Source organism: Salipiger sp. PrR002 (assembly GCF_010500775.1).
Taxonomy (GTDB): Bacteria; Pseudomonadota; Alphaproteobacteria; order Rhodobacterales; family Rhodobacteraceae; genus Salipiger.
Map to the genome: position 1 here is coordinate 164877 of NZ_JAAGOU010000005.1, position 55266 is coordinate 220142.

General features: G+C 65.9%; 56 protein-coding genes (2 of these 56 running past the window's edge). 28 read left to right on the forward strand and 28 right to left on the reverse strand.

Annotated features, from left to right (window positions below):
• Positions 1–897, reverse strand: the 5' portion of a protein-coding gene (locus G0A00_RS07355; RefSeq protein ID WP_164180081.1) for a threonine/serine dehydratase. The gene continues 21 nt to the left of window position 1, outside the view; only the first 897 of its 918 coding nucleotides appear in the window; the start codon lies at positions 895–897; the stop codon falls past the left edge of the window.
• Between the two features lie 73 nt (positions 898–970).
• Between G0A00_RS07355 and G0A00_RS07360 the strand changes: the two genes are divergently transcribed.
• The gene (locus tag G0A00_RS07360; protein WP_066103832.1) at positions 971–1813 is read left to right on the forward strand and encodes a TIGR00730 family Rossman fold protein; all 843 of its coding nucleotides are present in this window, start codon (positions 971–973) and stop codon (positions 1811–1813) included.
• 115 nt (positions 1814–1928) lie between these two features.
• Here the strand turns inward: G0A00_RS07360 and G0A00_RS07365 are convergent, their stop codons facing one another.
• Positions 1929–3785 (reverse strand): nucleoside-diphosphate sugar epimerase/dehydratase, encoded by a 1857-nt coding sequence (locus G0A00_RS07365; RefSeq protein ID WP_164180083.1) that lies wholly within the window; start codon positions 3783–3785, stop codon positions 1929–1931.
• A gap of 462 nt (positions 3786–4247) precedes the next feature.
• Here G0A00_RS07365 and G0A00_RS07370 point away from each other — a divergent pair, with 462 nt between their 5' ends.
• The 3 genes from G0A00_RS07370 to G0A00_RS07380 all read left to right on the forward strand — a co-directional run bounded on the left by G0A00_RS07370 (position 4248) and on the right by G0A00_RS07380 (position 6484).
• Positions 4248–5270 carry an aspartate-semialdehyde dehydrogenase gene (locus tag G0A00_RS07370; protein ID WP_164180085.1) on the forward strand — a complete coding sequence of 341 codons (1023 nt, stop codon included), beginning with the start codon at positions 4248–4250 and terminating at the stop codon, positions 5268–5270.
• Positions 5271–5526: 256 nt separating this feature from the next.
• Positions 5527–5670 (forward strand): hypothetical protein, encoded by a 144-nt coding sequence (locus G0A00_RS07375; protein WP_157374027.1) that lies wholly within the window; start codon positions 5527–5529, stop codon positions 5668–5670.
• Between the two features lie 385 nt (positions 5671–6055).
• Positions 6056–6484 (forward strand): hypothetical protein, encoded by a 429-nt coding sequence (locus G0A00_RS07380; RefSeq protein WP_235952960.1) that lies wholly within the window; start codon positions 6056–6058, stop codon positions 6482–6484.
• 37 nt (positions 6485–6521) lie between these two features.
• Here G0A00_RS07380 and G0A00_RS07385 read toward each other — a convergent pair whose 3' ends face one another.
• Positions 6522–7169, reverse strand: coding sequence for a carbonic anhydrase (locus G0A00_RS07385; RefSeq protein WP_066103837.1), 648 nt, complete (start codon positions 7167–7169; stop codon positions 6522–6524).
• 147 nt (positions 7170–7316) lie between these two features.
• Between G0A00_RS07385 and G0A00_RS07390 the strand changes: the two genes are divergently transcribed.
• The 4 genes from G0A00_RS07390 (at position 7317) to speB (ending at position 11108) form a co-directional block, all read left to right on the forward strand.
• Positions 7317–7697 (forward strand): hypothetical protein, encoded by a 381-nt coding sequence (locus G0A00_RS07390; RefSeq protein ID WP_164180087.1) that lies wholly within the window; start codon positions 7317–7319, stop codon positions 7695–7697.
• Positions 7698–7918: 221 nt separating this feature from the next.
• Positions 7919–9301, forward strand: a complete 1383-nt coding sequence (locus G0A00_RS07395) for a M17 family metallopeptidase (RefSeq protein ID WP_164180089.1) — start codon at positions 7919–7921, stop codon at positions 9299–9301.
• 11 nt (positions 9302–9312) lie between these two features.
• On the forward strand, positions 9313–10149 hold the full coding sequence (locus G0A00_RS07400) for a C40 family peptidase (protein WP_164180091.1): 837 nt from the start codon (positions 9313–9315) through the stop codon (positions 10147–10149).
• The gene (gene speB / locus G0A00_RS07405) at positions 10146–11108 is read left to right on the forward strand and encodes an agmatinase (RefSeq protein ID WP_164180093.1); all 963 of its coding nucleotides are present in this window, start codon (positions 10146–10148) and stop codon (positions 11106–11108) included. The genes G0A00_RS07400 and speB overlap by 4 nt, the downstream gene beginning before the upstream one ends.
• 20 nt (positions 11109–11128) lie before the next feature.
• Here the strand turns inward: speB and G0A00_RS07410 are convergent, their stop codons facing one another.
• Complete coding sequence (locus G0A00_RS07410) at positions 11129–11467, reverse strand: DUF2794 domain-containing protein (RefSeq protein ID WP_164180095.1); 339 nt, start codon at positions 11465–11467, stop codon at positions 11129–11131.
• 122 nt (positions 11468–11589) lie between these two features.
• On the reverse strand, positions 11590–12933 hold the full coding sequence (dgt, locus tag G0A00_RS07415; protein ID WP_164180097.1) for a dGTP triphosphohydrolase: 1344 nt from the start codon (positions 12931–12933) through the stop codon (positions 11590–11592).
• Positions 12934–13289: 356 nt separating this feature from the next.
• Here dgt and G0A00_RS07420 point away from each other — a divergent pair, with 356 nt between their 5' ends.
• The 3 genes from G0A00_RS07420 to G0A00_RS07430 all read left to right on the forward strand — a co-directional run bounded on the left by G0A00_RS07420 (position 13290) and on the right by G0A00_RS07430 (position 17015).
• The gene (locus G0A00_RS07420; RefSeq protein WP_164180099.1) at positions 13290–14444 is read left to right on the forward strand and encodes a phosphoserine transaminase; all 1155 of its coding nucleotides are present in this window, start codon (positions 13290–13292) and stop codon (positions 14442–14444) included.
• A gap of 85 nt (positions 14445–14529) precedes the next feature.
• Complete coding sequence (serA, locus tag G0A00_RS07425) at positions 14530–16125, forward strand: phosphoglycerate dehydrogenase (protein WP_164180101.1); 1596 nt, start codon at positions 14530–14532, stop codon at positions 16123–16125.
• A gap of 170 nt (positions 16126–16295) precedes the next feature.
• Positions 16296–17015, forward strand: a complete 720-nt coding sequence (locus G0A00_RS07430; protein ID WP_164180103.1) for a metallophosphoesterase — start codon at positions 16296–16298, stop codon at positions 17013–17015.
• Here the strand turns inward: G0A00_RS07430 and G0A00_RS07435 are convergent.
• From G0A00_RS07435 to ffh, 14 genes are all read right to left on the reverse strand, one after another.
• The gene (locus tag G0A00_RS07435; RefSeq protein WP_066103856.1) at positions 16962–18722 is read right to left on the reverse strand and encodes a SulP family inorganic anion transporter; all 1761 of its coding nucleotides are present in this window, start codon (positions 18720–18722) and stop codon (positions 16962–16964) included. The two genes, G0A00_RS07430 and G0A00_RS07435, sit on opposite strands and share 54 nt — an antisense overlap.
• A gap of 157 nt (positions 18723–18879) precedes the next feature.
• The gene (locus tag G0A00_RS07440) at positions 18880–20553 is read right to left on the reverse strand and encodes a bifunctional protein tyrosine phosphatase family protein/NAD(P)/FAD-dependent oxidoreductase (RefSeq protein ID WP_164180105.1); all 1674 of its coding nucleotides are present in this window, start codon (positions 20551–20553) and stop codon (positions 18880–18882) included.
• 177 nt (positions 20554–20730) lie between these two features.
• Positions 20731–20952, reverse strand: a complete 222-nt coding sequence (rpmE, locus tag G0A00_RS07445) for a 50S ribosomal protein L31 (protein ID WP_066103860.1) — start codon at positions 20950–20952, stop codon at positions 20731–20733.
• Positions 20953–20963: 11 nt separating this feature from the next.
• Positions 20964–21347 carry a 50S ribosomal protein L19 gene (gene rplS, locus G0A00_RS07450; protein WP_066103862.1) on the reverse strand — a complete coding sequence of 128 codons (384 nt, stop codon included), beginning with the start codon at positions 21345–21347 and terminating at the stop codon, positions 20964–20966.
• Between the two features lie 387 nt (positions 21348–21734).
• Positions 21735–22532 carry a tRNA (guanosine(37)-N1)-methyltransferase TrmD gene (gene trmD, locus G0A00_RS07455; protein WP_164180106.1) on the reverse strand — a complete coding sequence of 266 codons (798 nt, stop codon included), beginning with the start codon at positions 22530–22532 and terminating at the stop codon, positions 21735–21737.
• Between the two features lie 46 nt (positions 22533–22578).
• The gene (locus G0A00_RS07460; RefSeq protein WP_164180107.1) at positions 22579–23184 is read right to left on the reverse strand and encodes a hypothetical protein; all 606 of its coding nucleotides are present in this window, start codon (positions 23182–23184) and stop codon (positions 22579–22581) included.
• A 198-nt stretch (positions 23185–23382) separates the two neighbouring features.
• A complete protein-coding gene (rimM, locus tag G0A00_RS07465) occupies positions 23383–23889 on the reverse strand; it encodes a ribosome maturation factor RimM (RefSeq protein ID WP_164180108.1) in 507 nt (168 codons plus the stop codon).
• 84 nt (positions 23890–23973) lie between these two features.
• Entirely contained in the window at positions 23974–24810 is an 837-nt protein-coding gene (locus G0A00_RS07470) for a MipA/OmpV family protein (RefSeq protein ID WP_164180109.1), read from the reverse strand.
• Between the two features lie 136 nt (positions 24811–24946).
• Positions 24947–25321: a 30S ribosomal protein S16 gene (gene rpsP / locus G0A00_RS07475; RefSeq protein ID WP_164180110.1), complete on the reverse strand. Its 375-nt coding sequence runs from the start codon at positions 25319–25321 to the stop codon at positions 24947–24949.
• A 45-nt stretch (positions 25322–25366) separates the two neighbouring features.
• Positions 25367–25663: a chorismate mutase gene (locus G0A00_RS07480; protein ID WP_066103875.1), complete on the reverse strand. Its 297-nt coding sequence runs from the start codon at positions 25661–25663 to the stop codon at positions 25367–25369.
• 110 nt (positions 25664–25773) lie between these two features.
• Positions 25774–26418 (reverse strand): GNAT family N-acetyltransferase, encoded by a 645-nt coding sequence (locus G0A00_RS07485; RefSeq protein ID WP_164180111.1) that lies wholly within the window; start codon positions 26416–26418, stop codon positions 25774–25776.
• Positions 26415–26981: a GNAT family N-acetyltransferase gene (locus G0A00_RS07490; protein ID WP_164180112.1), complete on the reverse strand. Its 567-nt coding sequence runs from the start codon at positions 26979–26981 to the stop codon at positions 26415–26417. Before G0A00_RS07490 ends, G0A00_RS07485 begins: the two co-directional genes overlap by 4 nt.
• Positions 26978–27508: a GNAT family N-acetyltransferase gene (locus G0A00_RS07495; protein WP_164180114.1), complete on the reverse strand. Its 531-nt coding sequence runs from the start codon at positions 27506–27508 to the stop codon at positions 26978–26980. Before G0A00_RS07495 ends, G0A00_RS07490 begins: the two co-directional genes overlap by 4 nt.
• A gap of 199 nt (positions 27509–27707) precedes the next feature.
• The gene (gene ffh / locus G0A00_RS07500) at positions 27708–29231 is read right to left on the reverse strand and encodes a signal recognition particle protein (RefSeq protein ID WP_164180116.1); all 1524 of its coding nucleotides are present in this window, start codon (positions 29229–29231) and stop codon (positions 27708–27710) included.
• A gap of 431 nt (positions 29232–29662) precedes the next feature.
• Between ffh and G0A00_RS07505 the strand changes: the two genes are divergently transcribed.
• The 3 genes from G0A00_RS07505 (at position 29663) to G0A00_RS07515 (ending at position 31878) form a co-directional block, all read left to right on the forward strand.
• Positions 29663–29896: a hypothetical protein gene (locus G0A00_RS07505; protein WP_083191193.1), complete on the forward strand. Its 234-nt coding sequence runs from the start codon at positions 29663–29665 to the stop codon at positions 29894–29896.
• A gap of 219 nt (positions 29897–30115) precedes the next feature.
• On the forward strand, positions 30116–30997 hold the full coding sequence (locus tag G0A00_RS07510; protein ID WP_164180118.1) for a LysR family transcriptional regulator: 882 nt from the start codon (positions 30116–30118) through the stop codon (positions 30995–30997).
• Positions 30994–31878, forward strand: a complete 885-nt coding sequence (locus G0A00_RS07515) for a DMT family transporter (protein ID WP_368667675.1) — start codon at positions 30994–30996, stop codon at positions 31876–31878. Before G0A00_RS07510 ends, G0A00_RS07515 begins: the two co-directional genes overlap by 4 nt.
• A 51-nt stretch (positions 31879–31929) precedes the next feature.
• Here the strand turns inward: G0A00_RS07515 and G0A00_RS07520 are convergent, their stop codons facing one another.
• The gene (locus tag G0A00_RS07520) at positions 31930–32265 is read right to left on the reverse strand and encodes a metalloregulator ArsR/SmtB family transcription factor (protein WP_066106905.1); all 336 of its coding nucleotides are present in this window, start codon (positions 32263–32265) and stop codon (positions 31930–31932) included.
• Positions 32266–32516: 251 nt separating this feature from the next.
• Between G0A00_RS07520 and G0A00_RS07525 the strand changes: the two genes are divergently transcribed.
• The 6 genes from G0A00_RS07525 to G0A00_RS07550 all read left to right on the forward strand — a co-directional run bounded on the left by G0A00_RS07525 (position 32517) and on the right by G0A00_RS07550 (position 36189).
• Entirely contained in the window at positions 32517–32894 is a 378-nt protein-coding gene (locus tag G0A00_RS07525) for an AtpZ/AtpI family protein (RefSeq protein ID WP_164180120.1), read from the forward strand.
• On the forward strand, positions 32884–33654 hold the full coding sequence (locus tag G0A00_RS07530; RefSeq protein ID WP_164180121.1) for a F0F1 ATP synthase subunit A: 771 nt from the start codon (positions 32884–32886) through the stop codon (positions 33652–33654). The genes G0A00_RS07525 and G0A00_RS07530 overlap by 11 nt, the downstream gene beginning before the upstream one ends.
• 59 nt (positions 33655–33713) lie before the next feature.
• Entirely contained in the window at positions 33714–33950 is a 237-nt protein-coding gene (locus G0A00_RS07535; protein WP_066103893.1) for a F0F1 ATP synthase subunit C, read from the forward strand.
• An 86-nt stretch (positions 33951–34036) separates the two neighbouring features.
• Positions 34037–34588, forward strand: coding sequence for a F0F1 ATP synthase subunit B' (locus tag G0A00_RS07540; protein WP_066103895.1), 552 nt, complete (start codon positions 34037–34039; stop codon positions 34586–34588).
• Between the two features lie 4 nt (positions 34589–34592).
• A complete protein-coding gene (locus G0A00_RS07545) occupies positions 34593–35156 on the forward strand; it encodes a F0F1 ATP synthase subunit B (RefSeq protein ID WP_164180123.1) in 564 nt (187 codons plus the stop codon).
• A gap of 223 nt (positions 35157–35379) precedes the next feature.
• Positions 35380–36189 (forward strand): division plane positioning ATPase MipZ, encoded by an 810-nt coding sequence (locus tag G0A00_RS07550; protein WP_066103899.1) that lies wholly within the window; start codon positions 35380–35382, stop codon positions 36187–36189.
• Positions 36190–36204: 15 nt separating this feature from the next.
• Here G0A00_RS07550 and G0A00_RS07555 read toward each other — a convergent pair whose 3' ends face one another.
• A complete protein-coding gene (locus G0A00_RS07555; RefSeq protein WP_164180125.1) occupies positions 36205–36750 on the reverse strand; it encodes an HdeD family acid-resistance protein in 546 nt (181 codons plus the stop codon).
• A 154-nt stretch (positions 36751–36904) separates the two neighbouring features.
• Here G0A00_RS07555 and G0A00_RS07560 point away from each other — a divergent pair, with 154 nt between their 5' ends.
• Positions 36905–37363 carry a hypothetical protein gene (locus tag G0A00_RS07560; protein ID WP_164180127.1) on the forward strand — a complete coding sequence of 153 codons (459 nt, stop codon included), beginning with the start codon at positions 36905–36907 and terminating at the stop codon, positions 37361–37363.
• Between the two features lie 17 nt (positions 37364–37380).
• Here G0A00_RS07560 and G0A00_RS07565 read toward each other — a convergent pair whose 3' ends face one another.
• Positions 37381–37833 carry a GNAT family N-acetyltransferase gene (locus G0A00_RS07565; protein ID WP_164180129.1) on the reverse strand — a complete coding sequence of 151 codons (453 nt, stop codon included), beginning with the start codon at positions 37831–37833 and terminating at the stop codon, positions 37381–37383.
• Positions 37834–38024: 191 nt separating this feature from the next.
• Between G0A00_RS07565 and smc the strand changes: the two genes are divergently transcribed.
• Positions 38025–41480 carry a chromosome segregation protein SMC gene (gene smc / locus G0A00_RS07570; RefSeq protein ID WP_164180131.1) on the forward strand — a complete coding sequence of 1152 codons (3456 nt, stop codon included), beginning with the start codon at positions 38025–38027 and terminating at the stop codon, positions 41478–41480.
• Between the two features lie 130 nt (positions 41481–41610).
• Here smc and G0A00_RS07575 read toward each other — a convergent pair whose 3' ends face one another.
• The gene (locus G0A00_RS07575; RefSeq protein ID WP_164180133.1) at positions 41611–43083 is read right to left on the reverse strand and encodes an ABC transporter substrate-binding protein; all 1473 of its coding nucleotides are present in this window, start codon (positions 43081–43083) and stop codon (positions 41611–41613) included.
• Between the two features lie 188 nt (positions 43084–43271).
• Here G0A00_RS07575 and panB point away from each other — a divergent pair, with 188 nt between their 5' ends.
• Positions 43272–44105: a 3-methyl-2-oxobutanoate hydroxymethyltransferase gene (gene panB, locus G0A00_RS07580; RefSeq protein ID WP_164180135.1), complete on the forward strand. Its 834-nt coding sequence runs from the start codon at positions 43272–43274 to the stop codon at positions 44103–44105.
• Complete coding sequence (panC, locus tag G0A00_RS07585) at positions 44102–44944, forward strand: pantoate--beta-alanine ligase (protein ID WP_164180137.1); 843 nt, start codon at positions 44102–44104, stop codon at positions 44942–44944. Before panB ends, panC begins: the two co-directional genes overlap by 4 nt.
• A gap of 138 nt (positions 44945–45082) precedes the next feature.
• On the opposite strand, the gene G0A00_RS07590 is transcribed toward panC, so the two are convergent.
• Both G0A00_RS07590 and G0A00_RS07595 read right to left on the reverse strand, forming a co-directional pair.
• Positions 45083–46396, reverse strand: coding sequence for an acetylornithine deacetylase/succinyl-diaminopimelate desuccinylase family protein (locus G0A00_RS07590; RefSeq protein WP_164180139.1), 1314 nt, complete (start codon positions 46394–46396; stop codon positions 45083–45085).
• Between the two features lie 85 nt (positions 46397–46481).
• The gene (locus tag G0A00_RS07595) at positions 46482–47429 is read right to left on the reverse strand and encodes a DUF2125 domain-containing protein (RefSeq protein WP_164180141.1); all 948 of its coding nucleotides are present in this window, start codon (positions 47427–47429) and stop codon (positions 46482–46484) included.
• 68 nt (positions 47430–47497) lie between these two features.
• On the opposite strand from G0A00_RS07595, the gene G0A00_RS07600 reads away from it, so the two are divergent.
• The 3 genes from G0A00_RS07600 to G0A00_RS07610 are packed head-to-tail and all read left to right on the forward strand — an operon-like array spanning position 47498 to position 51216.
• On the forward strand, positions 47498–48040 hold the full coding sequence (locus G0A00_RS07600) for a gamma-glutamylcyclotransferase (RefSeq protein WP_164180204.1): 543 nt from the start codon (positions 47498–47500) through the stop codon (positions 48038–48040).
• A gap of 56 nt (positions 48041–48096) precedes the next feature.
• The gene (locus G0A00_RS07605) at positions 48097–49311 is read left to right on the forward strand and encodes a biopolymer transporter ExbB (RefSeq protein ID WP_164180143.1); all 1215 of its coding nucleotides are present in this window, start codon (positions 48097–48099) and stop codon (positions 49309–49311) included.
• Positions 49312–49314: 3 nt separating this feature from the next.
• On the forward strand, positions 49315–51216 hold the full coding sequence (locus tag G0A00_RS07610; RefSeq protein ID WP_164180145.1) for a peptidoglycan -binding protein: 1902 nt from the start codon (positions 49315–49317) through the stop codon (positions 51214–51216).
• 22 nt (positions 51217–51238) lie between these two features.
• On the opposite strand, the gene G0A00_RS07615 is transcribed toward G0A00_RS07610, so the two are convergent.
• The 3 genes from G0A00_RS07615 to gloB all read right to left on the reverse strand — a co-directional run bounded on the left by G0A00_RS07615 (position 51239) and on the right by gloB (position 55093).
• Positions 51239–51664 carry a lipocalin-like domain-containing protein gene (locus G0A00_RS07615; RefSeq protein WP_164180147.1) on the reverse strand — a complete coding sequence of 142 codons (426 nt, stop codon included), beginning with the start codon at positions 51662–51664 and terminating at the stop codon, positions 51239–51241.
• Between the two features lie 187 nt (positions 51665–51851).
• Positions 51852–54179 (reverse strand): ATP-dependent Clp protease ATP-binding subunit ClpA, encoded by a 2328-nt coding sequence (clpA, locus tag G0A00_RS07620; RefSeq protein WP_066103925.1) that lies wholly within the window; start codon positions 54177–54179, stop codon positions 51852–51854.
• Positions 54180–54331: 152 nt separating this feature from the next.
• Positions 54332–55093, reverse strand: coding sequence for a hydroxyacylglutathione hydrolase (gene gloB, locus G0A00_RS07625; RefSeq protein ID WP_164180149.1), 762 nt, complete (start codon positions 55091–55093; stop codon positions 54332–54334).
• A gap of 64 nt (positions 55094–55157) precedes the next feature.
• Here gloB and G0A00_RS07630 point away from each other — a divergent pair, with 64 nt between their 5' ends.
• A protein-coding gene (locus G0A00_RS07630; RefSeq protein WP_066103929.1) for a methyltransferase domain-containing protein crosses the window boundary here: on the forward strand, positions 55158–55266 show its beginning. The gene runs 641 nt beyond the window's last position; only the first 109 of its 750 coding nucleotides appear in the window; it begins with the start codon at positions 55158–55160; its stop codon lies off the right edge, out of view.

The window sequence follows — 55266 nt, forward strand, 5'->3', positions numbered from 1 at the left end:
GATGTTGCCGCCGCAGAGCAGGACCGCCACACGCTCGCCCGGATCGGGGCGATAGGCGCCCGAGCGCAGGGCGGCGAGGGCGGTTGCGCCAGCGGGCTCGACCAGCAGGCGATGGCTTTGCCACAGGCAGTGCTGCGCTTCGGTGATCGCGTCGTCGCTGACGGTGAGGCTGCGGGCGAGATGCTGCTGCGCCAGCCCAAGGCAGATATCGCCGATGCGGCGCGCGCCGAGCGCGTTGGCGGCCACGCCCGAAGCCTCGACATCCACCGGTGCGCCAGCGTCGAGCGCGGCGGCAAGCGTGCGGGCGCTGTCCGGCTCGACGGCGACGATGCGGCGCGCGCCCTGCAGCCACGCCAGCGCCCCGGCGATCAGCCCGCCGCCGCCCACCGCGATCAGCACGGTGTCGGCCTTTAGCCCCTGCTGCTCCCATTCGCGCATCATCGTGCCCTGACCGGCGACGGTCGCGGGGGCGTCATAGGCGTGGATCTGCATGGCGCCGGTTTCGGCCTCATAGGCGCGGGCCTGCTCGAGGGCGTTGGCATATTCGCCGGGCACCACGGTCAGCGCCGCGCCGGTGCGCTCAATGAGGGCGATCTTGGCGGGACCGGCGATTTCGGGGACGAAGATCTGCGCGCGGTGGCCGAGCCGCGTTGCCGCATAGGCCACGGCGGCCCCGTGATTCCCGCCCGAGGCGGCGACCACGCCAGCGGCGGGCACATCACCCGAGAGCAGCGTGTTGAAGGCGCCGCGCGCCTTGAAACTGCCGGTATGCTGCATGTGTTCGAGCTTGAGCTCGACCGGATGGTCCCACAGCACGGCGCTTTGCATCAGCGGTGTGCGCTGCACATGGGCATCAATGCGCTCTGCGGCGGTGGCGATCTCGGCTTTCCAGTCCATTTTCAATTCCTTTGCTGCCCTTGCCGCCGGGCACGCTATATTCGGAGTCTGAGCAGAACAAGGACGGCCGACAATGAACGACGAACGCCATTCCATCTTTCGCGATGCGGGCCACGACCGGAAAACCGCCGAGGCGATCCCGGACACGCCGCAGACCCGCGCCCCGTCCTATCGCCTCGCCTTCGCCGACGAGGCCTTCCTGTGCCGGGAAGAGCTGCGCCCGGTGCGGCTGCAGCTGGAACTTCTGAAACCGCAGTTGGAACTGGACGAGCGCCAGATCGACAGCACCGTCGTGCTGTTCGGCGGCGCGCGCATTCCGGCCCCTGCCGACAAGGACAAGGCGCGCACCAAGACGCTGGCGGACCTGTCGCGATTCTATGAAGAAGCGCGGCTGTTCGCGCAGGCCATGACGCGCAAATCCGTCGCCAGCGGCAACCGTGAGTTCGTGGTCACCACCGGCGGCGGTCCGGGTGTGATGGAAGCAGGCAACCGCGGCGCCGAGGAAGCGGGCGGCGTGTCGATCGGGCTGAACATCGTGCTGCCGCACGAGCAGGCGCCGAACGAATATGTGACGCCGAACCTGTGCTTCAACTTCCATTACTTCGCGATCCGCAAGATGCATTTCCTGATGCGCGCGCGGGCGATCTGCGTCTTTCCGGGCGGCTTCGGCACGCTGGACGAGATGTTCGAGACGCTGACCCTGATCCAGACCGGGCGCATGCAGCGGGTTCCGATCCTGCTGTTCGGTCGGGAGTTCTGGGACGGCATCATCAATTGGGAGGCGCTGAAGGAGGCGGGCACGATCAGCCCCGAGGACCTCGACCTCTTCCGCTTCGTGGAGAGCGCCGATGAGGCCGCGCATCTGATCGAGGAATGGGATCCGGCACCGCCGCGTGAGGATATCCCGGGGCGCTGACACCGCGCCTGCGGGCGGCAGGCGGAAGAACTGGCGCTAGAAAAGGAAAGAGGGGCGGCGCTTGCGCGGCCCCTCTTTTGCGTTGGTGGTATGGCTGTCCGGGTCGGCTGCGGCGTCAGAGCGACTTTGCCTCATCGGCTTTGGCCGCGGGCTTTTCTCCATGCTCGACCCAGCGGGCGATGATCTCGCGGGCAAGAATTTCGTCGCGCTCTGCCACGGCCTGCCGCAGGTCCTTCATCGCGGTGGCGATCTCGAACTCGGACAGGTAGCTCTCTTGCGCGCGCAGGATCTTGTGGTGCGGGGTGGTCAGCATATCGGTGGAGATCAGCAGCTCTTCGTGCAGCTTCTCGCCCTTGCGCAGGCCGGTGACCTCGATCTCGATGTCGCCGTCGGGGTTCTTGTCGTCCTTCACCGAATAGCCCGCGCCTTCGATCATCTGGCGCGCCAGCTTGTGGATCGGCACCGGTTTGCCCATGTCGAGCACGAAGACGTCGCCGCCGCGCGAGAAGGACCCGGCCAGCAGCACGAGGCGGGCGGCTTCGGAGATGGTCATGAAGTAGCGCGTCACCCGGCGGTCAGTGAGGGTGACCGGACCGCCCCGGGCAATCTGCTCTTCGAAGAGCGGGATGACCGAGCCCGACGAGCCCAGCACATTGCCGAAGCGGACCATCGAGAAACGGGTCTCGCTGGACCGGGTGGCGAGATCCTGCACGATAAGCTCGGCTAGGCGTTTCGACGCGCCCATGACGTTGGTCGGGCGCACGGCCTTGTCGGAGGAGACGAGGATGAACCGCTCGACACCGGCTTCACGCGCGGCCTCGGCGACGATCTTGGTGCCCAGCACGTTGTTGCGCATGCCAGCGATGACATTGCTCTCGACCAGCGGCAGATGCTTGTAGGCGGCGGCGTGGAGCACCACATCGATCCGGTAGTCGCGCAGCACTTCGGCGATCAGCGTGTCATCCATCACCGAGCCGAGCACGGGGGTGATGTTGAGCCCCTCGGAGAGATCGCGCAGTTCTTTGTCGATGTTGTAGAGCGCCAGTTCGGAGTGATCGAGGGCGACGATGCACTCGGGCTTGCAGCCCAGCAATTGGCGGCACAGCTCCGAGCCGATCGAGCCACCGGCGCCGGTGATCAGGATGCGGCGTCCGGAGTAGGCGTGGCTGACGCCCGGAAGCTCGCTTTCGAGCCGGCCGCGACCGAGAAGATCGTCAAGCGAGACCGGCGAGACGCGCTTGCGCAGTTCGCCTTCGCCGACCAGTTCGGCAAAGGACGGCAGCGCGTGCACCTCGCAGCCGATGCTGCGCAGGCGGTGGGCGATGCGGGCAAGCTCCGGCTGGCGGATCGAGGGCATCGCCAGCACGACGCGGTCGATCACCTTGGTCTCGATCAGGTGTTTGATGGAGGAAGGCGCATGGACGCGCAGGCCAGAGACCACCAGCGATTGCAGCGTGGGGTTGTCGTCGACGAAGCAGACCGGTTCGATGGCATCATCATGGCGCAGCGCGGCGACCAATTGCTGGCCGGTCTGGCCCGCGCCGTAGATCAGCACCCGCATGCGCCGGTTGCTGCGACGGTAGAGCCCGATGGTCACATGGCGCAGGGCGATCCGCCAGGTGGCGCTGAGCACCATCAGCAGCAGCACGAGGTTGAGATAGACCGCCGCCTTGATAGGCGTTCCAAAGGCGGCATCGAGGACAACGGCGGCGATGCCGGTCAGGACCGAGAAGAGCGCGGTGCGGGTGATGCCGCGGGTCTCGAAGGCGTTGAGCTTGATCCTCGGCAGTTGCAGGCGCCAAGAGATTGCGCCGCCAGCGACGATCATCAGGGCGACCAGCGGAACGAGCTGTGTCGCGTCGGGAAGATCGCTGCGGACCGTGGCGTTGAGCAGAAGCGCTGCCGCCATGGCGATGCCGACCATAAGCATGTCGAGCACAAGAAAGATCAGCTGCTTCTGCAGGCGCGGCATGCTGATCACAGATTTGTAGAAGCGCGCGCGCGATCTGCGAAGCTTCAGTCTTGGGAGAAATCTGGCGATTCCCGATGGCCGCCCTGAAATCTGCTGCCTCTTTTCCGCTCGCCGCATGGCTCGATCTGCCCAAATGGTCTTCAAATACGTTTATGTTCTACTCACTTGCCTAAACATTGGACAAGTGCCCTAAGGGGAATGCCATGCAGAAGAGCGGAAAACCCCGGCGAACCCCTGCCCAATGCCACGAAAATCATCATCCGTGAAGGGAAACCCTTCGAATTCATTACATTCGGGGCGAAGGAGGGCGAATGCGTGGTTTTTTCGCAGCGCACGCCGGTTTCGGCGCCTCTTCCACTGGAAAACAGCCCTTCCGCATATAGGTGGCATGCGGTAAGACGCGCGCCAGCTTGCAGCGCGGGATCCGCCCGCGCGCAGCACTTAGGAAGGAGAGCCAGAACCATGGGCTACAAGGTCGTTGTTGTCGGCGCCACGGGGAACGTGGGCCGCGAAATGCTGAACATCCTCGCCGAACGCGAATTCCCGGTCGACGAAATCGCGGTACTCGCGTCGCGAAAATCCCTCGGCACCGAGGTGAGCTTTGGCGACAAGACACTCAAAACCCAGGATCTCGCCACTTTCGACTTCACCGGCTGGGACATGGCGCTGTTTGCCGTGGGCTCGGGTCCGACGAAAGAATTCGCACCGAAGGCCGCAGCTGCGGGCTGCGTCGTGATCGACAACAGCTCGCTCTACCGCTACGACCCGGACGTTCCGCTGATCGTCCCGGAAGTGAACGCCGACGCGGTGCACGGCTATTCCAAGAAGAACATCATCGCCAACCCGAACTGCTCGACCGCGCAGATGGTCGTGGCGCTGAAGCCGCTGCACGACCGCGCCAAGATCAAGCGCGTCGTCGTGTCGACCTATCAGTCGGTTTCGGGCTCGGGCAAAGAAGGTATGGACGAACTCTGGGAGCAGACCAAATCGGTCTACAACCCGGTCTCCGAGGTGCCGCCGAAGAAGTACCCCAAGGAAATCGCCTTCAACGTCATTCCGCACATCGACGTCTTCATGGAAGACGGCTCGACCAAGGAAGAGTGGAAGATGGTCGCCGAGACCAAGAAGATCGTCGATCCGTCGATCAAGCTGACCGCGACCTGCGTGCGCGTGCCGGTCTTCGTGGGCCACTCGGAAGCGATCAACATCGAGTTCGAGGACTTCCTCGACGAAGACGAAGCCCGTGACATCCTGCGCGAAGCGCCGGGCATCATGGTCGTCGATAAGCGCGAAGACGGCGGCTACATCACTCCCAAGGAATGTGTCGGCGATTTCGCGACCTTCATCAGCCGTATCCGTCAGGACCCGACCATCGAAAACGGTCTGAACCTGTGGTGCGTGTCGGACAACCTGCGCAAGGGCGCGGCTCTCAATGCCGTGCAGATTGCAGAGGTGCTTGGGCAGAAAGTGCTCAAGAAGGGCTGAACGCCGTAAAATCCTTAATGACTTCTTAAAGCCCGCCCCCTCTAGGGGCGGGTTTTTACTATGTTTTTTAGAGTTTTGTCAGAAATTCGGATCGCACCCCATCCTTTGGGATAGGTGCGCCTCGCCCACTGGGAACGGCACCTACTCCGCCGTCAGGATGGGCGGGAAACTCGCGGCTTGGTAGAAAAGAGACATCAACAGCGACGGTCACCCGCCGCACCCGCCAGAAGGCGCAACCAACCAAAGGAGTGCCGACATGACCATTGATCTCGCAGACATCGCCCGGGGCCGCCGCATCGTAGCCGTTGCCGCCCGCGACCTGTCTCTGCTGAGCCGGCGGGACCGACCGATGCCCAAGCTGATGACGCGGCTGCTGAACAACTTCCGCCTGCCGTCCTGAGCGGGCCCGAACAAAGGTTTTCGTCACCAGTGCCGCCTCGGCGATCCGTGATCGCGTTTTCCAGAGGCCAGTTATCCCCCGGGGGCGGGGAGTTTCGAGCCCCCATCGACCCTCGTGTCGCGTTGAGTTGTGCTGGCTGTGTTGTTTTGAGTGCCGGCAAAGACGCGGGGGTCTCCGGTGAAGGCCGGACCTTGTGTGGTGCCAGTAAGAGAGCGGGGCGTGCGGTCGGGTGATCGCGCGCCCCGCTGGTCCTTTGGGCGTCCGTCACGTGCGTCGAGCGCGGCACTGTCCGGAATACGTGACCCCCGCGCCATGGATTGCACGCCGCGACTCTGCAAATTCATGCTATGATGAGAGTCTTTTCAGTATCGACGAGATTTGAGCAATGGATAGTGATGATCGCACCGGAGCATTTTCCGGACCATTTCTTGACGCCACCGTTTCAAGCACAACCGTTTTCCTGACGCCCGGAGGGCGCGAAGAGATCGCGCTTGCCGCAGATGCGCTGCCGGAAAGCCTGCAAGAAAGCCTGCCTCAGGATCCCGACTGCGAGACCGCCGCGCTGCTGCGCATGGTGGTGCTGCCGCAGATCGAGGGTGCCTGCAGCTGGCCCGATCTGGTGTCGCGGCTGCGAAGCAAGGGATTCGGGCTGGGGTTCCGGTCTGGCCGTATGATCCTCAGCCGCCTCGACAGTGGCGCAGAGGTCTGTACGGGCCGAAGCCTTGGGGCGCCGCTGCGCGCGTTGGCGCTGCGGCTTGGCCGCCCGGCGCTGCGCCTCAGCCGCGATGGGCAGAGCGCGCAGCTTCAGGGCTGACCGTGGGGTATTCTGGGAGGCGCTGAGGGCAGCGCCCTCAGACCTGAACGTAGCCGCCGGCCTTCGGATCGTAGCATTCGATCGAGCCGCTGCCGATGTCGTGCCAGAGGCCGTGGATCGACAGGTCTTGCGCTTCGACGGCCTGACGCACGAAGGGGAAGGTCATCAGGTTCTCGAGCGAGACGAGCACCGATTCCTTTTCCAGCGCGCGGGCCATGTTCTCGGGCTTGCGCTTGACCACGCGATCATAGCCGGGGCGCAGGATGTCCATCCAGCGACCGACGAAGCTCGACTTTTCTTCGAGCTGAGGTGCCTTGCCCGAACACATGTCGAGACAGCCCTGAACGCCGCCGCAGCTGGAGTGCCCCATCACGATCACATGCGCCACTTTCAGCGCGGTGACCGCATATTCCACCGCCGCCGAGGTGCCGTGCTGCAGCCCGTCGGGCTGATAGGCGGGCACGAGGTTGGCGATGTTGCGGTGAATGAAAAACTCGCCGGTGTCCGCGCCGAAGATCGAGGTGACATGCACGCGGCTGTCACAGCAGGAGATCACCATCGCGCGGGGGTGCTGACCCTCGGACGCGAGGCGTCGGTACCAGGCGGAATTCTCGGCGTAGCTGGTCGCCTTCCAGCCCTGGAATCTCTGGACCAGGTAGGCGGGTAGCGGTTTGGCGTTGTGCATCTCGATCCTCCAAGCAACTTGAAGCCTTCGCTGGAATACGCGGGATTATCGCGGAATTCGAGAGAAGAAACACCGCGGTCTAACCTTTTGGGAACTTGGACGGGCTAGAACCATGGCCCGTGGGGGCGCGGAGAAGAGGATGAGGCGGTGAACCATGTCTCTGTACTCGCGCCCATCGAGCGGGCCGGGCTTGATCCCGAACGACTCGAAGCGCTCTTCACCCACCTCGGGCCTCAGGAGGCGGAGAACGCCTTGTGCCGCGCGGTGGAGGAACTGGCCTACAGGCTGGGGCATCTCGACCGGCTGCACCAGCAGTGTCGCTGGCCCGAGATGCGCAGCCAGACCTGCGAGTTGGGCGAGATCGCCCGATTCATCGGGATGCAGGCCACCGCCCGCATTTCCTGCGACGTGGTGCAATGTCTCGATGATGGTGACCGGGTGGCGCTGGCGGCCACTCTGGCGCGGCTGGGGCGGATGGGCGAACGCTCGCTCTATGCCATATGGGACATGGAGGATCAGTCGATCTGACCCGCCGCACACCGCCGCGGGTGAGATGGCCGGGCGCTTTGGGACTCACACAAAGGAGGCTGCTCAGGTGGGCGTTGGGTGGCTTAGAAAATATGCCGGGTGACTGACGAAGTATGCCGCGTGACTGACAAAGTATAAGGCGCTCTTCACGGCTCCGCTTGGCCCCCTTGCGGGTGCCGCTGGCTCGGCTAGGCTCTGGCCAAACCGACCAAGAGGCTCCTATGACCCTGACTTTCGCTCCCGCCGACGCCGATGCCCTGCCGCTCCACGTGATAGAAACCGAGGCGCTTGAGGGCTGGCTCGACGGGCAGCCGGACGCTGTGCGCACTTGGGTGACGGCCAGCGGCTTTGCCGGTGAAATCGGAAACGCCGTGATGATTCCCGGTGAGGGCGGCGCGCCCGCTGCGGCGCTGATCGGCTATGGCTCTGCCGCCCGCCGTCGCCGCAGCCGCTTCGCGCTTGCCGCCGGTCTCGGGCGGCTGGCCCGCGGAACCTACCGCATCGCCTCGGGGCTGCCCGCAGAGGCCGCCGAGGAAGAGGCGCTTGGCTGGCTGCTCGCGGGCTACCGTTTCACCCGTTACGCAGGCGAGGCGCCGGTGATGCCGGGGCTGATGGCGCCCGAGGGCGTGGATGCGGCCAAGATCGAGGTGCTCGCCGCCTCCGAGGCGCTGACCCGCGATCTGATCAACACCCCCGCCTCGGACATGGGCCCCGAGGAGCTTGAGGCCGCCGCCCGCGCGCTGGCGGGTGACTTTGATGCCGCCATCGAGGTGACCACCGGCGCCGCGCTGCTCGAGAACAACTTCCCGATGATCCATGCGGTGGGCCGTGCCAGCCCGCGCGCGCCGCGCCTGATCGACATGCACTGGGGCAGCGAGGGGCCGCGGCTTACGCTGGTCGGCAAGGGCGTCTGTTTCGACACCGGCGGGCTCAACCTCAAGCCGGGCAGCTCCATGGGGCTGATGAAGAAGGATATGGGCGGCGCGGCCAATGTGCTGGGTCTGGCGCGGATGATCATGGCGCTGGGGCTGAAGGTGCAGCTGCGCGTGCTGATCCCGGCGGTCGAGAACTCGGTCAGCGGCAATGCCTTCCGCCCGCAGGACATCCTCACCTCGCGCAAGGGGCTGACCGTCGAGATCAACAACACCGATGCCGAGGGACGGTTGGTGCTGGCCGACGCGCTGGCGCTGGCGGATGAGGAAAAGCCCGATTTCATCCTGTCGATGGCGACGCTGACCGGCGCGGCGCGGGTGGCCGTGGGGCCGGACCTCGCGCCGTTCTACACCGACGACGAAGGCTTTGCCGGTGCGCTGACCGCGGCCAGCGGGCCGGCGGCGGACCCGGTCTGGCGCATGCCCTTCTGGGAGCCCTATGAGGACAAGATCGAGCCCGGCATCGCCGATCTCGACAACGCGCCCGCGGGCGGCATGGCGGGCTCGATCACCGCGGCGCTCTTCCTGCGCCGCTTCGTGACCAAGACGCCTTATGCGCATTTCGACATCTACGGCTGGAACCCCGGCGCGGCCCCGGCGCGGCCCAAGGGCGGCGCGCTGCAGGGACCGCGGGCGATCCTCGCGGCGCTGCCGCAGGTGCTGGGCCTGTGATGGACGGCGCGATGGATCCCCGGCTTACCCCCTCGAATGGCCGTGTCGCCGCCGCCCATCTGCAGGGCGAGGTCGAGGCGCAGCATTTCACCGAAGGCGCGCCTGCCTCGGTGAGCGCCCCGGTGACCGACCTTCTGCGCACCCCCGGCGGCGCGCGTGATCGACAGCTTGTCTATGGCGCCGCGCTGATCGTCTATGAGCGCTACGAGGGCTGGGCTTTCGTGCAGGCGCAGGCCGACGGCTATGTCGGGTTCGTCTCGGAAGAGGCGCTGGCGCCGGTGACCACGCCGACCCACCGCGTCGCCACGCGCGCCACCCATGCCTATCTCGAACCCAATATGAAAACCGCGGATCAGGCGTTCCTTAGTCTCGGCGCGCAGCTTCAGGTCAGCGGCGAGGAGGGGCGCTTCTTGAAAACCGAAGCGGGCTTTGTTCCCGCAGGCCACCTGCTGCCGCTGGCGCGGCCCGAGCCCGACCCGGTGGCGGTCTCGGAGCGCCTTCTCGGCACGCCCTACCTCTGGGGCGGCAATTCGGCGATGGGGATCGATTGCTCGGGGCTGGTGCAGGCCGGGCTGCGCGCCTGCGACATGGCCTGCCCCGGCGACAGCGACATGCAGGAAAAGGGTCTGGGCGAGACGCTCGCCCCCGGCACCCCGCCCAAGCGCGGCGATCTGCTGTTCTGGAAGGGCCATGTGGCTTGGGTCGCCGATGCCGACACGCTGCTGCACGCCAACGCCTTTCACATGGCTGTCGCCTTCGAGCCCTTGGCCGAGGCAGTGGCCCGCATTGAAGCTCAGGGCGACGGCCCCGTCACCCGCCACGCCCGCCTGACAGGAGTCCTCTCATGACCAGTGATCCATTCTTCCACCCCGTCTCTGGCATGGACCTGCCGCGCTTTGCCGGGATTCCCACATTCATGCGCCTGCCGCTGGTGCAGCCGGATCACGCGCGCTTTTCAGAGGTCGAGATCGGCCTCGTCGGCGTGCCGTGGGACAGTGGCACCACCAACCGCCCCGGTCCGCGCCACGGCCCGCGCCAGCTGCGCGACGCCTCGACGATGATCCGCGCCGAACATGGCCACACCGGCGTGCGCCCCTTCGAGGCCGCCGCCTGCGCCGATCTCGGCGACGTCGGCCCGAACCCCGCTGACATTCAGGACAGCATGGCGCGCATCACCGCCTTCTACGACAAGATCGTCGCGGCGGGCGTTCGGCCCCTCACGGGCGGCGGAGACCACCTCTGCTCGCTCCCGGTGCTGCGCGCGCTCGGCAAGGCAAAGCCGCTCGGCATGGTGCATTTCGACAGCCATACGGACCTTTGGGACAGCTATTTCGGCGGGTTCAAATTCACCCACGGCACACCCTTCCGCCGTGCGGTCGAGGAGGGTCTGCTCGACCCGAAGCGTGTGGTGCAGATCGGCATCCGCGGCCCGATGTACGACCACGAAGACCGCGATTTCGCCAAGGCGGTGGGCATCCGCATCATCCCGATCGAGGAGTTCCACGCCCGCGGCGTCGAAGACGTCATGGCAGAAGCGCGCGAGATCGTGGGCATGGAGCCGACCTATGTCAGCTACGACATCGACTTCGTCGACCCCGCCTTCGCCCCCGGCACCGGCACGCCCGAGATCGGCGGTCCGAACTCCTATCAGGCGCTGCAGGTGGTGCGCGAACTGATGGGGCTGAACATCGCGGGCGCCGACCTCGTGGAAGTCTCGCCGCCCTTCGACAGCACCGGCGGCACCGCCTTCCTCGGCGTGACGATCATGTTCGAATTGCTTTGCGCCATGGTCGGCAAGAGCGCCTGATACCACAAAGCGCCGCGCGGTCAGTCATCGACCGCGCGGATCAGCTTGCGCTCGAGCACCCGCAGCACTGTCTTCAGATCATGCCCGCGTTTGAGCACCTGCCCCTCCATCGAGATCACCGCATATTCCCCCTGCCGATTGCGCAGCTTGGGGCGTTTCTCGATGCGGTAGAGCGGGTTTTCGGCAGTGCGGCGGAAGACGGAAAACACCGCCACCTCGCGCAGCGAAGAGATGCCATAGTCACGCCATTCACCGGCCGCCACCATGCGGCCGTAGAGAGAGAGGATGACGTTCAGCTCGGTCCGGTGGAAGGCAACAACATCGCTGCCGCGTCCCGGAAAAGGTGTCAGGCTGTTCATATCCCAAAGCTGCGCCTGATGTGGTCACAAATCAAGATCCCCCGTGCACCTCACGGGGTTATGAGCTTTGCGCTGCGACAAATATCGCGGGCAAGTGGCGTTCCGCCGAGGGCGGCGCTCCGTCAGGTGCCCGAGAGCATCCGCGACACCGACAGCGCATAGCGGTCGGTCATCCCCGAGACGAAATCTGCCAGCGCGTGCAGCGCAGGCTCCGGCCCGTCGATGTCGCGCAGGTCGAGCGAGAGGGCGCGGGCGATCTGCGCCGGATGGGCCTTCAGCGCCTCGGCCTCCCATCCCGCCGCCGCCAGCGCCTCATAGACCGGCAGCACCCCGTCCAGCACGTTGCGGATCACCTGCCGACCCGAGATCTCCAGCTCGGTCTTGCGCCGCGAGGTGAAGATGCGCTCATGCGCCATATCCTCGATACGCGCGAAACTGCCCGCGCAGGTCGAGGCGCCAATCAGCGAGTCGGAAAAGCTGCCCGCCATGATCGCCGGGTAGTTGCCGCAGAAGGCCGCGACGCAGGCGTCGATGGCCCGCCCGATGGCCAGCGAGCGCAGCAGCGCGATATGTTCGGTGCGGGTCAGCCCGGCGGTGTCGCGGTTGGGCCGTCCCGCCAGATCCTCAAGCAGATCGCGCACCACGTCATAGGGCAGATCGCCAGAGGTATAGGCGTCCTCGAGATCGACGATGTTGTAGCAGATGTCATCGGCGGCCTCGACGACGAAGACCAGCGGGTGGCGGCGCCACCAGCGACCGCCCGCGATCTCTTCCTCGGGCAGGCCGCAGCCCTGCGCCACCTCGGCAAAGAGCGCCTCTTCGGCGGCGAAGACACCAAATTTCTTCAGCCCGGCATAGGTCTTGCGGGTCTCTGCCGGCAGCGCGGCGCGGGTCGCTGCGGTGGCGGGATACTTCATGAAAGCCCCGAGCACCGCCTTCGACAGCCGCATGCCGCCGGCGCTGCGGTACATCTCCAGCCGGGTGATGATCCGAAAGCCCTGCGCATTGCCCTCGAAGGCGGCAAACTCGTCCCGCAGCCCGCTGTCGAGCGCGCCGCAGAGCCCGCCGCCTGCGTCGAAGCGCTCGGCGAACCAATCCCCGATCGAGGCCTCGCCGGAATGGCCGAAGGGCGGGTTGCCGATGTCATGCGCGGCGCAGGCGGCCTGCACCACATTGGCGAGGCTGTGGTCCTCATGCGGGCCGATCTCGCCCTGTTCGATCAGCCAGTGCCCGATGTGCATCGCCAGAGAGCGCCCGACGCTGCCCACCTCGACCGAGTGAATCAGCCGGTGGTGGATGTGGTCGTTCTCATAGAGCGGATGCACCTGCGTCTTGTTGGCCAGCCGCCGGAACGGTGCGGAAAACACGATGCGGTCATGGTCCTGCACAAAGATCGACCGGTTGCGCCCTTCGGCATATTTCGGATCGCTCAGCCGTTCGGCACAAAGAAGGTCGCTCCACTGCATCGCTCTGTCCTCTTCGTGTTAGGCGCGTCGGGTCCGGCAAAGACCTAGCCGAGGGCAGGGGCCGGGGAAAGGGCGCTGTCCCATCTTCCTCTTGGCACAAATATCCCGGGGGAGGCCGCGCCGCGGCCGGGGGCAGAGCCCCCTGAAGAGCCCCCAGAAAAACCCCCTAAAAACCCCCGGACGAGGCCCATCCGGATCCAAAAGTTTCCGATCCGCTCCAGCCCGCGTAAGCAATCACCAAAAAGCGACGTAATGGATGCATTTCCCGTCTTGCCCGAATCCGCGCCCTCGCATAAATGCGGCGGTGGGACACCCTTCCCCAACGAAGGGCGACTATCTGTAAGGTTAGAGACATCATGGCTAGACCCCAACCGTCCGCGCGGCCGGCAAACCCGCGCTTTTCTTCCGGCCCCTGTGCCAAGATCCCCCATTTCTCGCTGGACATGCTGTCCGATGCCGCGCTCGGTCGTTCGCACCGTGCCAAGGTCGGCAAGGACAAGCTGAAGGCTGCCATCGAAGGCACCCGCGAGATCCTCGGAATTCCCGCCGACTATAAGATCGGCATCGTGCCCGCCTCGGACACCGGCGCCATGGAAATGGCCATGTGGTCGCTGCTGGGCGCACGCAAGGCAGAGATGCTGGCGTGGGAATCCTTCGGCGCTGGCTGGGTGACCGATGTGGTCAAACAGCTGAAAATCGACGCCGAAGTGAAGACCGCCGATTACGGCCAGATCGTCGATCTCGCCACCGTCGACTTCAACAATGACGTCGTCTTCACCTGGAACGGCACCACCTCCGGTGTGCGCGTGCCGAACGGCGACGCGATCCCCGCGGACCGCGATGGCCTGACCATCTGCGACGCGACCTCGGCGGCTTTCGCGCAGGACCTGCCCTGGGAGAAGCTCGATGTCACCACCTTCTCTTGGCAGAAGGTGATGGGCGGCGAAGCGGCCCACGGTATCCTCGTGCTGAGCCCGCGCGCTGTCGAGCGCCTCGAGACCTACACCCCCGCATGGCCGATGCCGAAAATCTTCCGCATGACCAAGGGCGGCAAGCTGATCGAGGGCATTTTCGTCGGCGAGACGATCAACACACCGTCGATGCTGGCGGTCGAGGATTACCTCGTCGCGCTGGACTGGGCGCGCAAGATCGGCGGCCTGAAGAAGCTGCAGGAACGCGCCACCACCAACGCCAAGGTGCTGTGGGACTTCTGCGACCGTCACGACTGGCTCGCCAACCTCGCCGAGGATGCTGCGACCCGTTCGAATACCTCGGTCTGCCTGAAGTTCACCGACGACCGGATCAAGGACGGCGCGGCTTTCGCCAAGGCGGTGGCCAAGAAGCTCGAGACCTATCATGTCGCCTATGACATCGGCGCCTATCGCGATGCCCCGGCGGGCTTGCGTATCTGGTGCGGTGCCACGGTCGAAAGCGCCGACATCGAAGCGCTGACGCTGTGGCTCGAATGGGCCTTCGAGACCGAGATCGAAGCACAGGCAGAAACGGCCTGATCCGCACTTTTTGAGCAAAATGCGGGACCGCGCGCGGCGGTCCCGTCTTTCCCTGCATCCAGATTTCCCCGAAAGGACCGCTGAAATGGCTCCCAAGGTTCTCATCTCCGACAAGCTTTCCGACGCCGCCGTTCAGATCTTCCGCGATCGCGGCATCGAGGTCGACTTCCGCCCCGAGCTCGGCAAGGACAAGGACGCGCTGGCCGAAGTGATCGGCAACTATGATGGTCTCGCCATCCGCTCGGCCACCAAGGTGACCCCGTCGATCCTCGAGAAGGCGACCAACCTCAAGGTCGTCGGCCGTGCCGGCATCGGCACCGACAACATCGACAAGGAAGCCGCGTCGAAAAAGGGTGTCATCGTGATGAACACCCCCTTCGGCAACATGATCACCACCGCCGAGCACGCCATCGCCATGATGTTCGCCGTCGCCCGCCAGCTGCCGGAGGCCTCGGCCTCGACCCATGCCGGCAAGTGGGAAAAGTCGAAGTTCATGGGCGTCGAGCTGACCGGCAAGACCCTTGGCGTGATCGGCGCTGGCAACATCGGCGGCATCGTCTGCGACCGTGCCCGCGGTCTGAAGATGAAGGTCGTGGCCTATGACCCCTTCCTCGGCCAAGAGAAGGCCGACAAGATGGGCGTTGAGAAGGTCGAGCTGGACGAGCTGCTCGCCCGCGCCGACTTCATCACGCTGCACGTGCCGCTGACCGACCAGACCCGCAACATCCTTGGCCGTGAGAACCTCGCGAAGACCAAGAAGGGTGTGCGGATCATCAACTGTGCCCGTGGCGGCCTCGTCGACGAGGAAGCGCTGGCCGAGCTGCTGAAGTCCGGTCACGTGGCTGGCGCCGCCTTCGACGTGTTCGCCGTGGAACCCGCCAAGGAAAACGTGCTCTTCGGTCTGCCCAATGTGGTCTGCACCCCGCACCTCGGCGCCTCGACGACCGAAGCGCAGGAGAACGTGGCGCTGCAGGTTGCCGAGCAGATGGCCGACTACCTGCTGACCGGTGCCGTATCGAACGCGCTCAACATGCCGTCGGTGACCGCCGAGGAAGCCAAGGTCATGGGCCCGTGGATCAAACTGGCTGGCCATCTCGGCAACTTCATCGGCCAGATGACCGACGAAGCGATCACCGCGATCAACATCCTCTATGACGGGGCGGTTGCCGAGATGAACCTCGAGGCGCTGAACTGCTCGCTGATCGCTGGCATCATGAAGACCATCTCGCCCGAGGTGAACATGGTCTCGGCCCCGGTGATCGCGCGCGAGCGCGGCATCCAGATCTCGACCACCAATCAGGAACAGTCGGGCGCGTTCGAGGGCTACATCAAGGTGACCGTGGTGACCGAGAAGCGTGAGCGTTCGATCGCGGGCACCGTGTTCTCGGATGGCAAGCCGCGCTTCATCCAGATCAAGGGCATCAACATCGAGGCCGAGGTGGGCGAGCACATGCTCTACACCACCAACGAAGACGTGCCGGGCATTATCGGCAAGCTGGGCTCGATGCTGGGCGACCACAAGGTCAACCTCGCGAACTTCACGCTGGGCCGCTCGACCGCTGGCGGCGAAGCCATCGCCATCGCCTATCTCGACGAAGAGATCGGTGACGACGTGGTCACCGCGCTGCGCGACACCGGCCTCTTCCAGCAGGTCAAGCCGCTGGAATTCGACGTCGCCTGATAAGAAGGCCAAAGGCCGAAGCGACGACAGGGACAGAAGAGAAAGGGGCGCCTCGCGGGGCGCCCCTTTTGCCGTTGTGATGGGATCGGGCGCGCCTGCGGGTTCTTGGGCGCCAGCCCTTGCCTCTCGCCGGCCCGGGATCCAACTATGCCTTGCAGAAAGGAATTCCCATGCAGCCCATCTACGCCATCGGCGACATCCACGGTCAGCTTGAACGCCTTCACGAGGCACTTGCGATGATTGCGCGCGACGAGCACGCAGGCGCGCCCATCGTCTTTCTGGGGGACTACGTGGATCGGGGCCCCGATGCGCGCGGGGTGATCGATTTGCTGATGCAGGGGCAGGCCGAGGGCAAGCCATGGGTCTGCCTGATGGGCAATCATGATCGCTACCTGCTGAGGTTTCTCGAAAACCCACGCTACAAAGACCCGAATGTCTCGCGGCCCCTGATCTGGACCGATCCACCGCTTGGCGGGGCCAAGACGCTGGCCTCTTACGGCGTCGACGTGAGCGAGGGGCGTGCGATTGAGGACATCCATGCCGACGCGCTGGAGGCGATCCCGCAGGCGCATCGCGACTGGATCGCGGGGCTGCCGCGCCTGCACGAGACCGAAGAGCACATCTTTGTCCACGCAGGCCTGCGACCGGGCGTGCTGCTCAACTATCAGAAAGAGGATGATCTGGTATGGATCCGCGGGCCCTTCCTTGACTGGAGGGGCGACTGGGGGCGGCTGGTGGTGCATGGGCACACCGCGCTCGATGTGCCCATGCTCTATCCCAACCGGCTCAACATGGATGGCGGCGCGGGTTATGGCCGCCCGCTTTATCCCGCGCTTCTACTGGGCCGCGACGCGTTCCTGCTCGGACCCATGGGGCGCGTCCGCCTGTAGCGCGCACCACGCCTGATACTGCGACAGGAAGACCCGGCCCGAGAGCTCTTCGAGGAAATGCGAGCGCTTGAGCCGATCCATCACTGGGCCTTTCACCTCGGTCAGATGCAGGGTGATCCCTTGCTCATCAAGGCGGCGGTTGATCTCTTCGAGCGTTTCCAGCGCGCTCATATCCACCTCGTTGACCGCCGGGAACATCAGCACCACATGGCGCAGGTTCTGGCATTCGGCGACGCGGGTCAGCACGTATTCCTCGAGGAAGCGGGCGTTGACGAAGTAGAGGCTCTCATCGACGCGCAGCGTCAGCACGCCGGGCAGAGTTTCCACCTCATGCCGCAGCACGTTGCGGAAGTGATGCGTGCCCGGCACCAGTCCAACCTCGGCCACATGCGGCTTCGAGGTCTTATAGAGATGCAGCAGGATCGACAGCAGCACGCCCGCCGAGACGCCCACTTCGACACCCACGAGCAGGGTCAGCACGATGGTCGCCGAGACGGCGGTGAAATCCACCTTCGAATAGACCCATGTCTTCTTGAGGATCGAGAAATCGACGAGGCTGAGCACGGCGACAATGATCGTCGCGGCCAGCGTGGCCTTCGGCAGGAAGAACAGCAGCGGGGTCAGCACCAGCGTCGCGAGGCCGATGCCCACGGCGGTATAGGCGCCCGCTGCCGGGGTTTCCGCGCCCGCGTCGAAGTTCACCACCGAGCGCGAGAAGCCCCCGGTCACCGGGAAGCCGCCCGAGAGGGCCGAACCGATGTTGGACGCGCCAAGGCCGATGAGTTCCTGATCCGGGTCGATCCGCTGGCGGCGCTTGGCGGCAAGGGTCTGCGCGACCGAGACGGATTCCACAAAGCCGATGATCGAAATCAGGATGGCCGGCATCAGCAGCGTCTTCCACATCGACGGATCAAGCGAAGGGGCCGAAAGCGGGGGCAGGCCCATGGGCACTTCGCCGACGACCTTCACGCCCACCTCATTGAGGCCAAAGCCCCAGCTCAGCAGGGTGGTCACCGCCACGGCGGCCACCGGGCCGGCCTTGGCGAGGATGTCGGCCATGCGCGGGCCCAGCCCCATGCTGCGCAGCAGCGGCTTCAGCCCCTTGCGCACCCAGAACAGAAAGGCGGTGGCGGCGACGCCGATGGCCAGCGTGATGAAGTTCGTTTCGGGCAGATGCGCGACCAGCGAGCCGACAAGCTCCACCAGCGTGTGGCCTTCAGCGCTGATGCCGAAGATATGCTTGAGCTGGGAGGCGGCGATCAGCACGCCCGAGGCAGTGATGAACCCCGCGATCACCGGGTGGCTGAGGAAGTTGGCAAGAAAGCCGAGCCGCAGCACGCCGATGAGCACGAGGAAGGCGCCCGAGATGAAGGCAAGCGTGACCGCCGCCAGCGCGATCTGCGCCGGATCGCTGAGGCCGAGCTGGCCGATCGCGGCGGCGGTCATCAGCGAGACGACGGCCACCGGGCCCACCGCCAGTGCGCGGCTGGTGCCGAAGATCGCATAGGCCACCAGCGGCAGGATCGAGGCGTATAGACCCATCTCGGCAGGCAGCCCCGCGAGCAGGGCATAGGCCAGCGATTGCGGGATCAGCATGATCGTCACGATGACCGCGGCCACGAGGTCGGAGGTCGCGGTGTCGCGGTCGTATCGGCTGGCCCAGTCGAGGATCGGCAGGTAGCGGGACAGGCGGCGAGGGATCTGCATGGGCGGTGTCCTGAGTTGCGCTCGCCCCGGTGGGAGCCGGGGTTTGGCCTCTATATATTCCTAAAACTGAATTTGTGAAGCGGGAAACGCATTTCCCCCGAAATAGTCTTGGCGCGGAACAGCGTCCGCGCCAAGCTCCACTTGCTGGGAAGATTTATCAAGATGCCGAGACCGGTTCGGGTTTCGCCATCCATTCTTTCCCGCGCAGCATCGCCTTCCAATAGACCGGCGGCAGGATTTGCTCTTTCAGAAGCCACGCGGCGCGAGTCGGCTTGGTGCCGTCGATCAGCCATTTGGGGAAGCTGGGCAGCAGCGTCCCGCCATAGCCGAACTCCGCCAGCACGATCTTGCCCCGCTCTACCGTCAGCGGGCAGGAGCCATAGCCGTTGTAAAGCGCCACGGGGGCCTTGCCGTCGATGTCGGCGGCGACGTTCTCGGCCACCACGGGCGCCTGCATCCGCGCGGCGGCGGCGGTCTTGGCGTTGGGCGCGTTCATCACGTCCCCAAGGCTCCAGACGTTGTCATAGGTCTTATGCCGCAGCGTGTTTTGATCGACGTCGACCCAGCCCGCCGCGTCGGCCAGCGGCGAGACGCGGATGAAATCCGGCGCGGTCTGCGGCGGGCAGACGTGCATCATGTCGAACTCCACCGTCACTTCGGTGGGCTCTGTGTCCGGTTTGGCGACCTTGAATGTGGCCTTGCGCGCCGGGCCATCCACCGCCACGAGATTGTGGAAGAAGTTCAGCTTGGCGCGGTACTTCTCGATGTAGGTCTCGAGCGCGGGGACATAGTCCTTCACGCCGAAAAGCACGCCGCCAGCGTTCATGAACTCGATCTGCACGCGCGGCAGCACGCCGGTGCGGAACCAGTGGTCGCCCGAGAGATAGAGCGCCTTTTGCGGTGCGCCGGCGCATTTGATCGGCATCGGCGGCTGGGTGAAGAGGGCGCGGCCGCCCTTGAAGCTCCGCACAAGCTCCCAAGTGTAAGGCGCGAGATCATAGCGGTAGTTCGAGGTGACGCCGTTTTTGCCCAGCGTGTCCACCAGACCCTCGACCTTGTGCCAGTCGAGCTTCAGCCCCGGGCAGACGATCAGCCGGTCGTATTTCACCACCCGGCAGCCATCCAGCACCACGGCGTTGTCCTCGGGCTCAAAGGCGGCGACAGCCGCCTTGATCCAATGCACGCCGCGCGGGATCAGGCTGCCCATGGTGCGGGCGGTGGTCTGCGGCTCGAAGATGCCGCCGCCGACCATGGTCCAGCCGGGCTGGTAGTAGTGGATGTCGGCGGGATCGAGCAGGGCGATATTCAGCTCGGGCTTGCGCGCCTTGAGGCTTGCCGAGACGGCAATGCCCGCCGCGCCGCCGCCCACGACCACCACGTCGAACTTGGCGTCGCCGGCGTCAGTCGGGGTCTTGCCGCCGTTGACGATACGGCGCACGACGCCCGCCATGTCGTAGCCCGCCTCCTTCGTGGCGGCGAGGATATGGGCAGGCGGCAGCGCCTTGGCCTGGCTCAGCGACCAGAGCGTGGCCGAGCGGGTGCCGCTGCGGCAATAGGCCAGAACCGGGCCGGGCAGGTCGCGCAGTGCCTTGCCAAAGGCTTCGGCATCGGCGTCCTGAACCTTGCCGGAGACCACAGGGATATAGCGCGCCTCGAGCCCGGCCGCCTTCGCGGCGCTTTCGATCTCTTCGAAGTTCGGCTGGTCGGCCCCTTCACCGTCGGGCCGATTGCAGATGATGGCGCGATAGCCCGCCTCGGCGATCTGCGGCACATCGGCTGCCGTGATCTGCGGCGAGGCCGCGATGTCGTCGGTGATTTTGCGAATGTCCAAGTCGTGTCCTCCCAACTCGATTCGCATAGATCATATACATTCGAAATTAAGAATGCATTTGGTTCGAGCAGGGAGTGCCGATCACATTGTCGCAGGGTCAGCTTGGGCTGCCAGTCCAGACAAAGAAAAACGCCGCCCCGAGGGACGGCGCTTTCCGAAAATCCGAAAGGGATGGGATTAGAAGCCCAGACCTTCGTATTTCTTTTTGAACTTCGACACGCGGCCACCGGCGTCGAGCAGGCGCGACGAGCCACCGGTCCATGCCGGGTGCACGGTCGGGTCGATGTCGAGAGACATCTGGTCGCCTTCTTTGCCCCAGGTCGAACGGGTCTGGTAGACGGTGCCGTCGGTCATCTTGACGTCGATGACGTGATAGTCGGGGTGGATGCCCTTTTTCATAACGGCTCTCCTTATGCGTCGGCGCCGGCGAGCGGCTTGTAGTTGGTCTGCTCTGCGATACGGGCGGATTTGCCGCGACGCGAACGCAGGTAGTACAGCTTGGCGCGACGGACTTTACCGCGGCGCACCACCTCGATCGAATCGATGTTGGTGGCATAGAGCGGGAAGACGCGCTCGACGCCCTCACCGAAGGAAATCTTGCGAACGGTGAACGAACCCGCGATGCCCTTGCCGTTCTTACGGCTGATGCAGACGCCTTCGTAGGCCTGCACACGGGTACGGGTGCCTTCGGTCACCTTGTAGCCGACGCGCACGGTGTCGCCGGGCTTGAAGTCGGGGATGGTTTTCCCCAGGGCGGCAATTTGCTCCGCCTCGAGCTGTGCGATCAGATCCATCTGACGCTCTCCTATCTGCTCACGGTTTTTTCCGTGAAGGTGTCGCGTTTCCAGAGCTCCGTGCCTTCGACCGGGTCCGCCTTGGCGCCCGCAGGAGATGGACAACATCTTTGGCCTTTTCCGGCGATGGCTCCGCGAAGGGGCCAATGCCGCGTCCGCGCCGCCGAAATCGTGCCGAAGAAACACGGAAGGCGGAAACGAACGAATCCACGAGCGCCCGGCAGGGCGTCGCGGATTGGCGCCATATAGGCGGGCGCGGGGGTTCAATCAAGGGAAAACTTGCGCCCGAGCGGTGTGGAGAGGGCCGAAGCGAGGGGCGCTGCCCCTCGCGCTCCCCGGCGTATTTTCAAAGAGAAGAAGGGGCGGGTGAAGGGGGCTTTGCGGGCGTCAGTCCTTGCGGGCCTCATGCGCGGCCCAGAGATCGGGGCGGCGGGCGCGGGTGATCTCTTCGGATTGCTGACGGCGCCATGCCTCGATCGCCGCGTGGTTGCCCGAGAGCAGCACATCGGGGATGCGGTGGCCTTCCCATTCGGCGGGGCGGGTGTACTGCGGATGCTCCAGAAGGCCGCTGGAAAAGCTCTCTTCTTCGGTTGAGGCGGCATTGCCCAGAACGCCGGGGATCAGGCGGATCGTCGCGTCGAGCATCATCTGCGCGGCCAGCTCGCCGCCGGTGAGGATGAAATCGCCGAGCGAAACCTCGATGATCCGGTAGTGGTCGATGACGCGCTGGTCGAGGCCTTCGAAGCGCCCGCAGATCATCGTCACGCCGGGGGCCTGCGCGAGGTGCTGGGCCATCTGCTGGTCGAAACGGCGGCCGCGCGGGCTGAGGTAGATCAGCGGCGCGCGCTGGTCGATCCGCGCGCGGGCATGGTCGATGGCACGGCCCATCACGTCGGCGCGCATCACCATGCCAGCACCGCCGCCCGCAGGCGTGTCGTCGACATTGCGGTGCTTGCCCTCGCCAAAGTTGCGCAGGTGGATGGTGCTCAGCTGCCAAAGCCCGTCCTGCAGGGCGCGGCCGGTCAGCGAATGACCCAGTACGCCGGGGAACGCCTCGGGGAAGAGGGTGATCACCTGCGCCTGAAACGCGCGGGAAAGCTCCGGCGCCCCGGTCATCAGCTCACGCGGGGTGAGGCTGGGGCGGATGGTTTTGCGGCCCGCGGCGCGCTGCGGTGTATCGGTCATGGCTGGCTGTCCTTTGCGCCCCGCATAGCGGGGGCGGGCGCAAGGCTCAAGCGGAGAGCTGCGGCCCTCTGTGCGGCCCTCTGCCCGCAGGGCGTCGCAGGCGCGGTGCCACGCGCGCCATAGCGGCCTGTGCGGGCATCTGATCGCGCAGCGCCAGAACCCGATGCGGCAGGCGGAAACATTGCGCCAGCGCACCGGCGCGCTCGGGCGCCGCGCGCAGGAGGGTGGCCAGCAGCCAAAGCTCGATGAGCGCCGGACGGTCGAGCGTTTCCACCGCCCGATCACCATGGCGCAGCAGGCAGCGCTCGAGCACCCGGCGCACCGCATGATCGGCGCTCTCAAGGCCTGCCCCCATGGGTGCAGGGCTCGACAGCAGCGCCGTGAGGTCGGCGCGCATCTGCAGGGCGGGGGGCAGCGGCTGCGGCGGATGGCACAGGGCGCGGCGGGTCAGCAGCAGCGGCGGCGGCGCAAGAAGGCGCTGCCGGGCGCGGCGCAGCGACAGCGCGGCGAGCAGCGCCAAAAGCCAGAGGGCGGCAAGCAACTCCAGCAGGCCAGAGGCGGGGTCCATGACGCCAAAGAGCGCGACGGTTCCAAGACCGAGCCCGGCGAGGCAGGCGGCGGTGGCAGGGCGGTCACTCAGTGTAAGAAGCACAGGCCGCAGCAGCGCGGCGCAACGCGACGGGAAAAACAACAAATCAAACCTCGGAACCAAAACACTGATCCTCGTACCCGGCCATCATGGATGAGAGCGTAGGAGAGGTCTATCGTTTCGGCTGTTTGTTTCTTGCTTGGGGATAATGCGCGGCGAGGATGCGGATTGCCCCGCGATCACCCGCTCGCCCGCAGCCGTTCAGTCGAGCAGGCCCTCGGGCGGATCGGCGATGATGCGGCCGGAGGCGAGATCGACCGTGGGCACAACCTCGCGGGTGAAGGGCAGCAGCACGGTGGAGCTTGCACCCGGCACCTGCAGTTCCAGAAGGTCCGCGGCGCCGTGGTTAAGCACCGCTTTGACCGTGCCGATCTTGGCGCCGCCGGTGTCCAGCACCAAGAGCCCGATCAGATCGGCATGGTAGAACTCATCGTCGGGCAGGTCGGGCAGGCGGTCGCGCGGGGCATAAAGCTGCACGCCCTTCAGCGCGTCGGCCTCTTCCTTGGTGCGCACGCCCGAAAGCCGCGCTGCAAAGCCACCCTTCAGCGGGCGGGTGATCTGAAGATCGAAACTGCGGCTGCCGTCCTCATTGGTGAGCGGGGCGTAATCGGCGATGGCTTCGGGATCGGCGGTGAAGCTCTTCAGCCGCACTTCGCCGTTGACGCCGAACGCGCCACCGAGGGCGCCGACACAGATCATCTCGTCCAAATCGATGCGCCTCCCGTCTGCGCCATTCCGTGGATCGGTGAGAGGCGGAATAGCCCGCCTCTGCGGGCTTGGCAATCTTCCAGCTCAGAAGCGCAGGTTGAACACGCGGGTCACGCCGACGCGCACGCGGAACTGATCGTTGGAGCCTTCGTCAACGATCGGGCTGTCCGCGGCGTCGCCCTGCAGATTGTCCCAAGTGACGGCGCCTTCGACGCCCCACAGATCATTGATCTGGTAGCGCGCGCCAAACTGCAGACCGGCGCTGACGAGGCCGCCATCGGGATCATAGGCGGGCAGCTCGGCGGTTGCCTCGTCAGGGTCGACGCCAGAGTAGGTGTCGAGGAATTCGTCGTTCGCCCAGATGAAGCGCGGGCCCAGCGTCAGCTTCCAGCGATCGGTGGGGCGCACCACATAGTCGATCCCGACCGAGCCCACATAGCCTTCGTGGCCGCCAAAGCCGCGGCGGATGTCGGCGAAGGCCTCATATTGCTCGGCGGTAAAGCCGACGCCGAGGCCGATCTCATAGGTGGGATCGATATCGTCGAGGCTGGACAGCGCCGAGTCGGAGCTGGAATCGCGCTTGCCGAGGTAGCGGAACGAGCCGTGCACGTCCCAGCCGTAGCTGTCGGCCCAAGGGTCGTCGCCGCCGAACTCCGGCACGCCGCGCAGGCGCAGGTGCTTGAAGCTGAAACCGAGGTCGGGGCCCGCTTCGTATTCGTCGGAGCCAAGGAATTTCGGCGCTGCCGAAACCCCGCCGCGCAGGGTGAAGGTAAAGACGTTGCCCGCAGATTGGGTCGAGGTCACCGGGGCCGCCTGAGCGGTGCCGGAGCTGTCTGTAACGCCGAAGTCCTGCGCAAGGGCCGGGCTGGCAAACAGCGCGGCGGCAAGGGTGATCGGGGCAAGATGGCGAAGCGGCAACATGCAGGATCTCCGGGTATTCTCAAGGGGCTGCTGCGATGAGTGTAGGGCCAGCGCGCCTCTTGTCCAAGCGTCAACGAGAAGGGCGCGCAGGATTGCTCCTGCGCGCCCTTCGACTGTGACAAGGATGTCGCGCAGATTACTCTGCGCCTTCCTCTGCCGGTGCTTCAGCAGCTGCGGCTGCTTTGGCTGCCTTGGCTTCGGCGCGCTCGGTGGCTGCCTTGCCGGGGACGGCTTTCTTGGGGTTGTTGCGCTCTTTCTTCTCGACGGCGCCAGCGGCTTCGAGGAAGCGCGAGATGCGGTCGGTCGGCTGGGCGCCCTGGCTGATCCAGTACTGAACGCGCTCGACGTCCATGATCACGCGGCGCTCGTCGTCTTTCGGCAGCAGCGGGTTGTAGGTGCCGAGCTTCTCGATGAAGCGGCCGTCGCGCGGCATGCGCGAGTCGGTTGCGACGATTGCGTAGTGGGGGCGCTTTTTGCTGCCGCCACGGGCGAGACGGATTTTCATGGCCATTGGTAAATCTCCTTCGAATGGCGTTTGATGACGGGCAAAGCCCTGTCAGGATTGGTGTTTTTCGTGGTGCTTGATGACTTCCTGAATGATGAAATTCAGGAAGTTTTCGGCGAAGGCGGGGTCGAGATCCGCTTTCTTCGCCAGGTCCTTGAGCCGCGCGATCTGCTGCTCTTCACGCGCGGGGTCGGAGGGGGGCAGCTCGTGGGTGGCCTTCAGCCGGCCCACGGACTGCGTATGCTTGAACCGCTCGGCAAGCGTGAACACGAGGATCGCGTCCAGCCGGTCGATGCTTTCGCGGTGCTCTTTCAGAAGGTCTGCGGCGCGGGTGGCGGGATCACTCATGCTCGGCTCCTTTGAACAAAAAAGAGGGGGCACACTCCATGCACATCCCATGCACAACACATGCATAGGAGGCGGCAGGAACCGCGCGCCGGGTCTTGAGGGAGACAGCGTCAGTCAACGGCCCATCCCTTCGGTTTGAAGAGCGGATCGATGTAGTTCGCGATCTCCATGTCGATGCCATGCGACAGTTGGCTGCCGCGCAGCGCCGCGGGCGCCGGGTGGCGGTAGACGGCGTCGCTGCCATCGACGGTGGCGGCTGCGGGGTCCTTGCGGGCACCGAGCCGTTCGGCAAGACGGATGGAATCGAGGTTCTTGGGGTCGATGTAGCTGACCGCCCCCTCCCATCCGGCCTCGTCGTAGAAATACTGTCGCACGCGCTGGGTGGCTTCGAGCGCATAGCCCTTGCCGCCCCGGTCCGGCCAGATGATCCAGGCGATCTCGCGCTCGGGCCATTTGGCGGGAAACCAGCCGCCCGCCATGCCGACGGTCTCGCCGGTCTCGCGCAGGTGGATCATCCACATGCCGAAGCCGCGAATCTGCCAGTGGCCGATCTCGGCGGCGTAGAGCATCCATGTCTCATAGGCGTTGAGCGGCCCACCCATGAAGCGCGAGCGGTAGGAGGCAAAGGTGGCCTTGAAGTCCGGGTAGTCCTCGGCCTGCGGTGCGCGCAGCACCAGCCGGGCCGTTTCCAGCACCGGAATATCCGGGGTGAAACGCGCCTGCGCCGGAGGGGTCTTCTGGAGAACCGCGCTCATGCCTCTGCCTCGCCCATTTGGGGGTGGCGGAAGATATGCACCTGATGGCCCATCAACTCGGTGGCGCGTTCGAAACGCGCGCCAAGACGTTTGGCCAGTGCCAGCGAGCGCTCGTTGGCCGGATCGACGAGGCTGATCATATGGCTGAGGCCAAAGAGATCTGCCGACGCGCGGCGCGCGGCGGAGGCCGCCTCATAGGCGTAGCCGTGACCTTCGTGCGAGGCGAAGATCGAATAGGCCAGCTCGGGCTCGGGCCATTCGATGTGGTTGAGCGGGCCGGTGAAGCCGCACATCTCGCCGCTGGAGCGCTCGGTGATGTGCCAGATGCCGTAGCCGCGGATCTGCCAGTGCCCCGCGGAGCGCAGCAGCGTGCGCCAGACCTGACTGCGCTCGATCGGACCGCCGACGAAGCGCGAGCGCGGGCTGGCGTAGAAGGCGCAGAGCGGCTCGAGATCATCCAGATGCGGCGCGCGCAGGATCAGGCGCTCGGTCTCGATGACCGGCACGGTGACGGGCTGCTGCGGGGCGGGGTTTTGCGTGGTGGGCTGTTGTGGCGCGCTCATCCCAGCACCTCCTCGGCAGAGGGGTGGCGGTAGAGCATGTCTTCGCCCATGGCGTAATTGGTGTAGGTGCGCTCGTAGACCGCGCCAAGCCGTTCGGCCAGCGCCACCGAGCGGGTGTTGCCCGGCACGATGTTCGAGGTGATCGTCGAAAGGCCCAGATCCTCATAGGCGTAGCGGCGCACGCGCAGCGCGGCCTCACGGGCGATGCCCTTGCCTTCGAACCCGTCAAAGACCACCCAGCCGATCTCGGGCTCGGGCCAGCCTTCGGGGTTCCAGACGCCGCAGATGCCCGCGGGCTGGCCGCTGGCCTTGTCTTCAATGGTGAAATAGCCGTAGCCGCGCAGGTGCCAGTGGCCGACGTTGAGCGCGAACCAGCGCCATGCGTCGCCGCGGTGCGCGTAGCCGCCGAAGCCCTCGGCGCGCACCGGGTCGAGCAAGAAGGCGATCATCGCCTCTGCGTCAGACGGCTCGGGGCCGCGCAGGATCAGGCGCTCGGTTTCGAGACGGGGGGCGGTCACGAGGCTCATGCGTAGGCCTCCACACTGCCGTCGGCGTCATCCTCGGGGGCACCGTATTGCGCGAAAGGGTCGGCTTTGGGCGCCGTGGCTTGGGCCGGGTTCGCGTATTTGGGGAACAATGAAGCGCGCACGCCCTCCGCACCGGCCGCCTGCGGGGCGGTCGGGTCTGTCACCTCGGAGAGGTGAAGGGGGAGGGGGCGCTGATCGCTCATTTCTTCTTGCCGAAACCGCCGAGGCCCGGCGGCAGCGCGCCGCCGCCCATGCCGGGCATGCCACCCAGACCGCCCAAGCCGCCGGGCATCTTGCCGCCCATGGCCTTGGCCGCGGCCTCGATCTGCTTGGGGTCCATCTGGCTGGGGTCCATGCCCTCGGGCATGCCACCTTTGCCGAACATGCCTTTCATGGCCTGTTTCAGCATGCCGCCTTTGCCCATCTTGCCCATCTTCTTCATCATGTCGGACATCTGGCGCTGCATCTTCAGCAGCTTGTTGAGGTCCGACACGTCCATGCCGGCACCAGCGGCGATGCGCTTCTTGCGGCTGGCCTGAAGGATCTGCGGGTTGGCGCGTTCCTTCTTGGTCATCGAGTTGATGAGGGCGATCTGCTGGCGCAGGATCGAATCGTCCATCCCGGCCTGATCCATCTGCTTGGCCATCTTGGCCGCGCCCGGCATCATCTGCATCATGGCGCCGAGGCCGCCCATCTTCATCATCTGCTCGAGCTGCATCTTCAGGTCGTTCATGTTGAACTGACCCTTCTGGAAGCGCTTCATCATGCGCTCGGCCTGTTCGGCCTCGAGCGTCTCCTGCGCCCGTTCCACCAGCGCGACGATGTCGCCCATTCCAAGGATGCGGCCCGCGACGCGCTCGGGCTCGAAGGTCTCCAGCGCGTCCATCTTCTCGCCGAGGCCGACGAATTTGATCGGCTTGCCGGTGATGGCGCGCATCGACAGCGCGGCGCCGCCGCGGCCATCGCCGTCCATCCGGGTGAGCACCACGCCCGAGACGCCGATCTTGTCGTCGAACTCGGTGGCGACGTTCACCGCGTCCTGACCGGTGAGCCCGTCGACCACCAGCAGCGTCTCACGCGGGTTGACCACGTCGCGCACGTCGGCGGCCTGCTGGATCAGTTCGTGATCGATGTGCAGGCGGCCCGCGGTGTCGAGCATATAGACGTCATAGCCGCCGAGGCTGGCTTGGGTCTTGGCGCGTTTGGCGATGGCGACCGGGTCTTCGCCCTTGACGATCGGCAGCGTGTCGACGCCGATCTGCTGGCCGAGGATCTGCAGCTGCTCCATGGCCGCGGGGCGGTTCACGTCGAGCGAGGCCATCAGCACCTTCTTGCGGTCGCGCTCTTTCAGGCGGCGCGCAAGCTTGGCGGTGGTGGTGGTCTTGCCCGAGCCCTGCAGGCCGACCATCAGGATCGGCGCGGGGGCGCTGTCGATGCGCAGCGCGCCGGGCTCGCCCTCGCCAGTCAGCGTGGTGATGAGCTCGTCGTGGACGATCTTCACCACCTGCTGGCCGGGGGTCACCGATTTGGTGACGGCGGCGCCGGTGGCTTTTTTCTCGACGGCCTTGATGAACTGACGCGCCACGGGCAGCGAGACGTCGGCCTCGAGCAAGGCGACGCGCACTTCGCGCAGGGCGGTGCGGACGTCATCCTCGGAGAGGGCGCCCTGCTTGGTCAGGCGGTCGAAGACGCCGCCGAGGCGTTCGGAAAGAGATTCGAACATGGGCCGTCTGGCTCCTTCTTCTCTGGTCCGTATCTGTGTGCAGACCCGAGATGGGGGCCGCGCGGCGTGGAATCAAACTCGAATGTCCCGGGCGATTCCCATGACGATCCCAAGCGGCAATGCGAAAACGCCTCCGTGGGCGCAACGCGCTGACGGAGGGCGATCCCGGGCATTGGCCCAAGGGACCGGAAGCGATGGGACTCCCGGTGGATTCCGCGCGATGTACGCCGATGGGCCTTTGGAGTCAAGCTGGGCTGGGGTTTGCCTGCTTTTTGGGCGGCGCCGCGCCGCGCTGCAGCGGATTTGTGTGCAAAAGGGGCACAGTCGGCGTGGGTGCGCGCGAAAGAGGCAAATTCCCTTATTTATATCTGGTCGCAAAGCGAGATTAACGCTATGTAACCAACTGAGACGCTTACTAGATAGGTGACAGTATGAAAACCAAAGCTCTTTTCGCATCCGCCGCTATCGTTAGCATGATCGGCGCATCCGCAGCATTCGCTGGTTCGCCGGCACCGGTCGTCGTTGAAGACGATCCCTATGCTGTTGTTCCGGTTGCAGCTCCGTCGAGCGGCACCGCACTGGCCGTTGCCGGTGGCCTCGCAGCCCTGGCTCTGCTGGCAGCAGCTTCGGACGGCGACTCGTCCAGCTCGTCCAGCTCGGACTAAGCGATACAAATTCGCTGCGCTTTGTTGCGTAGCCTTGAAGACGCCCGGCTTTGGTCGGGCGTTTTTCGTTTGCGCGCTGCAAGGCTGGAGTCTGTAGGGCTAGGGTCTGCAGGGCTGCGCGCCGGTCCTCGCGCATTTGCGCAGCGCCCCTCTCTTGCATTTCCGCACCGTATCACGCTTTCTGGCGCCAATTCGTGACCCGCTGCACAGGAGAAGCCGATGGACAATTGGGACGAGATTCGCACCGCCTACCATGTTGCGCGGCTCGGCACGGTCAGCGGCGCCGCCGAAGTGCTTGGCGTGCACCACGCCACGGTGATCCGGCATATCGACGCGCTGGAGGCGCGGCTGGGTGTGAAGCTGTTCCAGCGCCACGCCCGCGGCTACACACCCACCGAAGCGGGCAGCGATCTGTCGCGCGTGGCGCAATGCACCGACGATCAGTTCCAGCAACTGGTGGGCCGAATCAAGGGCCGCGGCGAGGCGGTCTCGGGCGAGCTGCTGGTCACCTCGCTGGTCAATTTCTCGGCTCTGATGATCGGCGCGCTGACGTCGTTCCGCGAGGCCTATCCCGATGTCACCGTGCGCTATCTGACCGGCTCGCGCCTGTTCCGGCTGGAATACGGCGAGGCGCATGTGGCGCTGCGCGCCGGGTCTGCGCCAGAAGAGCCCGACAACGTGGTGCAGCCCTTCTCGCGGCTGCCGGTCGCGCTTTATGCCGCGAAATCCTATCTTGCGCGCCGGGGTACGCCGAAGGCCGTCGCAGAGTTCGGGGCGCATGATTTCGTCGGCTTCGACGATCTCGAATCGCGCGCGCCGTACCATCGCTGGATGAAGAGCAACGTTCTGCAGGAGCGGATCGTGTTCCGAACCTCGGACGACCGGGTGCAGCTGCAGGCCATCAAGGCCGGTGCGGGCATGGGGTTCATGCCGGTGACCGAGGCCGAGCAGGATCCCGATCTGGTGCAGATCCTGCCGCCGCAGGAAGATTGGACGTCGCCGCTGTGGCTGGTGACCCATGTGGACCTGCACCGCACGCCGAAGGTTCAGGCCTTCCTCAAGCACCTCAAGGCCTACGCCGCCGAACAGGATATCGCGTGAGCCTAACCCCCGCCGCGCGCGGCCATTTTGCGATGCTGGTCTTTTCGGCCTGCGTCGCGGGGTCTTTCTCTCTGGGGGCTATGGCCGCGCCGCATATCGCGCCTTCCGCGCTCAACGCGGTGCGCTTTGCGCTGGCGACGCTGCTTTTGGGCGCGGTGGTGATGATGCGCGGCGGGGTGCCGCGCGCTGCGCTGAGAGCACCGTGGCGCTACGGCGTGATCGGCGCGCTGATGGTGGCCTATTTCGTACTGATGTTCGAAGGGCTGCGCACCGCGGCGCCGGTCAGCATGGCGGCGGTCTTCACCCTGACGCCGCTGATGGCGGCGGGCTTTGGCTGGCTGCTGCTGCGCCAGCACCTGAGCAGGCGCATGGCGCTGGCGCTGGCGATCGGCGGGGCCGGGGCGCTCTGGGTGATCTTCCGCGCCGATCTTTCGGCGCTTCTGCGCTTTGCGCCGGGGCGCGGAGAGATCGTCTATTTTCTCGGCTGCGCCGCGCATGCGATCTATGCGCCGATGGTGCCGCGGCTCAATCGCGGCGAGCCGGGGCTGGTCTTTACCTTCGGCACGATGGTCGCGGGCACGCTGCTGCTGATCGTCTTTGGCTGGGGCGCTTTGCGCGCAACCGATTGGGGCGCGCTGCCGGGAATCGTCTGGGTGACGATCCTTTATACAACCGTGGCGGCGACCGCGCTGAGCACGGTGCTGCTGCAGTTCGCCGCGATGCGCCTGCCGAGTGCCAAGGTCATGGCCTATACCTATCTGATCCCAAGCTGGGTGATCCTGTGGGAGCTGGCGCTGGGACGCGGCGCGCCGCCGCTGGCGATCCTCGTGGGGATCGGGCTGACGGTGGTGGCGCTGCTTTTGCTGCTGCGCGACGGGTAGCGGCACCTCTCTTTCAAGAAAGGTGCAAATTCCTTGGGACGGAATTTGTGCTCAGGCCGGATCCTCGGGTTTCAGTTCGACCTGCAGGAAGCGCTCGAAGGCGTCGAGATTGATCGGCTCGAACTGCCCGAAGCCCTGCATCCAGACCGAGGCCTCGCGCAGCGCGTCCGGCTCCAGCTTGCACCATTTCACCCGCCCGCGTTTCTCCTGGCTGATCAGCCCGGCAGAGGCGAGGATGGTGAGATGCTTGGAGATCGCGGCCAGCGACATCTCGAACGGCTCGGCGACATCGGTCACCGCCATATCATCCTCGAGCAGCATGGCGAGGATGCGCCGCCGGGTCGGGTCGGCGAGGGCGGCAAAGACGGTGTCGAGATCGGGGGTCATGGCTTCATAAGCCTCGGGGCGGGCGGCGCCGTCAAGCACCGCCGTGGCGACCCAAAGACTATAATCAACTCCGAGGTTGAATATGGTTTTGCCGCCCTGTTGGCGCTAGCAGGGCCGCGGCGGGACGTCGCGACACTTTGGATGTAAGCAATTTCAGTGGGTTAGGTGCTTGTTTCAAGTGATCACGGCGGGTTGACTTAAAGCCCCCCTGCACGTAGCAACCTTCTCGAACGTCCGAATGGAGCGACAAAGTGGGCGATCCCGATCCGAAGCGGCAACTCGACGCGCTGGAGGCAAAGATTGCGGCGGCCAAGGCTGCCCGGGAGACCCGGAAGTCGCACCACGAGGAACACTACTCGCAGGCGAATGTCGCCTGGCGGATGGTGACGGAAATGGTGGCCGGTCTTGGGATCGGCTTTGGCATCGGCTACGGGCTGGACCTCCTGCTGGGGACCCTGCCGTGGCTTATGGTGCTGTTCACATTGCTGGGCCTTGTGGCGGGCATCCGCGTGATGCTGCGGACCGCCGCCGAGATACAGCAGAAACAAACCTCCGGCGACGCCGGAGAGGGGCAATCCTCCGGCAAGACCGGAGACGACAAGAAGAGGGATCGCGGCGATGGCGACTGAAGCGGCTCACGGTGCAGAACAGGCGGCAGAAGGCGGTCTCGTCTTCCACCCGATGGACCAGTTCATGGTCAAACCGCTCTTCGGAGCAGGCGACGTGGGCATGTTCACCATCACCAATGTGACGCTGTGGATGTTCCTTTGCATCCTCGCGATCATCGGCGTCATGGTGCTGGGCACCTCGCGCCGCGCGATCATCCCCTCGCGCAGCCAGTCGGTCGCCGAACTGGCCTATGGCTTCATCCACAAGATGATCGAAGACGTGACCGGCAAGGAAGGCCTGAAGTACTTCCCCTACATCATGACGCTGTTCATGTTCATCGTCTTCTCGAACTTCCTCGGCCTGATCCCGATGAGCTTCACCACCACGTCGCACATCGCGGTGACCTGGGTGCTGGCTCTGGCGGTGTTCCTCGGCGTGACGATCCTTGGCTTCGTCAAGAACGGCGTGCACTTCCTCGGCCTGTTCTGGGTGTCCTCGGCACCGCTGGCGCTGCGCCCGATCCTCGCCGTGATCGAAGTGATTTCCTACTTCGTCCGTCCGGTCAGCCACTCCATCCGTCTTGCTGGCAACGTGATGGCCGGTCACGCCGTGATGAAGGTCTTTGCAGGCTTCGCCGCGCTGGCCGTCGTCTCGCCGGTGTCGATCGTCGCAATCACCGCGATCTACGGGCTCGAAGTTCTCGTGGCCTTCATCCAGGCCTACGTGTTCACCATCCTGACCTGCGTCTACCTCAAGGACGCGCTGCATCCTGCCCACTGAGGCGCAGGCCGGTCCGGACAACCTCTATCCATCCAATTCCATCGTAAGGAGAGACTCAAATGGAAGGCGATATCGCAAACCTCGGTCAGTTCATCGGCGCCGGCCTCGCAGGCCTGGGTTCGGGCATTGCAGCCCTCGGCGTGGGTAACGTTGCTGCAAACTTCCTGGGCGGCGCTCTGCGCAACCCGTCGGCAGCTGCTTCGCAGACCGCGACCCTCTTCATCGGCATCGCATTCGCAGAAGCTCTGGGGATCTTCTCGTTCCTCGTCGCTCTGCTGCTGATGTTCGCCGTCTAATCCTTCGGGACCTTATCCTTACGCGGGGGCGGCACCGTCATTGACGGGCCGCCCCAAGTAGAGACAACGTTCCGACGGAGGACGACATGGCGGTCGAACCCATTCAAGAAGAAATGGCCGGTATCTGCGTCGACGCCCATGGCTCCGCCATCGGGATGCCGCAGCTTTGCGGCGAATGGATCCCGAACCAGATCTTCTGGCTCATCATCACGCTGCTGGTGATCTTCTTCGTGCTGTCGCGCGTCGCTCTGCCGCGGATCGCGTCCGTTCTGGCCGAGCGTCAGGGCACCATCACGAACGACATCTCCGCCGCCGAAGAGCTCAAGCGCCAAGCCAAGGACGCGGAAGCGGCCTATGAGAAGGCGCTGGCCGATGCCCGGAGCGAAGCTCAGGCCATCGCCCAGAAAACCCGCGACGAGATCAAGGCCCAACTCGATGCCGCAACGGCCGAGGCGGATGCCAAGATCGCCGAGAAGACCGCAGAGTCCGAAAAGGTGCTCTCCGAGATTCGCGCGAGCGCGGTGGAAAGCGTCGAGGCCGTGGCCAAGGAAACCGCGGAGGCCATCGTGGCCGCCCTGGGGACCAGCGCCGACAAGGCCGCGATCGACGCGGCTGTGGCAAACCGGATGAAAGGCTGATCCCATGCGCAAACTCATCACCCTGAGCGCGCTCGGAACCCTGATGGCCAGCCCCGCGCTGGCCGCCTCCGGCCCGTTCTTCTCGCTCCGCAACACCGATTTCGTCGTGCTGCTGGGCTTCCTGCTGTTCCTCGCCGTCCTCGTGTACTTCAAAGTGCCGAAGATGCTGGGCAGCCAGCTTGATCGCCGTGCCGAAGGCATCCGCAACGAGCTGGAAGAAGCCCGCGCCCTGCGCGAGGAAGCACAGACCCTTCTGGCCTCTTACGAGCGTCAGCAGCGCGAAGTGCAGGATCAGGCAGAGCAGATCGTGGCTCAGGCCAAGATCGACGCCGAAAGCGCCGCAGAGCAGGCCCGCAAGGACCTCGATGCATCGATCACGCGCCGTCTTGCCGCTGCTGAAGAGCAGATCAAGTCGGCAGAGACCTCGGCCGTCAAGGAAGTCCGCGATCGCGCGATTACCGTGGCCGTGGCCGCTGCTTCGGATGTGATCGCCGAGGAACTCGGTGCGCAGGACAAGGCCAAGCTGGTCGACGAGTCGATCAAGACGGTGGGTGCCAAGCTGCACTGACCTGACTGACACGGCAGACCTTGCAGAGCCCGGCCCATGGCCGGGCTTTTGCTTTTGTGGCGCTGCGTCATCATGGCGCTCGAAAAACGCCCGCAGCCGCTGTCTGGGGCCGATACGAAGGGTGTCGGGGGCTTCTCTCCCCTTCCCCTTGACGCGGACCCCATATACTGTGGAAGTACCGCAATCACAGCCAAACATGTGGGCGGACAGTCGAGGGGACAACGTGGCACATATCATCGTCGTCGGGAACGAGAAGGGCGGGGCAGGCAAGTCCACCGTCTCGATGCATCTGGCAACCGCCCTCGTTCGCATGGGCCATCGCACCGGCGCGCTCGATCTCGACCTGCGCCAGCGCTCGGTTGGCCGCTACATCGAGAACCGCCGCCGCTTTTGCGAAAGCGAAGGCATCGAGCTGGCCATTCCCCGCTATCTCGATCTGCCCGAGGTGCAGCCCGAGGCGCTTGCGCCCGGCGAGAACGCCTTTGATCACCGCCTCTCGGCTGCCGTGGCGCAGCTCGAGACCGATTGCGACTTCGTGCTGATCGACTGCCCCGGCTCGCACACCCGCCTGAGCCAGGTGGCGCATTCGCTGGCCGACACGCTGGTCACACCGCTCAACGACAGTTTCATCGACTTCGACCTGCTGGCGCATATCGACAGCGATGGCGAGAAGATCCTCGGCCCTTCGGTCTATTCCGAGATGGTCTGGAACGCCCGCCAATTGCGCGCGCAGGCCGGGCTTCAGCCGATCGACTGGGTGGTGCTGCGCAACCGGCTGGGGGCGCAGAACATGGTCAACAAGATGAAGATGGAAAAGGCGCTGACCAAGCTGTCGAAGCGCATCGGCTTCCGCATCGCGCCCGGCTTCAACGAGCGGGTGATCTTCCGCGAGCTTTTCCCGCGGGGTCTGACGCTGCTGGACCTGAAGGATATCGGCGTCGGCAACCTCAATATCTCGAATGTGGCCGCGCGGCAGGAGCTGCGGGAACTGGTCAAGGCGCTGGAATTGCCGGGGGTTGAGGTCGATTTCTGACCTCTGACGCGCGCGCTAGTGGGTGCGCATGTGCAGCGCGATCAGCGACGCGCCGATGCCCGAACTGATCAGGTCGATCCCAAGAAAGACCCCGAGCAACCCGGTCGCCGAGCCCGGCAGCGTGGCCATGATCAGCACGCCCAGCACCAGCGAGACCACGCCCGCGAAGACCAGCCAACTCCATCCGGTGCGCTCGCGGACCGACAGGCCGATGGCGATCCGCATCACGCCGAGGGCGAGGAAGAACGCCGCGATCAGCCATGTGAGCGACACCAGCCCGCGCAGCGGGTTCGCCAGAAGGAACACGCCAAACGCCAGCACCAGAAGGCCCAGCAGCGCTTCGGCGAGGCGCGCGCCGAGGCTGGTTTCGTCGTTGAAGGCGATCCACAGCTGCAGCGCTCCGGCGATGATGAAGGCGATGGCCGAGATCGTCAGCACGGTGAGAGAGGCCGCGAACGGGTGCACGAGTGCGGCGATCCCGCCGAGGATCAGGATCACCCCCAAAACCAGCATCCAGCCCCATTTCTTGCGCGGCGTCGGCGTGGACGGACCGTCTGTCATCGGCTGTCTCCGTGTTTCATCGGCTGTCACAGCCAGTGGCGTTGGCGGCTTTTGGGATCACGTCCTGTGCAGTTTGGGCGTAGGCGCGAGACCAACGCAAGGTTGCAGCGGAAATGTTAGCGAAGAATTAGCGATTTTCGACAAAGCATTGCGCATGAATATGGCGATCATCTTTGTAGCGCTGGCGGCCGTGGCGCAGAGGTTTTGCGCGCGGTTGCCGCGGTCAGCTCCGCCGGTTTTGCGCCGACTGCTGGCGTTGGCGGGCCTGCTGTCCTGTGGCGCCTGCGCGGCGCAGATGGGCGGGGCGGGCTATGCTGGCGCTGAACCGATCCCGGCAGAGGTCGAGGGGATGCGCTTTGTTTTACGGCTGCGCGAAGACCGGGCCGAGGCGATCCGCGTCAGCCCGATGTGGCCGCCGAAATTTGCCGAGGTCGCGCGCCTTGCGCAGATCGCGGTGGCTGGGGCCAGCGGCTGCGTGCCGGTCTGGGCGGTGGGCGATCCGTCGGTGATCGAGCTGGGCCTTTCTTGCGGCGGGCGGTCCCCTCCGAAGAAACCGAAAGGCCGCCACACCGCCTGCGATTTCCTTGGCGCAACGGGGAGGGCCTGCGAGTGAGCTGCTGCCAGAGGCGCTCAGAGCGTCTTTTCGTAAAACAGGCTCGAACTGTTCTCGACATAGCCGCCGAAGGGGCCGCGCCGCGCAAACCCGGTGCTCTCATAAAGCGCCATGGCCGCTGGCAGTTTGTCTCCGGTCTCGAGCCGCAAAAGCGGAATGCCCTCCGCCTGCGCGGTGCTTTCGAGATGCTGCAGCAGGCGCCGCGCCAGCCCCAGACCGCGCGCCTCGGGCGAGACGAACATGGATTTCACCTCGGCATAGCCCTCGGCCCGCGCGATGGCGGCGCAGCCCAGCAGCACGCCGTTTTCTTCGGCCCCCAAAAAGGTGATCTCGGGGGCGCAGAGCGCATCGATATCGAGGCAGTAGTTCTCTTCCGGCGGGAACAGCGCCCCCATCAGCGCGTGGCTCTCCAGCAGCAGCGCCTCGGCGCGCGGATCACGTGGAGACACGGGGGCGATGGTTATCGACATAGGTGCTTTCCTCTGGCCATAGGGTCGGATATTGGCGGGGCCTCCGCCGGGGTCAACCCACAAATAAGGCGCAATCCACGCAATATCTTGTGGACAACTGGCAGAGGGCCGCCACATCCGGGGCAAAGCGTTTGACTTGGCCCGGTGCGAGACGGCAAATTCGGGGATAACTTCGGAATCGGGGCATCGCTTTGCAGTTCACACGTCTTCGACTGACGGGCTTCAAGAGCTTCGTCGATCCCACCGACCTCGTCATCTCCGACGGGCTGACCGGGGTCGTCGGGCCCAATGGCTGCGGCAAGTCCAACCTGCTGGAGGCGCTGCGCTGGGTGATGGGCGAGAACCGTGCCAAGGCGATGCGCGGCGCGGGCATGGAAGATGTGATCTTCGCCGGGGCGCATTCCCGCCCGGCCCGCAACTTCGCCGAGGTTTCGCTGTCGATCGACAATGGCGACCGTCTGGCCCCCGCCGGGTTCAACGAAGCCGACCAGCTTGAGATCGTGCGCCGGATCACCCGCGACGTCGGCTCGGCCTATAAGGTCAACGCCAAGGACGTGCGCGCGCGCGACGTGCAGATGCTGTTTGCCGACGCCTCGACCGGGGCGCATTCGCCCGCGCTGGTGCGGCAGGGGCAGATCTCGGAACTGATCAACGCCAAGCCGAAGAACCGCCGCCGTATTCTCGAAGAGGCGGCAGGCATCTCGGGGCTCTACCAGCGCCGCCACGAGGCGGAACTGAAGCTCAACAATACCGAGGCCAACCTGCTGCGCGTCGATGACGTGATCGAGCAATTGGCGGCGCAACTGCAGCAGCTTGACCGGCAGGCGCGGCAAGCGGCGCGCTACCGTGCCATCGGCACCGACCTGCGGCAGGCCGAGGGCGTGCTGCTCTATCGCCGCTGGATGGAGGCCGAAGAGGCACGGCAATCCGCCGAGAGCGTGCTGCGCGCCCGGATCACCGCCGCGTCACAGGCCGAAAGCGCCGCCCGCGCCGCCGAACGCGCCCGCGCCGAACGCGACGAGGCGCTGCCGCCCCTGCGCGAGGAAGAGGCCATCGCCGCGGCGATCCTGCAGCGTCTCATGGTGCAGCGCGACGCGCTTGCCGAACAGGAGGCACGGGCGCAGGACACCATCGAAACGCTGACCCGCCGGATCGAGCAGATCGGCAAGGACATGGAGCGCGAGGGCGCGCTCAACCGCGACGCGGGCGAGACCATCGAGGGGCTCGAATGGGAGGCGCGCGAGCTTGCCAAGGCGGGCGAGGGGCATGACGCGCGCCTGACCGAAGCCTCCGATGCGGCCTCCGAGGCGTCGGCGGTGCTGCAGGAGCGTGAGGCCGCGCTGACCCAGCAGACCGAGGATGTGGCCCGTCTCGCCGCCCGCCACCAGTCGGCGCAGCGCTATCTGGCGGATGTGCGCAAGACCCTCTCGCGCCACGATGCCGAAGCGGGCAAGGCACGCGATGCGGTGGCCGAGGCGCGCGGGCGTCTGGCGCAGGCCACCTCGGCGATGGAAGAGGCGCAGGAACGCTCCGAGGAGGCGCAGGCCATGGCCGCCCGCGCCGAGGACTTGCTGTTGCAGGCCGATGAGGCGCGCACCGATTGCCAGACCCGCGAAGCCGAGGCCCGCGCCGAACGCTCCGAGGCCGAGGGCGAGCTGAGCGCGCTCAGCGCCGAGGTTGCGGCGCTCTCGCGGCTCCTGGAGCGCGACACCGCCGAGGGCGGGCAGGTGCTCGACCGGCTGCAGGTGGAGCAGGGCTTTGAGAAGGCGCTTGGTGCCGCGCTTTCGGATGATCTGCGCGCGCCGGAAGTGGCCGATGATGGCCCCTCGGGCTGGTTCGAGCTGCCGCGCTACGCCGACGAGCAGCCGCTGCCGCAGGGGGTCACCGCGCTCTCGCACCATGTTTCGGTGCCCGACGTGCTGATCCGCCGCATGAGCCAGATCGGCCTTGTGGACCCCGACGAGGGCAATGCGCTGCAGCATCTTCTGCAGCCGGGTCAGCGGCTGGTGAGCCGCGACGGCGATCTCTGGCGCTGGGACGGCTACCGGGCATGGTCCGAGGATGCGCCCTCCGCCGCGGCGCTGCGGCTCGAACAGCTCAACCGGCTGGAGGGGCTGAAGCGCGAAATGGCCGAGACGGAGTCGCGGGTGGAGGGCATGCGCACCGCCCATGACGCGCTGGTCGCGCGGCTGGCCGAGCTGACCCGCGCCGACAAGGTGGCGCGCGAGACCCGGCGCGAGGCCGACCGCGAGGTCAACGAGGCGATGCGCGCCTTCAACCGCGCCGAAAGCGAGCGCAGCATGGCCGAGAGCCGGCTGGAGAGCGCGGCGCTGGCGGTCAGCCGCCATGATGACGAGGCCACGACGGCGCGCCAGCAGGTGGTCGAGGCGGAACGCGGTCTTGCGGAGCTGGGCGATTTGGAAAGCGCCCGCGTCGTGGCCGAGGACGTGCGGATGACCGTCGAGGCGGCCCGGATGACGATGATGACCCGGCGCTCTGCTCATGACGAGCTGCGCCGCGAGGGCGAGGCCCGCACCGCGCGCCAGCAGAGCGTCACCAAGGAGCTGTCGGGCTGGCGCCACCGGCTCGAGACCGCCGAGAAGCGCAGCGCCGAACTCGACGAGCGCCGCCGTGGCCACGAGCGCGAACTCATTGAGGCGCAGGCTGTGCCCGATGAACTGGCCGCCAAGCGCGACGAACTGGCCCGCTCGATCGAAGAAGCCGAAGAGCGCCGCAGCGCCGCCTCGGACATGCTGGCCGCTGCCGAAAGCGCCATGCGCGCGGCGATTGCCGCCGAGCGCGATGCGGAACGCGCCGCCTCTGAGGCGCGCGAGGCGCGGGCCGGCGCCGAGGCGCGTGTGGACGCGGCGCGCGAGACCGTCACCGCGGCTGCCGAACGCATCGAGGAAGAGCAGGAGACCACGCCCGAGAGGCTGCTGGCGCGGCTCGACATCGCGCCCTCCGACATGCCCGGCTCGGAAGAGATCGAGGCCGATGTGAACCGTCTCAAGCGCCAGCGCGACGCGCTCGGCGCGGTCAACCTGCGGGCCGAGGAAGACGCCCGCGAGGTGCGCGGCGAGCATGACACGCTGGTGCAGGAGAAGACCGATCTCGAAGAGGCGGTGCGCACGCTGCGCTCGGGCATCTCGTCGCTGAACCGCGAGGGCCGCGAGCGGCTGCTGACCGCCTTCGAGCAGGTGAACAGCAATTTCTCGATGCTCTTCACCCATCTCTTCAACGGCGGCGAGGCCAATCTCGTGATGGTCGAAAGCGACGACCCGCTCGAGGCCGGGCTCGAGATCATGTGCCAGCCGCCGGGCAAGAAACTCTCGACGCTCTCGCTGCTCTCGGGCGGCGAGCAGACGCTGACCGCGCTGGCGCTGATCTTCGCGGTGTTCCTCGCGAACCCGGCACCGATCTGCGTGCTCGACGAGGTCGACGCGCCGCTCGACGACGCCAACGTCACGCGCTTCTGCGATCTGCTCGACGAGATGTGCCGCCGCACCAACACGCGTTTCCTGATCATCACCCACCACGCGGTGACCATGAGCCGGATGGACCGCCTCTTTGGCGTCACCATGCAGGAACAAGGCGTCAGCCAACTGGTGTCGGTGGACCTGAAGAAGGCCGAGCGCCTGGTCGCCTGACAGCCCGCCATTTGGCGCGCCCCGGCCTGCCTCCGGCGGGGATATTTTCATCTAGACGAAGCGCAGGACATCTTCCTTCGTCTAGACTGAAATATCCCGGGGGTCCGGGGGCAGCGCCCCCGGCGTTGCGTCACTCGTCCCAGTAGACACCGGTCAGATCGGTCGCCTGCGTCGGCTGGTTCTGCCAGAGCCCGCGCAGATGCGCATCGGCGATGGTCGGGAAGGCCAGCTGGAACAGGAAGCCGTTGACGTGATCCTCGGCAATCATCCGCTGCGCCTGCTTCAGCAGTTCGGAGCGCGCCGCCGGATCGGTGGTGGCGGTGAGCTGTGCCATCAGATCCTGAAACGCCGGGTTGTCATATTGGAAGTAATAATCGGGCCGGGCGTAGATGTTGATGTCCATCGGCTCGGTATGGCTGACGATGGTCAGGCCGAAATCCTTGCCGCGGAACACTTCTTCGAGCCATTGCGCCCATTCGAGGTTGGTGATCTCGGTCTGGATGCCGATCTCGCGCAGCTGCGCAGCGATGATCTCGCCGCCGCGGCGCGCGTAGGAGGGAGGCGGCAGCTTCAGCGTGGTGGTGAACCCATCGGGATAGCCCGCGTCCTCGAGCAGCGTCCGGGCCTTTTCGGGATCGTACCCCGACAGGTCCAGCAGATCGACGTAATCGGGATTATGCGGCGCGAAATGCGTGCCGATCGGCGTGCCGAGGCCGAACATGGCGCCGTCGATGATCGCCTGCCGGTCGATGGCATGGGCCACCGCCTCGCGCACCAGCGGATCGTCGAAGGGCTCGGCGCCATTGTTCATCGCGAGGATCGTCTCGCCCTCGGTCGAGCCCACCAGCACCTGAAAGCGCGGGTCGGCCTCGAACTGCGCGAGGTTCTCGGGCGCCGGGTAGCCGGCGAAAGCGTCAATGTCCTGCGCCATCATCGCCGCGAAGGCCGCGCTCGGGTCCGAGATGAAGCGGAAGGTGGCGTGGCTCAGCGCCGGTGCCGCGCCCCAATAGCTCTCGTAGCGTTTGAGCCCGATCCGGTCGCCCTGCACCCATGTGTCGAAGGCGAAGGGGCCGGTGCCCACTGGCGCGGTCTTGATGTCGCTGATGCTTTCGGGTGCGACGATCACCGCGTCGCCCCAAGCCATGTTGAACAGGAACGCTCCATCCGGCTCGGACAGCGTAACCTCGACGGTCAGCGGGTCGGTCACCGTCACCTCCGAAATGCCGGAGAACAGCGCCTTCTGCGCGTTCTGGCTGTCCTCGGCGCGGGCCCGGTCGAGGGTGAACTTCACATCCTCGGCGTCCATCGTACTGCCGTCATGGAAGGTGACGCCATCATGCAGGTGGAAGGTGTAGGCGGTGCCGTCTTCCGAGATGTCCCAGCTTTCCGCTAGGCCCGGCTGGATGGACCCGTCTTCGGCAAATTTCGTCAGCCCTTCGAAGACGTTGGAATAGAGCACCGAGTCGATCGCCCCGGCGGCCGCCGATGTGGGATCGAGATGCGGCGGCTCCAGCTGCAGCGCGATGATCAGATCGTCCTGCTGCGCGAACGCGGCGGTGCTGCCGAGCAGCAGCGCGGCAAGAGTGAGGCTGAGACGGGTCATCAGGGCGGGGTCCTTTCGCGGAACAGAAGGGCGGGCGTCGCCCCAGACTGAGCGCAATTGCCGTGTCAGTGCAAGGCGCTGCACCGCCGCGCCGGGGGGGCCGTTCGGGATTGAGGCTGGATCGGTGCCGCGCGGCCTGCTAAGTGGCGCCAGCCCGTTCGCCAAGCTGCCGTGGAGAGGAGACAGCCATGAGCGCAACCGCGCGCAAGAGCGCCCCGCTGCCCGACGATATCCGTGCCCGCAAGGGCGGTGTGCCGCTGGTCAGTCTCACCGCCTATACCACCCCCATGGCGCAGGCCATGGACGCCCATTGCGACTTTGTGCTGGTGGGCGATTCCGTCGGCATGGTGCTGCACGGGCTGCCCTCGACGCTGGGGGTGACTCTCGAGATGATGATCCTGCATGGGCAGGCGGTGAAGCGCGGGCTGAGCAAGGCGATGATGGTCGTCGACATGCCCTTCGGCAGCTACGAGGAAGGCCCGAGCCAGGCGTTCCGCAACGCCGCCCGGATCATGGCCGAGACCGGCGCCGCGGCGGTGAAGCTCGAAGGCGGCGTGACCATGGCCGAGACCATCCGGTTTCTCGTGCAGCGCGGCATCCCGGTGATGGCGCATGTGGGGCTGACGCCGCAGTCGATCAACACGCTGGGGGGCTACAAGGTGCAGGGCCGCGGCGCCGCGGCGGCGGCGCTGATCGACGATGCGCGCGCCGTGGCCGAGGCCGGGGCCTTCGCTGTCGTGCTGGAAAAGGTTCCGGCGGCGCTGGCCGACCGGGTGACGGCGGATGTGCCGATCCCGACCATCGGCATCGGCGCTTCGGCGGGCTGCGATGGGCAGATCCTCGTGGTCGACGACATGTTGGGTGCCTTCACCGCCTTCAAGCCCAAGTTCGTGAAACGCTACGCCGCGCTTGGCCATCAGGCCGAGGCGGCGATCGAGGAATATGCGGCAGAGGTGCGCGCGCGGGAGTTTCCCGGCGCCGAGCATGTCTTTGCCGAGGACGCACCGGAGAAGACGTCATGATCCCCATTCTGCGAACCAAGGCCGCGCTGCGCGAGGCGGTGCTGGGCTGGAAGCGTGCTGGCGAAACCCTTGGCGTGGTGCCCACGATGGGCGCGCTGCATGCCGGGCACATGAGCCTTGTCGAGGCGGCCAAGGCGGACTGCGACCGGGTGATCGTGACGATCTTCGTCAACCCCAAGCAGTTCAACAGCGCCTCGGATCTCGAGAACTATCCGCGCACCGAAGTGGCGGATGCCGAAAAGCTCGCGCCTTTTGCGGTGGATGCGATCTATGCGCCGGGCCCCGATCAGATCTACCCCGAGGGCTTTGCCACCACGGTCTCGGTCACCGGCCTGACCGAAGGGCTCTGCGGCGCGCATCGCCCGGGGCATTTCGACGGGGTGACGACGGTGGTCAGCAAGCTCTTTTTGCAGACGCTCGCCGACCGCGCCTATTTCGGCGAGAAGGACTACCAGCAGTTGCAGGTGGTGACCCGGATGGCCCGCGATCTCGATATCCCCTGCGAGGTGATCGGCTGCCCCACGGTGCGCGAGGAGGACGGCCTCGCGCTGTCCTCGCGCAACATGCTGCTGCCGCCCGAGACCCGCGCCGCGGCACCGGCGCTCAACCGGGTGATGCGGCAAATGGCGGAACGGCTGCTGGACGACGAGAGCTTTGGCCCGGTGCGCGCGCAGGCCGAGGCGGCGCTGCGGGAGGCCGGGTTTTCGGAGGTGGAATATCTCGAACTGCGTGCCGCCGACGGGCTGGCGCCTTTGACCCGACCCGACCGTCCGGCGCGGCTGCTGGCCGCCGCGTGGCTGGGCGGTGTGCGGCTGATCGACAATATCGCCGTTGGCTAAGGCCGGACCGGGGGCGCTGCCCCCGGACCCCCGGGATATTTCAGTCTAGACGAAGGGGGGATGTCCTGCGCTTCGTCTAGATGAAAATATCCCCGCCGGAGGCAGGCCGGAGCGCGCCGCGTGCATGGGCCTGCGAGGTCAGGGCAGCAGCAACCGCTGCAGGCTGCGGCCCATGACGCGGGCGCTGTCGAGCATGTCGGTGACGCCGATCCACTCGTCGGGCTTATGCGCCAGTTCCAGCACGCCGGGACCGTAAGCGATGCAGTTTTTCAGCTTGCCGATGCGGTCGATGTGCTTCTGGTCGTAGCTGCCGGGCGAGGCGACATAGGTGGGATCCTGCCCCAGCACCTCGCGGATCGCCTCGGCGACCGTGGTGACCACCGGGGCGGATTTATCGGTCATCGAGGGGATGACCCGGTTGAGTTCCCGTATTTCGTAGTCAAACTGCGGACGGCGGGATTTCAGGTCATCCAGCAGCGCGATCACCTCGTCCTGCACGCCCTCGACCGTTTCCTCGATCAGAAACCGGCGGTCGATCACGATGCGGCAGCTGTCCGGGACGCAATGAGCCGGAAGCCCCTCGTGCTCTTCGGGCTGACCGCCGTGGATCGAGTTGATGTTCATCGTCGAATTGCGCGCGCCCTCGGGGACCACGGGCATGTCGGTGGTGCGGGCGGCCATAGCCGGGAACAAGGTCTGCTCGAAGGCATCCAGAACGGCGCCCATGTGGCGGATGGCGCAATCGCCGAGGAAGGGCATCGAGCCGTGGGCGATCTCGCCCTTGGTTTCGATTTCGGCCCACCAGCCGCCCCGATGGCCAAGGCAGATGCGGTGTTTGTCGAGCGGCTCGGGGATGATCACATGCTGCACGCGGCTGGGGGCGAACCAGCCCTCCTTGGCCAGATGCGCGACGCCGCCGTAGCCGCCGGATTCCTCGTCTGCCGTGGCGCTGATCTCTACCGCGCCGGCAAAATCGGGATGGGTTTCGAGAAAGGCCTCCACCGCGATCACCGAGGCGGCGAGCCCGCCCTTCATGTCGCAGGTGCCGCGCCCGTAGATGCGATCGCCCTCGAGCGCGCCGCCAAAGGGATCTCGGGTCCAGCCGCTGCCCACCTCGACCACGTCGTGATGCGAGTTGAAATGCACGCACTCGCCGGGGCGCGCGCCCTCGCGGCGGGCGACGAGGTTCCAGCGCGGATATTTTTCGCTGTCGCCGGGGGCGCCCTCGGCGCGCACCAGCGTGCAGTCAAAGCCGCGCGCGGCGAGGCGGCGCTGCAGATACTCGCAGATGTCGCGGTAATACTGACCCGGCGGGTTCAGCGTGGGGATGCGCACGAGATCCTGCGTGAGGGCGATCAGATCGCCGCGCTTCTCGGCAATACGGTCTTCGAGGCCAGTTTCGGACCCGGGGGCGGAACGGGGGGCAGTATGGGGGGCGGTGGCCTCGGTCATGCCAGCACTCTTCCCCCGTTTCGCGCGCTACGCAAGCGTGGCGCGCGGGCAGGCAGGGCTCGGGCAAGTTTCGGGGAGAGGCGGCTCAGGGGAAGCGCAGCTGCGGGGCCTCGCCCAGAGGGATCGGTCCGAGACGGGCGTGGCCCTCGTCGAGGGTCAGCGGCAGGTCCAGGGTCTCGCGGTTGCCCGAGAGGCTGGCGATAAGACCCAGCCCGTCTTCGAGCATCTGCGCCATATTCTCGGGCAGCTGGCCGCTCTGCTGCGCCATGGCGATCATCTCGCGCCAGTTCACCGCCTTCACGGTGACCTCGCCATCCATCCGGCCCCGATCGTCGACATCCACCTCGCCGGCCACTTTCAGCTGGAGGTCGTCCACCTTGTATTCGGCCAGCCGCAGATCGACGCGGGTGGGCTGCGGGTGCAGACCGGACTGCTGGCCGACGCGCAGCGGCAGATCGGTGTCGAACCCCGCATCCAGCCGGATGGCATCGGCCACGCGACCGCCCGAGCCCGCGATGGCATCGGCGCCGACGGCGATGCGGTAGCTGGTCTCGGCATCCTCGTCGCGGGTGAGCGCGGCGGTCAGACCGGCCAGCGCGGCGGTGGTGGCGCCGGTGAGGTTGAGCGTCTGGCTTTCGAAATTGGCGCGCACCACGGTGTCGCCCTCGTGGATGAAGCTGGCGCGCATCCCGTCCGACGCGACCTGCGTCTCGCCCATCTCGGTGGTGACGCTCATCTGCGGCGGGAAGGCGAGGATCTCATGTCCGAAGTTGTAGACCAGCCGGTAGATATCGACGAAGGGCGCCTCCCAGCGCAGCCCGTCGGGGCTTGCCAGCACCAGCCCGCTCAGCCGCGCGTCCATGCGGTTGGGAAAGCCCTTGATGGTCAGATCGTCATAGGTGGCGGTCCAGCCCTCGACGCGGCGCGCCTCCATCCAGCTGTCGATCGCCTTGCGCTCGAAATGGGCGGACACGAACCAGAAGCCCGACCACGCCAGCGCGGCCACGATCACCGCAATTGCAAGTTTCTTCACCGCAACGCCCCCCTTTTCCGAAGCAACCGTTTGGTGTTTACAGCTGGCATGCGGAAAGGACCAGAATGATGGCGCTTTGGGTCTTCGGATATGGCTCACTTCTTTGGAACCCCGGTTTTCCCGTGGCGGAGAGCGCGCATGCCACGCTGCCGGGCTACCGCCGCTCGTTCTGCATGCGCTCGATCCACCACCGCGGCACCCCAGAGGCGCCGGGGCTGGTGCTGGCGCTGGATGCGGAGCACGAGGCCTCTTGCGAGGGGCTGGCGCTGCGCGCCCAGCCGGGCACCGAGGGGCCGACGCTGGCCTATCTGCGTGATCGTGAACTGGTCTCGGCGGCCTATTACGAGGCGACATTGCCGCTGGTGCTGCAGGATGGGCGCGAGGTGGAGGCGGTGACCTATATCATCGATCCCGACCACGTGCAGTACTGCGGCGGGCTGGACCTTGAAGAGCAGGCGCGGATCATCGCGCAGGCCATCGGCGGACGCGGGCCGAACACCGAATATCTCTACAACACCACGGCGCATCTGGAACATCTGGGCATTCCTGATGCCGAGTTGCACTGGTTGACGGAACGTGTTCGTGCGCTTGTGGATAACGGCTTGGCTTGATTGGGGCGAACCCTTAGGCTGAAAAGCGGAATTTTCGCTTTGATCAGGTGCCCGTAATGGACCGACGCGACCTCGAGGCAGAGGCCCATTTCAGCCAACCCGTCCGCCAGATCCTGTTGATGCTGGCGGTGCTCGGACTCTGCGGGGCGGGCGCCTTTCTGGTGCTGCCGCGCGTGTTGCCGGTGTTCCAGTCGAACCCCTATCTCAACGGCTTCATCCTGTTCGTGTTCGTGCTGGGGGTTCTGGCCTGTTTCCTGCAGGTGGCGCAGCTGATCACCTCGGTGCGCTGGATCGAAGGGTTTGCCTCGGGCCGCGATGCGGGGGTCCGCCCGCCGCGCCTGCTGGCACCGCTGGCGGCGCTGCTGCGGCGGCATGACAAGCGGCTGCAGATCACCACCACCTCGACCCGCTCGATCCTCGACTCCGTGGCCACCCGGATCGACGAGGCGCGCGAGATCACCCGCTACATCGTCTCGCTGCTGATCTTCCTTGGCCTGCTGGGCACCTTCTACGGGCTGGCCACCACGGTGCCCGCGCTGGTCGACACGATCCGCAGCCTTGTGCCCGAAGAGGGCGAGAGCGGGGTGCAGACCTTCTCGCGCCTGATGAGCGGGCTCGAGGGGCAGTTGGGCGGCATGGGCGTGGCCTTTGCCTCGTCGCTGCTGGGCCTTGCCGGCTCGCTGATCGTCGGGCTGCTGGAGCTTTTCGCCGGGCACGGGCAGAACCGCTTTTACCGCGAGCTTGAGGAATGGCTCAGCTCGATCACCAAGCTCAGCTTCTCCTCTGGGGAAGGCGAGGGCGGCGGTGACGAGGCGCTGATCGGCATGGTGCTCGACCAGATGAACGATCAGATGGGCCGGATGACCGCCCTCTATGCCGAAAGCGAGCAGGGCCGGATGGAGATCGAGGGGCGGCTCGGGCAACTGGCCGATTCCATCGAGCGGATGACCGAGCGGCTGGAGGCCACGGCGCCGTCCTCGAACTCTCTGGCCCGCATCGCCGAAGGGCAGGAAAAGCTGATCGAAGTGCTGGAAAGCCGCGAGAGCGCCGAGGGGCTGGATGCCGAAAGCCGCATGCGCCTGCGCTCGATCGACGTGCAGATGCTGCGGCTTCTCGAAGAGGTGGCGGCGGGCCGTCAGGAAAGCATGGCCGAACTGCGCACCGATCTGGCGACACTGACCCGCGCCATCGGGCAGATCGCCCGCCCGCAAGCGCCGCAGGTGCGCGCCGTGCGTCCCGGCCCGGCCCGTTCCGGCGGGACCGAGGGCTGATCCATGGCTCTGTCGCGCCGCACCGGGGCCCGTCTACAGGCCAACATCTGGCCCGGTTTCGTCGATGCGATGACCGGTCTTCTGCTGGTGCTGATGTTCGTGCTCACCATCTTCATGGTGATCCAGTTCGTGCTGCGCGAGACCATCACCGGGCAGGAGAGCGAGCTTGACAGTCTGACCGGCGAGATCGCCTCGCTGTCGCAGGCGCTGGGGCTGCAGGAGCGGCGCAACACCGCGCTGACCAACCAGCTTGGTGAGCTGGAATCCACCCTCACCGACACCGAGGCGCAGCTGGCAGAGCAGCGCTCGATCATCGCCTCGCTCACCGCGCAGCGCGACGAGCAGCAGGGACGGATCGCCTCTTTCGAAGAGCAGGTCGCCTCGCTGATCGCCGAGCGTGACGATGCGCGCGGCACCGTGGCGGATCTCTCGCAAGAGCGCGACAGCCTCAGTTCCGAGCGCGATGCGCTGGAGACCGCGCTGGCCTCGGCCCGCTCCGAGATGGACGCGCAGCAGGAGGCGGCGCGGCTTGCCGCCGCCAAGCGCGAGGCGCTCGAGGCGCTGGTGGCCGACCTGCGCGCGCAGAACGCCGACAAAGAGCAGCAACTGGGCGGGCTGACCGCGCAGGTGAGCGAGCTGCAGGACGATCTTTCCGAAGAGGAACAGCAGCGTCTTGCCGAGGCGGAAGCCGCCGCCGCGCTGCGCAAGCGGCTCGAAGGCGCGCAGGCCGAACTGACCTCGATGACGCTGGCGCTGGAGCAAGAGCGCAAGCAGGCCGAGGACACGCTGACGCTTCTGGCGGCCGCGCGGCAGGGCCGCGAGGAACTGACCGCCCGGCTTGCGGCGGCGCTGGCGGCAGATGATTCCGACGCGCTGGAGGCGCGCGTCGCCTCGCTCGAAACGCAGCTGGCGCAGGCGCAGGATGCGGGCGATAGCGCCGCGGGCGAGATGGCCGCGCTGCGCAGCGATCTGGCCGCGGCACGCCGCGCGCGCGAGGCCGCCGAGGTGAAACTGGCCGAGGCACTGGCCGCGCAGAGCGATGTGGAGCTTGATGCCAAACAAGTGCAGGAGCGGCTTGCCGCAGCGCTGGCCGCAAAGGCCGCCGCAGAGGCCAAGCTCTCGGAGGGGCTGAGCGAGGACGAACGCCAGCAGGCGCTGCTGGCGCAGGCACGCTCGGAGCTTCAGGACAGCGAGGCGCGGGCAAGCGCCGCGCAGAAACAGTCCGAACTGCTGAACCAACAGGTGGCCGCGCTGCGCACGCAGCTGTCGCAACTGCAGGGGCTGCTCGACGAAAGCCGCGAGAAGGACGCCGAGGCGCAGGTGCAGATCCAGAACCTCGGGACTGACCTCAATGCCGCGCTGGCGCGGGTCGCCGCCGAAGAGCGCAAGCGCCGGCAGCTTGAAGAGGCCGAGCGCAAGCGGCTCGAGGCGCAGGCGCAGGATCTGGAGCGCTACCGCTCGGAGTTCTTCGGGCGTCTGCGCGAGGTCGTGGGCGATCAGGAGGGCATCCGCATCGAGGGCGACCGTTTCGTCTTCTCGTCAGAGGTGCTGTTCCCGCCGGGCGGCGCGCAGCTTTCGGATGCGGGCGAGCAGGAGATTGCCAAGGTCGCCGGGCTGATCCGCACCATCGCGCAGGAGATTCCGCCGGGGTTGAACTGGATTCTGCGGGTCGACGGGCACACGGATGACACGCCGCTGCGCCCCGGCGCGCCCTTTGCCGATAACTGGGAGCTTAGCCAGGCGCGGGCGCTTTCGGTGGTGCGCTACATGGTCGAGAACGAGGGCATTCCGCCGCAGCGGCTCTCGGCCAACGGCTTTGGGCAGTTCCAGCCGATCAACCCGGCGGACACCCCCGAGGCGCGCGCTCAGAACCGCCGGATCGAGCTGAAGCTGACCGAGAAGTAAGCGGCTGTCGCGGGGTCGCGGCTCAGTCCTTGGTGAATTCCATGCGGTAGATGACCTCTTCGCCGGTGGCGGGGTCCGTGCCGGGCGCGCCGCTGATCACCAGACGGTCGCCCGCGAGCGTGAAGGGCCGCTCCAGCGCCCCCTGCCATTTGGGGTTCCACGAGCCGTCGACCTCATGGATCACCCGATCGCCTTCGAGCCGGTAGCTGGCGACATAGGCCAGCATGTCGTCAAAGAGCGCGGCCTTCTCTTCCACCGTCCACGGCCTGTCACCGGGTGGCAGCCGATCGCGGCGAAAGACCGTTGCCATCATCCGCCCGCAGCTGTGATAGGCGATGTAGCCGATGGGGGCAGGGCCGAGCGCATCAGTGGTCTCGCCCGTGGCCACCGCCGTGCGCGTCCAAGCCTTCATACGCCACGACCCGATCAGGTCTTCTGTCTTCGCCATGGCTTTCCCCTCCCCGGTCGGCACACCTGCGGATGATGCACGCGGCGGAGGCATCGTGCCAAGCCCGTCGCGCGATCGGCGGCACAGGATCTGCGGGCAGGGGGCGGGCGCCGGGCACAAAAAATCCCCGCCGGGCGGACCGGCGGGGACATTCTTTGCGATACCGCGTTTGCGATGCCGTCTGGCGTCAGTCGGCGGTCAGAAGCGGCGGCTTGCGCGAGGAGAGGCGGAGCTTGTCCGGCCCTTCCGTCTTCAGCACCAGCTTGTCGTCCTTGACGGTGACCTTGACCAGACCGCCCTTGACCAGCTTGCCGAAGAGCAGTTCCTCGGCCAGCGGCTTCTTGATGTTTTCCTGGATCACGCGGCCCAGCGGACGTGCGCCCATCTTGTCGTCATAGCCCTTGTCGGCCAGCCATTCGGCCGCCGGCTTGGTGAGCTCGATCGACACGTTGCGATCCATGAGCTGCGCTTCGAGTTGCAGCACGAACTTCTCGACCACCGAGAGGATGACCTCTTTGGGCAGCGGCTGGAAGCTGATCACCGCGTCGAGACGGTTGCGGAATTCCGGCGTGAAGGTCCGCTCGATGGCGGCGGTGTCTTCGCCCTCGCGGCGGTCGCGACCGAAGCCGATGGCCGCCTTGGCCTGTTCCGCGGCACCCGCGTTCGAGGTCATGATGAGGATCACATTGCGGAAATCCACCGTGCGCCCGTTGTGGTCGGTCAGCGAGCCGTGGTCCATCACCTGCAGCAGGATGTTGTAGACATCCGGGTGCGCCTTCTCGATCTCGTCGAGCAGAAGCACGCAGTGCGGGTGCTGATCCACGCCATCGGTGAGCTGGCCACCCTGATCGAAGCCGACATAGCCCGGAGGCGCACCGATCAGACGGCTGACCGCGTGTTTCTCCATGTATTCGGACATGTCGAAGCGCAGCAGTTCCACGCCGAGCGAGCTTGCAAGCTGCTTGGCCACCTCGGTTTTGCCGACGCCGGTCGGGCCAGCGAAGAGGTAGTTGCCGATGGGCTTCTCGGGCTCGCGCAGGCCGGCACGGGCCAGTTTGATCGCCGAAGACAACGCCTCGATGGCATTGTCCTGACCGAAGACCACGCGCTTGAGCGTCGCTTCGAGGTCCTTGAGAACCTCTGCGTCGTTCTTGGACACGTTCTTCGGGGGGATGCGGGCGATCTTGGCCACGACATCCTCGATCTCCTTGGCGCCGATGGTCTTGCGACGCTTGCTCTCGGCCACGAGGTGCTGCGCTGCGCCGGCTTCGTCGATCACGTCGATCGCCTTGTCGGGCAGCTTGCGGTCATTGATGTAGCGGGCCGAAAGCTCGACCGCCGACTTGATCGCATCCTGCGTGTATTTCACCGAGTGGTGCTCTTCGAAGTAGGGCTTGAGGCCCTTGAGGATTTTCACCGCGTCATCGACCGAAGGCTCGTTCACGTCGATCTTCTGGAACCGGCGGCTGAGCGCGCGGTCCTTTTCGAAGTGCTGGCGGAACTCTTTGTAGGTGGTCGAGCCCATGGTGCGCAGCTTGCCGCCCTGAAGCGCGGGCTTCAGCAGGTTGGAGGCATCCATGGCGCCGCCGGAGGTCGCCCCGGCACCGATCACCGTGTGGATCTCGTCGATGAAGAGAACTGCGTCGGGATGCTCTTCAAGCTCGGTCACCACGGCCTTGAGCCGCTCTTCGAAATCGCCGCGGTAGCGGGTGCCCGCCAGCAGCGCGCCCATGTCGAGCGAGTAGATCGTGGTGTTCGACAGCACCTCGGGGGTGTCGCCGTTGACGATCTTGCGTGCGAGCCCCTCGGCGATGGCGGTTTTGCCCACGCCGGGATCGCCCACCAGAAGCGGGTTGTTCTTGCGGCGGCGGCAGAGGACCTGAATGCAGCGCTCGACCTCGGATTCGCGGCCGATCAGCGGATCGACGTCGCCCTTGCGGGATTTGGCGTTGAGGTCGACGCAGTATTTCGCCAGCGCCGATTCCTTGTTGTCGGCGGCCTGCGTGGTTTCGGCCTTGGCCTCTTCCTCGTTGTCCTGCGCGCCGCTCACCGGGCGGCTTTCGCCGTAGGCCGGGTTTTTCGCCACGCCGTGGGCGATGAAGTTGACCGCGTCGTAGCGCGTCATGTCCTGCTCTTGCAGGAAGTAGGCGGCATTGCTCTCGCGCTCGGCGAAGATGGCGACGAGCACGTTGGCGCCGGTCACCTCGGTACGGCCCGAGCTTTGGACGTGGATGGCGGCGCGCTGGATCACGCGCTGGAACGCGGCGGTCGGCACCGCCTCCGAGCCTTCGACGTCGGTCACGAGGTTGGAAAGGTCCTCGTCGATGAATTCCACCAGCGTGGTGCGCAGCTCCTCGGTGTCCACCGAGCAGGCTTTCATCACGCGGGCGGCGTCGGGTTCGTCGATCAGGGCCAGAAGAAGGTGCTCGAGCGTCGCAAATTCGTGGCTGCGGGAGTTCGCCAGCGCCAAGGCCGAGTGAATTGCCTGCTCAAGAGTGTTCGAGAATGAAGGCACGGCGTGCTCCTTCTTGTCTGCGTCGGGCACAGGCCCAACATTGCCTCTTACCGTTAAAGTTTGGTCGATACGGACCATCCTTCAAGTGTTTTCTAAGCTTGCGGCGCTCACATTTAACGCGTTTGTCGCAACGTGGCGTGAAATGTGGCGGCTTAGAAGCGGTCCTTCCTGGCTCGGATCTCGGCGAATACCGACACGTCATCTGCCCCGGTCATCGCGAGGGTCTCGCGGATCGCGGGCGAATCCGGGCGTAGGAAAGGGTTGGTGGCCAGTTCCTCGGACAGCACGCAGGAGGCGGTTGGTCGCCCCTCTGTCCGGGCTTTGGCGATGGCGTCACTACGCAATTTAAGCGCAGCGTTCTGAGGTTCAATAGTAAGCGCGAAACGTGCGTTTCCGGAAGTGTATTCGTGACCCGAGTAAACGGTGGTCTCCGGCGGCAGGGCGATCAGGCGCTGCATCGAGGCCCACATCATCGCGGCGTCCCCTTCAAACAGCCGTCCGCAGCCAAGCGCCATGAGGCTGTCTGCGGTGAACACGGCCTCGGCCTGCGGCATATAAAAGGCCACATGGCCCAGCGTGTGGCCCGGCACGTCGATCACATGCACGCCGACGCCATCCACAGAAAACTCGTCGCCCCCGCCCACGAGCTGATCCAACCCGTCGATCTTTGCGGCTTCGGCGCGCGGGCCGATGACCGTGCAGCCGTAGCGCGCCTTCAGCGGCGCGATTCCCTCGACGTGGTCGTGATGGTGGTGGGTGATGAGAATCGTGCTCAGGCTCCAGCCGCGCGAGTCGAGTTCTGCTTCGATCGGACCCGCCTCGGGAGCGTCGATCAGGATGACACCCTCGGGACCGTTCACCAGATAGGCATAATTGTCCGAAAGGCAGGGGACGGTGACGACGTCGAGAGGCATGGCTTTTCCTTCAAGGCTTTGACAGACTGGCCCCCAAGAGTGACGCAAGGGACGACGACCCGCAATGCATCCAGATGTGCAGGCGCTCCGCGACTTCTATTATCGCAGTGCGCTGGGGCGCGCGGCGCGCGGTGCCCTGCGCGATCAGGTGCTGCGACTCTGGCCCGAGGCGC

Coding starts and splice junctions, on each gene's coding strand:
- G0A00_RS07360 (WP_066103832.1), top strand. CDS start 971: ATGAACGACGAACGCCATTCCATCTTTCGCGATGCGGGCCACGACCGG.
- G0A00_RS07365 (WP_164180083.1), bottom strand. CDS start 3,785: ATGCCGCGCCTGCAGAAGCAGCTGATCTTTCTTGTGCTCGACATGCTT.
- G0A00_RS07370 (WP_164180085.1), top strand. CDS start 4,248: ATGGGCTACAAGGTCGTTGTTGTCGGCGCCACGGGGAACGTGGGCCGC.
- G0A00_RS07375 (WP_157374027.1), top strand. CDS start 5,527: ATGACCATTGATCTCGCAGACATCGCCCGGGGCCGCCGCATCGTAGCC.
- G0A00_RS07380 (WP_235952960.1), top strand. CDS start 6,056: ATGGATAGTGATGATCGCACCGGAGCATTTTCCGGACCATTTCTTGAC.
- G0A00_RS07385 (WP_066103837.1), bottom strand. CDS start 7,169: ATGCACAACGCCAAACCGCTACCCGCCTACCTGGTCCAGAGATTCCAG.
- G0A00_RS07395 (WP_164180089.1), top strand. CDS start 7,919: ATGACCCTGACTTTCGCTCCCGCCGACGCCGATGCCCTGCCGCTCCAC.
- G0A00_RS07400 (WP_164180091.1), top strand. CDS start 9,313: ATGGATCCCCGGCTTACCCCCTCGAATGGCCGTGTCGCCGCCGCCCAT.
- speB (WP_164180093.1), top strand. CDS start 10,146: ATGACCAGTGATCCATTCTTCCACCCCGTCTCTGGCATGGACCTGCCG.
- G0A00_RS07410 (WP_164180095.1), bottom strand. CDS start 11,467: ATGAACAGCCTGACACCTTTTCCGGGACGCGGCAGCGATGTTGTTGCC.
- dgt (WP_164180097.1), bottom strand. CDS start 12,933: ATGCAGTGGAGCGACCTTCTTTGTGCCGAACGGCTGAGCGATCCGAAA.
- G0A00_RS07420 (WP_164180099.1), top strand. CDS start 13,290: ATGGCTAGACCCCAACCGTCCGCGCGGCCGGCAAACCCGCGCTTTTCT.
- serA (WP_164180101.1), top strand. CDS start 14,530: ATGGCTCCCAAGGTTCTCATCTCCGACAAGCTTTCCGACGCCGCCGTT.
- G0A00_RS07430 (WP_164180103.1), top strand. CDS start 16,296: ATGCAGCCCATCTACGCCATCGGCGACATCCACGGTCAGCTTGAACGC.
- G0A00_RS07435 (WP_066103856.1), bottom strand. CDS start 18,722: ATGCAGATCCCTCGCCGCCTGTCCCGCTACCTGCCGATCCTCGACTGG.
- rpmE (WP_066103860.1), bottom strand. CDS start 20,952: ATGAAAAAGGGCATCCACCCCGACTATCACGTCATCGACGTCAAGATG.
- rplS (WP_066103862.1), bottom strand. CDS start 21,347: ATGGATCTGATCGCACAGCTCGAGGCGGAGCAAATTGCCGCCCTGGGG.
- trmD (WP_164180106.1), bottom strand. CDS start 22,532: ATGACCGATACACCGCAGCGCGCCGCGGGCCGCAAAACCATCCGCCCC.
- G0A00_RS07470 (WP_164180109.1), bottom strand. CDS start 24,810: ATGTTGCCGCTTCGCCATCTTGCCCCGATCACCCTTGCCGCCGCGCTG.
- rpsP (WP_164180110.1), bottom strand. CDS start 25,321: ATGGCCATGAAAATCCGTCTCGCCCGTGGCGGCAGCAAAAAGCGCCCC.
- G0A00_RS07480 (WP_066103875.1), bottom strand. CDS start 25,663: ATGAGTGATCCCGCCACCCGCGCCGCAGACCTTCTGAAAGAGCACCGC.
- G0A00_RS07485 (WP_164180111.1), bottom strand. CDS start 26,418: ATGAGCGCGGTTCTCCAGAAGACCCCTCCGGCGCAGGCGCGTTTCACC.
- G0A00_RS07490 (WP_164180112.1), bottom strand. CDS start 26,981: ATGAGCGCGCCACAACAGCCCACCACGCAAAACCCCGCCCCGCAGCAG.
- G0A00_RS07495 (WP_164180114.1), bottom strand. CDS start 27,508: ATGAGCCTCGTGACCGCCCCCCGTCTCGAAACCGAGCGCCTGATCCTG.
- ffh (WP_164180116.1), bottom strand. CDS start 29,231: ATGTTCGAATCTCTTTCCGAACGCCTCGGCGGCGTCTTCGACCGCCTG.
- G0A00_RS07505 (WP_083191193.1), top strand. CDS start 29,663: ATGAAAACCAAAGCTCTTTTCGCATCCGCCGCTATCGTTAGCATGATC.
- G0A00_RS07510 (WP_164180118.1), top strand. CDS start 30,116: ATGGACAATTGGGACGAGATTCGCACCGCCTACCATGTTGCGCGGCTC.
- G0A00_RS07520 (WP_066106905.1), bottom strand. CDS start 32,265: ATGACCCCCGATCTCGACACCGTCTTTGCCGCCCTCGCCGACCCGACC.
- G0A00_RS07530 (WP_164180121.1), top strand. CDS start 32,884: ATGGCGACTGAAGCGGCTCACGGTGCAGAACAGGCGGCAGAAGGCGGT.
- G0A00_RS07535 (WP_066103893.1), top strand. CDS start 33,714: ATGGAAGGCGATATCGCAAACCTCGGTCAGTTCATCGGCGCCGGCCTC.
- G0A00_RS07540 (WP_066103895.1), top strand. CDS start 34,037: ATGGCGGTCGAACCCATTCAAGAAGAAATGGCCGGTATCTGCGTCGAC.
- G0A00_RS07545 (WP_164180123.1), top strand. CDS start 34,593: ATGCGCAAACTCATCACCCTGAGCGCGCTCGGAACCCTGATGGCCAGC.
- G0A00_RS07555 (WP_164180125.1), bottom strand. CDS start 36,750: ATGACAGACGGTCCGTCCACGCCGACGCCGCGCAAGAAATGGGGCTGG.
- G0A00_RS07560 (WP_164180127.1), top strand. CDS start 36,905: ATGAATATGGCGATCATCTTTGTAGCGCTGGCGGCCGTGGCGCAGAGG.
- G0A00_RS07565 (WP_164180129.1), bottom strand. CDS start 37,833: ATGTCGATAACCATCGCCCCCGTGTCTCCACGTGATCCGCGCGCCGAG.
- G0A00_RS07575 (WP_164180133.1), bottom strand. CDS start 43,083: ATGACCCGTCTCAGCCTCACTCTTGCCGCGCTGCTGCTCGGCAGCACC.
- panB (WP_164180135.1), top strand. CDS start 43,272: ATGAGCGCAACCGCGCGCAAGAGCGCCCCGCTGCCCGACGATATCCGT.
- panC (WP_164180137.1), top strand. CDS start 44,102: ATGATCCCCATTCTGCGAACCAAGGCCGCGCTGCGCGAGGCGGTGCTG.
- G0A00_RS07590 (WP_164180139.1), bottom strand. CDS start 46,396: ATGACCGAGGCCACCGCCCCCCATACTGCCCCCCGTTCCGCCCCCGGG.
- G0A00_RS07600 (WP_164180204.1), top strand. CDS start 47,498: ATGGCGCTTTGGGTCTTCGGATATGGCTCACTTCTTTGGAACCCCGGT.
- G0A00_RS07605 (WP_164180143.1), top strand. CDS start 48,097: ATGGACCGACGCGACCTCGAGGCAGAGGCCCATTTCAGCCAACCCGTC.
- G0A00_RS07610 (WP_164180145.1), top strand. CDS start 49,315: ATGGCTCTGTCGCGCCGCACCGGGGCCCGTCTACAGGCCAACATCTGG.
- G0A00_RS07615 (WP_164180147.1), bottom strand. CDS start 51,664: ATGGCGAAGACAGAAGACCTGATCGGGTCGTGGCGTATGAAGGCTTGG.
- gloB (WP_164180149.1), bottom strand. CDS start 55,093: ATGCCTCTCGACGTCGTCACCGTCCCCTGCCTTTCGGACAATTATGCC.